Origin of the sequence: Agromyces sp. NPDC057865 (assembly GCF_042796995.1) — a bacterium.
Taxonomy (GTDB): domain Bacteria; phylum Actinomycetota; class Actinomycetes; order Actinomycetales; family Microbacteriaceae; genus Agromyces.
The window spans coordinates 1,281,586-1,337,448 of the sequence record NZ_JBHVMJ010000001.1; the positions used below are offsets into that span (position 1 = coordinate 1,281,586).

Genomic DNA, 55,863 nt, shown 5'->3' on the forward strand with positions numbered 1-55,863 from the left:
TCGTCGGCTTCGCCCCGGGCTTCGGCTACCTCGTGAGCGACGACTGGCCGTTCGAGGTGCCCCGGCTCGAGGCGCCCCGTCCACGAGTGCCCGCTGGGTCAGTGGCGATCGCGGGTGCCTTCGGCGGCGTGTACCCGCGGCAGAGCCCGGGCGGCTGGCGACTCGTCGGCCGCACCGACGCGATCCTCTGGGACCCAGAGGCGGCCGAGCCCGCGCTGCTCGCGCCGGGTCGCCGCGTGCGCTTCGAGGCGGTCGGCTCGGCATGAATCGCCTGCGCGTCGAGCACCCGGGCGCCTCGGCGCTCGTGGAGGACCTCGGCCGCCCGGGGCTCGCCCATCTCGGCCTCCCGGCCTCCGGAGCCCTCGACCGCGGTGCGCTCACGCTCGCGAACCGGCTCGTCGGCAACCCCGACGGCGCGGCGGCGCTGGAGGTGCTCGTCGGCGGATTCCACGCCCGGTTCGAGGGCGAGGCGTGGTTCGCGGTGACGGGCGCGTGGGGTCCGGTCACGCTCGACGGCCGGCCGGTCGCGCCGTACGCGGCGACGCGGGCGCGCGACGGCTCGGTCCTGGAGCTCGGCACGGCGGCGCGCGGCATCCGCTACGTGCTGGCCGTGCGCGGCGGCCTCGACGTGCCGGCGGTGCTCGGGTCACGGTCGCGCGACACGCTCGCCGCGATCGGCCCCGAGCCCGTGGTCGCTGGGCAGGTGCTCCCGATCGGCGCGGAGCCCGCGGCATCCGTGCCCGTGATCGACCAGGACGTCGCCTTCCCGCCGCCGCAGGACGTCACGCTCGCGCTGCTGCCCGGCCCGCGGGCCGACTGGTTCACGGATGCCGCGCGCGCCGCGCTGTTCGAACGGCCCTGGCGCGTCTCGGAGCAGGCCGACCGCATCGGGGTGCGGCTCGTCGGGCCGGCGCTCGAGCGGCTGCGCCCTGGGGAGCTCGCGAGCGAGGCGACCGTGCCGGGCTCGATGCAGGTGGCGGGCGACGGGCGGCCGACGATCCTGCTCGCCGACCGGCCGGTCACGGGCGGCTATCCCGTCATCGCGATCGTCGCCCCGGGCTCGCTCGACGCGATGGCGCAGGTGCGTCCGGGGCAGGAGGTGCGGTTACGGCACGCGCGATGAGCCGGGCGCCCGACGCTGATGCGTTGCCGGTGACTCGGAAGCAATCCTTCACAAGGTCGAAGATGTATGGAAGTATCTTCCAAACCGGACCCGACCCTGGAGGATCGATGACGCACCGCCAGTCCCTGCCCGCCGACGAACCCACCGCAGCGGTCGGCCGCCGCGGCTTCCTCACGCTCGCCGTCGCGGGCGTCGCGGCATCCGCCTTCACCGTCACGATCGGCGGCCTCGCACCCGCGCCCGCTCACGCGAACGCCTTCGGCACGACGGCGGCCGCGACCGCGGCCGCCGCTGCCGGACCGCGCAAGCGCGAGCTGCGCGCGATGTGGATCTCGTCGGTCGTCAACATCGACTGGCCGAGCCGCACCGGCCTCAGCGCCGACGCACAGCGCGCCGAGTTCCTGCACTGGCTCGACGTGGCGGAGCAGTTCCGCCTCAACGCGGTCTTCGTGCAGGTGCGGCCCACCGCCGACGCGTTCTGGCCGAGTCCGCTCGAACCGTGGTCGCAGTACCTCACGGGCGTGCAGGGGCAGGACCCGGGCTACGACCCGCTCGCGTTCATCGTCGAGGAGGCGCACGCCCGCAACCTCGAGCTGCACGCCTGGTACAACCCCTATCGCGTGTCGATGCAGGCGGATCCGGCGCAGCTCGTGCCCGAGCACCCCGCACGCGTTCACCCGGAGTGGATCTGGGCCTACGGCGGCAAGCTCTACTTCGACCCGGGCCTGCCGGAGGTCCAGGAGCACATCCAGCGGGCGATCCTGCACTCGGTCGAGCACTACGACCTCGACGGCGTGCACTTCGACGACTACTTCTATCCCTACCCGGTGGCGGGCCAGGTGGTCCCGGATGCCGCGACCTTCGCCGCGCACGGCGCCGGCTTCGACGACGTGGCCGACTGGCGCCGCCACAACGTCGACACGTTCGTGCGGTCGATCTCCGAGCGCATCAAGGCGCTGAAGCCCTGGGTGAAGTTCGGCATCAGCCCGTTCGGCATCTGGCGCAACCGCGCGACCGACCCGCTCGGCTCCGAGACGGGCGGCTCGCAGTCGTACGACCTGCAGTTCGCCGACACCCGCAAGTGGGTGCTCGAGGGCTGGCTCGACTACATCAACCCGCAGGTCTACTGGCAGATCGGGCTGGCGGTCGCCGACTACGCGAAGCTCGTGCCGTGGTGGGCCGAGGTCGCCGCGGCATCCGGCACGCATCTCTACATCGGCGAGGCGCTCTACAAGGTGACCTCGGGCGTGTTCACCGACCCGGCCGAGCTGTCGAACCACCTCACGATGGACCGCGAGATCGACGCCGCCGGCACACCGGTGCACGGCAACGTGTACTTCTCGGCGAAGCACGTGCCCGCCGACCCGCAGGGCTCGATGTCGCGGGTCGTGGCCGACCACTACGCGCACCCTGCGATCGTGCCGGCCATGGAGTGGCTGCCGGCGACGGACGTGCGCACCCCCGTGCTCGCGCGGGTCGCGCGCACCGACGGCGGCGTCGAGCTGCAGTGGTCGGATGCCGCGCCGCCGACCCGCCGTGCCACCTCGTTCGCGGTCTACCGCGTCGACGGTGCGGCCGACGCGATCGACGTCGAGGACGCGACGAACCTCGTGGCGACCGTGCGGGCGCAGGCCGGCGTCGTGCAGCGGTGGACCGATGTCACGGCGGAGGCCGGTCGTGCGTACGCCTACTCGGTGACGGCGCTCGACCGGGTCTGGAACGAGAGCGGCCCGAGCGCGGTGCGCGCGGCCGGGTGACGCCGCCCGACGTGACGCACCCGATCAGCGACCCGGCTTCGAGAGGAAGACCGAACGCGCCGGCGGCGGCGACGGCACCGCCGTGGCATCCGTCACCACCGGTGCGCCGGCGATGAACCGGCGGAGCTCGTCGCCGTCGACGAGCTTCGCCGGGGCCGGGTCGCTCGCGAGCCGTCGGGGCAGGCCCGCGAAGGGCAGCTCCTGGTCGGACGCGTACATGACCACGTTGCCGAACCGCCGCCCCTTCAGCATCGACGTGTCGGCCGCGATCGCGACGTGCGCGAACACGTGCGCGAGCGTCGCCGCCTGCGAGCGGGCGAACGCGAGCCCGGCGCCGTCGGCGACGTTCACCGCGACGATGCCCTCGGGCGCGAGCCGCGGTGCGAGGAGTCCGTAGAACTCGGCGCTCGTGACGTGCGCCGGGGTGCGCGCACCCGAGAAGATGTCGACCACCGCGAGGTCGACCGCGCCGTCGAGGCCGGCCGGCAGCTTCTGCAGCACCTCGCGCGCGTCGCCGTGCCGGATGCGCACCTGGGCGCCGCGGGGGAGCGGCAGGTGCTCGCGCACGAACTCGACGAGGTCGCTTTCGAGTTCGACGACCTGCTGCCGCGAGCCGGGCCGGGTGGCCGCGATGTAGCGGGGCAGCGTGAGCGCCCCGCCGCCGAGGTGCAGCGCCGTGATCGGCTCGCGCTCGGGCCGCACGAGGTCGGCGGCGTGGCCGATGCGCCGCACGTACTCGAAGCCGAGCCAGTCGGGGCGGTCGAGCTCGACGTGCGACTGCGGGGTGCCGTCGACGAAGAGGGTCCACGACCCGGGCACGCTGCGCGACTCCTCGAGGCGGGCGACGTGGCCGCTCACGGTGAGGCGGCGTTCGAGGTCGGGCACGGATGCCACGCTACCCGCCTCGTGCGCGAGCGGCCGCGTCGCGGCATCCGCTCGGTGCCGTACGCGACGCGGCGCGGCTCAGCAGGCGCCCCACAGCGCGACGTCGAGCCGGTGCTCCGTGAGCACCTCGGCGGGGAACGGGCCGCCCAGCTCGAGCCGGTCTTCGAGACCCGTCGGAAGGCCGTCGGGCGCGGCCACGAGCACGGCGTTCCCCTCCTCGGCGCCCGAGAGCGTGGTCGGGTCGCCCGCGACGAGCAGGGCGGCGCCCGGGTCGGCCCGGGCGAGGGCCCGCGTCTGCGCGCGCAGGCGGGCGAGCCCGGCGGCGTCGGCCACGTTCACGACGAGGAGGCCGCCGGCCGACAGGAGCGCGAGGCATCCGCCCATGAAGGCCGGCTCGTCGACGAAGGCGGGAGCGTCGAGCCCCGTGTAGAGGTCGAGGACGACCGCGTCGAACGGGCGGGCGGCCGCGAGCGGCGAGAGCATCTCGCGGGCATCGGCCACGACCACCCTGATGTCGGCGTCGGCGGGCAGCGGCAGCCGGCCGAGCACCAGGTCGACGAGCTCGGCGTCGTGCTCGACCACGACCTGCTCGGAGCCGGGCCGGGTCGCGGCGACGTAGCGGGGGAGCGTGAAGGCGCCGCCGCCGAGGTGCAGCGCGCGGATCGGCTCGCCCACCGGACGCACCGCGTCGAGCACGTGGCCGATCCGGCGCACGTACTCGAAGAACAGGCGGGTCGGGTCGTCGGGATCGACGTGCGACTGCGCCGCGCCGTCGACGAGGAGCGTCATCCCGGTGCGGGAGAACACGTCGGCCTCGAACTCGATGCGCGGTGGCGCCATGCCTGCATCGTGCCACGATCCGGCGGCGACGCGTGGGGTGAGCAACGGTTGCTCATGCGCGCTCGCCGCGAATGCCCGACACTGGGACCACGCGACGACGAGGAGGCGGCATGGCCGAGGTCTACGAGCAGCTCGGCGGTCCCGACGGGGTGCGCACGGCCGTCACGGTGTTCTACAACCGCATCACCGCCGACGAGCAGCTCGGCCGCTGGTTCGAGGGCATCGACCTCGACCGCCTCAAGGCGCACCAGCGCGCCTTCCTCACGGCCGCGTTCGGCGGTCCGCAGGTGTTCTCGGGCCGGAGCCTGCGCGAGGCGCACGCCGACCTCGAGATCACGGATGCCGCGTTCGACACCATGGTCTCCACGCTGCTCACGAGCCTCGCCGACCTCGGCGTGGCGAAGGAGGCGGTGGCCGCGGTCGGCGAGCGGCTCGAGGGCGCGCGGGCGGAGGTCGTCACCGCCTGAGCGGGTGTCGTCGTGGCACGGCAGTTCGCCGCGGCGTTCAGGCGCGCAGCTCGTGCCGTCCGCGGATGCCGAGCTTCGTGTACGTCGACTGCAGGTGGTTGTTCACCGTGCGCGGCGAGAGGAAGAGGCGCGTCGCGATTTCGTTCGAGCTGAGCCCCTGCGCGGCGAGCGAGGCGATCTCGCGCTCGCGCGGCGTGAGCGGCTCCGCGCCGTCGGAGAACCGCAGCAGCGGCGTGCGCGCGCCCTCGCAGGCGGCGGCGAGCGACGCCGCACGCTGGAGGTCGGCGGTCGCCTCGCGACCGTTTCCGGCCGCGCGGGCCGCCTGCCCGGCCGAGGCGTAGGCCTCGGCCGCGAAGAGGAGGTGCCCGATCGACTCCCACTCGGCGCCCACCGCGCGCAGCGCCGCCGCGTCGGCGGCCGCCTCGGCCGCGGCGTGCGCGAGTCGACGGCGCACGGCGGGCGAATCGGATGCCGCGGCGAGCCGCCCGAGCCGCTCGGCCGCCGTGCGCGCGTGGGCGCGTGATCCGAACCGCACGAGGTGGTGCAGGAGGCCCGCCGCCACGCTCACGGCGCCGCGATGCTCGAGCACGTCGACGCGGGCGAGGATCGTCGCGGCCGCGGCATCCAGACGCCCCTCGCCGACGGCGATCCACGCGTCGGCGAGCGCCGTGACCGAGTTGTCCTCGTCGAGTCCCGCGATGACCTGGGCGCGCAGCTCCCGGGCGCGCGCGACGTCGCCCTGCTCGGCCGCGACGATCGCGAGGAAGCAGCGTCCGAACTCGCGCAGCGACTTCGGGCCGTGCAGCTCGGCGCCGCCGACCGTGTCGCGGAACCAGCGCGCGGCCGTGTCGAGCCGGCCGAGCTGCCAGAAGATGCGGCCCATCATGAACTCGTCGAGCCGGGCGGTGAGGGCGTCGTCGTGCCGGATCGCGTCGTGCAGCGACTCGATGACCGTCGCCCGCGCGTCGTCGAGCCGGTCGGCCGCGATGAGCACGTGCGCGAGCGCGAGCTCGGCGCGCCGGGGCACGATGACCGAGTGGTCGGCCTTCGCGAACCGCACCGCGCGCTCGGCGGACGCGATCGCCTCGGCGTCGCGTCCGAGCGTCACGAGCGGCATCGCCCGGGACAGGTCGAGCACGGCCTGCTCGAAGGCGGTGTCGCCGGCCACGGCGGCGGCGGACTCGACGTGGGCGAGCGCGTCGTGCGCGTATTCGAGGTTGACGAGGAGCACCGCCTTGCTGAGCGCGATCGTCGCGGACTGCCCGGGCAGTGCGTCCTCGAGCGACTCCAGCAGCTCGAGCCCGCGCGCGCTGCCGAGCGGGTCGCCGCCGAACACGTCGGCACGGGCTGCGCCGATGGCGGCGAGCAGCTCGGGCGGATCGCCATCGGTGACCGCGCGCTCCTCGGCGCGCGCGAGCACGGCGAGCGCGTCCTCGGCCCGGCCGAGCGACCAGAGCAGCTCGCCGTGCAGCAGGAGCCCCGCCGCGTCGTCGGCGCCGGCGGCCACGGCGGCCGCGGCCAGGCGCTCGGCGGTGCGCCGGTCGTGCGCCATGCGCGCGAGCGACGCCGAGCGGGCGAGCACGCCCGCATCGGACGGGCGACCGGCGTCGAGGCGCCAGATCGCCACCCGGAGCTCGTCGGCCGGGGTCATCGCGCGGGAGGCGACGAGGTCGGCCTGCTCGAGGAGGAGGGAGACGGCGCGGAGCCGCGGGATGCTGTCGCGCACCGCGGAGGCGTAATGCGGGTGGGCCAGTCCCACCCGCATGCGCGCGCCCGACTCGTCGACGCGGATGAGGCCGCGCATCTCGAGCTTGGCGAGCGCCTCGGGCGCGCCGGGCCGGGCGAACTCGTCGAACGCGAGCGGCTCGCAGAGCGCGAGACGCTCGACCGTGTCGCGCTCGTCGTCGCCGAGCACGCGCAGCCGGGCGCGGATGAGGTCGCGCAGGGCCGGCGTGCCGACCGGTTCGCCGACGAGCTGCCACAGCCCGTCGGCCGAGACGAGCGACCCCGCGTCGGCCGCGCCGATCGCGAGCTCGCGGAGGAAGAGGGGATTGCCCTGCGACACCCCGTGCAGCTCGACCGCGTCGCGGTGCGCGATGGGTCCCCCGAGCACGCGCGTGAGCAGTTCGCTGACCTCGTCGACGTCGAGCGGAGCGAGGTCGAGCCGCACCGCGTCGCCGGCCGCCGCGAGCGAGAGCAGCCCGTCGGGCACCGGGTCGGACTCGCCGACCGTGCCGATGAGCCGCAGCACGCCCGACTCCACGAGCTGGGCGATGAGCGCCACCGAGACCGTGTCGACCGCCGAGACGTCGTCGACGGCGAGGACCGTGCGCCGTCCGGCCGCGACCTCGCGCACGGCCGCGCTCGCCGCGGCGTAGAGGGCGACCGGATCGCCCGCCGCCGTCACCATCGCGACGGGGTCGCCGGCCAGCACGGGTGCGAGCGCGCCGAGGGGCACGGCGCTGAGGGCCGTGTTGCCGCTCGCCGCGAGCACGCACCAGCCGTCGTCGCCGAGGCGCTCGGTCACGGCCCGCATCACGCGGCTCTTGCCGATGCCCGACGGGCCGTAGACCAGCAGCGTTCGGGCGGAGTCCCTCAGCGCCGCGACGCCGCGGTCGACGAGCGCGTCCCGGCCGACCAGCGGCCACGCCTCGTCCAGCCCGCGCGGCGCCCCCGCCGACTCCCCAGGTCCCACCGACACCCTCACCCTCGGTTCCCGGCGACGCCGGTGGATTCACTGTACGACCTCGCCCGTCGCCGGAGCAGGGCGACGGTGTACCCCGAACGGGTGCCCGTTGAGCAACGGCGAGCGCCTCCCTGAGCAATCGTCGCCACCCACTGAGCAACGGATGCCGCGACGTGAGCAACGTCCTCCCGACGCGATTGAGCAGCCCCTGCCCATCCGCGGCCGCACGCCGCCGAACCAAGCTGATCTCCGGCAGCCACCGCTGCCCCGCGGAGCCCGAAGCCCGCGGCCCACGACCGGCAGGAGCGACCCGGATGCGATCCACCACCCACGTGCCCGAGTCGGCCGGCGACGGACGTCGCCCGCTCGCGTCGCGGCTCGCGGCCCTCGGCCTCGCCGGGGCGCTCGCGACCACGGTGGCGCTCACCGCAGCGCCCGCCGGCGTGGCGGCGCCCGATCGCGGGCCCTCCGACGAAGCGCGCGCCGCGGCATCCGCCCGGCCCGTCGACCTCGAGGCCTACGTCGAGCGCACGGTCGCCGAGTACGACGTCGCACCGGCGCACTGATCCACCAGGCGAACCACCCACCACACGAACACCGACGCCGGGCGATCGCCCGGCACCGACCTCAGGAGCAGATGATGAACATGTTCAAGCAGTTCGGCGACATGGCGAAGATGGTCCAGGCCGCGCCCGGCCTCATCGACCAGGCCAACGCCCTCTCGGTCCAGTCCGAGTCCTACCGCGCCCAGATGGACGCGCAGGCCGTGCACGCGATGACGGCGCAGCCGGCGCCCGGCAACCTCGAGCCCATCGCGGGCGTCGACCTCGACCGCTACGCGCGCATCGTCAAGGGCATCGCCGCGTACCAGTACGACGAGACCAAGCTGCCCGTCGTCGCCGGCATGTTCGGCGTCGACCCGGCCTCGTGGGCCGAGGCGCAGTCGGGCTGGGGCGCGCGCATCCAGGCCGACCGCGGCGTCGGCCGCCGGTTCAACGAGATCTACGCGGTGGTCTGAGATGGGCTTCCTCAAGGACCTCACGACCCTCACCCGCCAGGCGAACGCCGCCTACGACCGGATGGACGTCGGCGCGAGCCTCGCCGCCGCGAGCCGCTCCATGGAGGACGCGAGCCGCGTGCTCGCCGCGACCACCCCTCGCCCCGAGGACGCCGCGCTCGAGGCCGTGCGCCTGCGTGCCACGGCGAACGTCGTCGACGCGCGCCAGCTGCCCATGGTCATCGGCATGAACGTCGTGGTCGAGCTCGACCTCGTCGTGGCGATGCCGAGCGGGTTCCCGCTGCCGGTGACGCGCACCGAGCAGCTCGCGCCGCTGCACCTCGCCCGTGTGACACCCGGCTCGACGGTCGACGTGAGCATGGTGCCCGGACGTCCGGACACCGTGCGGATCGAGTGGGGCGCCTGACCGCGGCCACGCGCTCCGGGACGACGACCGACGCCCCGCCGGCACCCTCGCCGGCGGGGCGTCGTGGTGCCCGCGAGCGAGCGTCGCGCGGGCATGGCACGGGGATCGGCGCGGTCGTCGCGCCGGCGTGGCACGGGAATCAGTGGGGCTGTCGCGGGGTTATACCCGACATCGGCGCACAAATCAAGATTCCGACTGGACATGGCGCGCCGTATCGCATATAGTTGTTCTTTGCGCTCCCAGACCTACCCTGCCTTCATATTGTGGTCGGCTTTCGCGTGCCGGGGTTCATGACCTCAGGCATCCGCGACACGTCTCGGGGGTCCTACTCTCCGCTACCGACAGTGAACCGGCCCGACGGGGCCGATGGAGGTTAATTCACTTGGCTGCTGCGCGCAACGCAACCACGCCCACCCCCAAGAACGGACGCGGTGCAAGCCGCCTCTCGTTCGCAAAGGTCACCGACACCCTCACGGTACCCGACCTGCTCGCCCTCCAGACCGAGAGCTTCGACTGGCTCGTCGGCAACGACGCGTGGAAGGCGCGCGTTGAGGCGGCGGTCGAGGCCGGTCGCCAGGACCTGCCCGAGGCCACCGGCCTCGAGGAGATCTTCGAGGAGATCTCGCCGATCGAGGACCTCGGCGAGACCATGCAGCTCTCGTTCACGAACCCCGAGCTCGAGCCGCCGAAGTACACGATCGACGAGTGCAAGGAGAAGGGCAAGACCTACTCCGCCCCGCTCTACGTGAACGCCGAGTTCATGAACCACCTCACGGGCGAGATCAAGACCCAGACGGTGTTCATGGGCGACTTCCCGCTCATGACCCCCAAGGGCACCTTCGTCATCAACGGCACCGAGCGCGTCGTCGTGTCGCAGCTCGTCCGTTCGCCCGGCGTCTACTTCGAGCGCACCCCCGACAAGACGTCCGACAAGGACATCTACTCGGCGCGCGTGATCCCGAGCCGCGGTGCGTGGCTCGAGTTCGAGGTCGACAAGCGCGACCAGGTCGGCGTCCGCATCGACCGCAAGCGCAAGCAGTCGGTCACGGTCTTCCTGAAGGCCCTCGGCCTCACCTCCGAGGAGATCCTCGAAGAGTTCGCCGGCTACGAGTCCATCGCGCTCACCCTGGAGAAGGACAACATCCTCACCAAGGAGGAGGCGCTCAAGGACATCTACCGCAAGTTGCGTCCGGGCGAGCAGGTCGCCGCCGAGGCCGCGCGTGCGCTCCTCGACAACTTCTACTTCAACCCGAAGCGCTACGACCTCGCCAAGGTCGGCCGGTACAAGATCAACCAGAAGCTCGGCCTCGAGGCCCCGCTGACGGACTCGGTGCTCACGGTGCAGGACATCGTCGCCACGATCAAGTACCTCGTCGCCCTGCACGAGGACCGTGCCACGCTGCCCGGCCGCCGCGGTGGCAAGGACGTGGAGATCCGCCTCGACGTCGACGACATCGACAACTTCGGCAACCGTCGCATCCGCGCGGTGGGCGAGCTCATCCAGAACCAGGTGCGCACCGGCCTCAGCCGCATGGAGCGCGTCGTCCGCGAGCGCATGACGACGCAGGACATCGAGGCGATCACCCCGCAGACCCTGATCAACGTGCGACCCGTCGTCGCGGCGATCAAGGAGTTCTTCGGCACCTCGCAGCTGTCGCAGTTCATGGACCAGAACAACCCGCTCGCCGGCCTCACGCACAAGCGCCGCCTCTCGGCGCTCGGCCCCGGCGGCCTCTCGCGCGACCGCGCGGGCGTCGAGGTCCGCGACGTGCACCCCTCGCACTACGGCCGCATGTGCCCGATCGAGACGCCGGAAGGCCCGAACATCGGCCTCATCGGCTCGCTCGCGTCCTTCGCGCGCATCAACTCGTTCGGCTTCATCGAGACGCCGTACCGCAAGGTCGTCACGGGCAAGGTCACCGAGCAGATCGACTACCTCACCGCGATGGAGGAGGACGACTACATCGTCGCCCAGGCCAACGCACCCCTGAAGGCCGACGGCCACTTCGTGGAAGACCGAGTCCTCGCCCGCAAGAAGGGCGGCGAGGTCGACCTGTTCCCCGCCGACGAGATCGGCTACATGGACGTCTCGCCGCGCCAGATGGTGTCGGTCGCCACGTCGCTCATCCCGTTCCTCGAGCACGACGACGCGAACCGCGCCCTCATGGGTGCGAACATGCAGCGCCAGGCGGTGCCGCTGCTCCGCAGCGACTCGCCGTTCGTCGGCACCGGCATGGAGGGCTACGCCGCGGTCGACGCGGGTGACGTGGTCACCGCCGGCCGCTCGGGCGTCGTGACCGAGGTCTCGGCCGACTTCGTGACCGTGCAGCTCGACGAGGGCGGCACCGACACGTACTACCTGCGCAAGTTCGACCGCTCGAACCAGGGCACGTCGTACAACAACCGCGTCATCGTCTCCGCCGGCGACCGCGTGGAGGCCGGCGAGGTCATCGCCGACGGTCCCGCGACCGACAACGGCGAGCTCGCGCTCGGCAAGAACCTCCTCGTGGCGTTCATGCCATGGGAGGGCCACAACTTCGAGGACGCGATCATCCTCAGCCAGAACCTGGTGAAGGACGACGTCCTCTCCTCGATCCACATCGAGGAGTACGAGGTCGACGCCCGCGACACCAAGCTCGGCAAGGAGGAGATCACCCGCGACCTCCCCAACGTGAGCCCCGACCTGCTGGCCGACCTCGACGAGCGCGGCATCATCCGCATCGGCGCCGAGGTGCGTCCCGGCGACATCCTCGTCGGCAAGGTCACGCCGAAGGGCGAGACCGAGCTCTCGGCCGAGGAGCGCCTGCTCCGCGCGATCTTCAACGAGAAGAGCCGCGAGGTGCGCGACACGTCGCTGAAGGTCCCCCACGGCGAGCAGGGCACGATCATCGGCGTCAAGGTGTTCGACGCGCAGGACGGCGACGACGAGCTCGGCTCGGGCGTCAACCAGCGCGTGGTCGTCTACATCGCCCAGAAGCGCAAGATCACCGAGGGCGACAAGCTCGCGGGCCGTCACGGCAACAAGGGCGTCATCTCGAAGATCCTGCCGGTCGAGGACATGCCGTTCCTCGCCGACGGCACCCCGGTCGACGTCATCCTCAACCCGCTCGGCATCCCCGGCCGCATGAACTTCGGCCAGGTGCTGGAGACCCACCTCGGATGGGTCGCCAAGCAGGGCTGGAAGGTCGAAGGCAAGCCGACGTGGGCGAAGCGCCTGCCCGAGGCCGCGCACGAGGCCGCTCCCGGCACGAAGGTCGCGACCCCGGTGTTCGACGGCGCCCTCGAGGAGGAGATCGCGGGTCTGCTCGACTCGACGCTCCCCAACCGCGACGGCGAGCGGCTCATCGACTCGAGCGGCAAGACGCAGCTCTTCGACGGCCGCTCAGGCGAGCCCTTCCCGTACCCGGTCTCGGTCGGCTACATGTACATCCTGAAGCTGCACCACCTCGTGGACGACAAGATCCACGCGCGCTCCACCGGCCCGTACTCGATGATCACCCAGCAGCCGCTCGGTGGTAAGGCGCAGTTCGGCGGCCAGCGCTTCGGTGAGATGGAGGTGTGGGCCCTCGAGGCCTACGGCGCCGCGTACGCGCTCCAGGAGCTCCTCACGATCAAGTCCGACGACATCCTCGGCCGCGTCAAGGTGTACGAGGCGATCGTCAAGGGCGAGAACATCCAGGAGCCCGGCATCCCCGAGTCCTTCAAGGTGCTCATGAAGGAGATGCAGTCGCTCTGCCTGAACGTCGAGGTCCTCTCGGCCGACGGCACCGCGGTGAGCCTGCGCGACACCGATGACGAGGCCTTCCGCGCTGCGGAGGAGCTCGGCATCAACATCTCCGCGCGCTTCGAGTCGTCGAACATCGACGAGATCTGATCCCCGGCCAGAACGACGACAGAGACTTTTTTCTAGGAGAGAAATTGCTCGACGCAACCACTTTTGACGAGCTTCGCATCGGTCTGGCCACCGCCGACGACATCCGTCGTTGGTCCTATGGCGAGGTCAAGAAGCCCGAGACCATCAACTACCGCACGCTCAAGCCCGAGAAGGACGGCCTCTTCGGCGAGCAGATCTTCGGACCCAGCCGCGACTGGGAGTGCGCGTGCGGCAAGTACAAGCGCGTGCGCTTCAAGGGCATCGTCTGCGAGCGCTGCGGTGTCGAGGTCACGAAGTCCTCGGTGCGCCGTGAGCGGATGGGCCACATCGAGCTCGCCGCCCCGGTGACCCACATCTGGTACTTCAAGGGCGTGCCCTCGCGCCTCGGCTACCTGCTCGACATGGCGCCGAAGGACCTCGAGAAGGTCATCTACTTCGCCGCCTACATGGTGATCGACGTCGACGACGAGGGTCGTCACGCCGACATGCCCGGCCTCGAGAACGAGCTCCGCCTCGAGCTCAAGACGATCGGCGACCAGCGCGACGCGCGCATCGCCGAGCTGATGGCGCGCAAGGAGGCCGAGCTCGCCGAGCTCGAGGCCGAGGGCGCCAAGAGCGACGTGCGCAAGCGCGCCGAGGCCGCCGCCGACAAGGAGATGGCCGGCGTCCGCAAGTCCGCGGACGAGCAGCTCGCGCACCTCGAGCGCGTGTGGGAGGCCTTCCGCACCCTCAAGGTCGGCGACCTCAAGCCCGAGGACTCGGACTTCCACGAGCTCCAGGACCGCTTCGGCATGTACTTCGACGCCTACATGGGCGCCGAGGCCATCAAGAAGCGCCTCGAGGCGTTCGACCTCGCGGCCGAGGCCGAGGACCTGCACCTGCAGATCGCCGAGGGCAAGGGCCAGAAGAAGATCCGCGCCATCAAGCGCCTCCGGGTCGTCAACTCGTTCCTCGCCACGGGCAACTCGCCCGCCGCGATGGTGCTCGACGTCGTCCCGGTGATCCCGCCCGAGCTGCGCCCGATGGTGCAGCTCGACGGTGGTCGCTTCGCCACGTCCGACCTCAACGACCTCTACCGTCGCGTGATCAACCGCAACAACCGCCTCCGTCGCCTGCTCGACCTCGGTGCCCCCGAGATCATCGTGAACAACGAGAAGCGGATGCTGCAGGAGGCCGTCGACGCGCTGTTCGACAACGGCCGTCGTGGTCGCCCCGTCACGGGCACCGGCAACCGCGCCCTCAAGTCCCTGAGCGACATGCTCAAGGGCAAGCAGGGTCGCTTCCGCCAGAACCTGCTCGGCAAGCGCGTCGACTACTCGGGCCGTTCGGTCATCGTGGTCGGCCCGCAGCTCAAGCTGCACCAGTGCGGCCTGCCCAAGCAGATGGCGCTCGAGCTGTTCAAGCCGTTCGTCATCAAGCGCCTCATCGACCTCAGCCACGCGCAGAACATCAAGGCTGCCAAGCGCATGGTGGAGCGTTCGCGTCCGCAGGTGTGGGACGTGCTCGAGGAGATCATCCGCGAGCGCCCCGTGCTGCTGAACCGTGCGCCCACCCTGCACCGCCTCGGCATCCAGGCGTTCGAGCCGCAGCTCGTCGAGGGCAAGGCCATCCAGCTGCACCCGCTCGTCTGCGCCGCGTTCAACGCGGACTTCGACGGCGACCAGATGGCCGTGCACCTGCCGCTGTCGGTCGAGGCCCAGGCCGAGGCCCGCATCCTCATGCTCGCGTCGAACAACATCCTGAAGCCGTCGGACGGCCGTCCGGTGACCCTGCCCTCGCAGGACATGATCATCGGCCTGCACCACCTGACCACGCAGAAGGACGGCGCAGCGGGTGAGGGCCGTGCGTTCTCGTCGATCGCCGAGGCGATCCTCGCGTTCGACCAGAACCGCTTCGGCGCGCTCGAGCTCGACCTCAACGCCAAGGTGCGGATCCGCCTCGAGGGCCTGCACTTCGCCGAGGGCGACGAGCCCGAGGGCTTCGAGTCGGGCAAGCCGTTCCTGATGGAGACGACCCTCGGTCGCGCCCTCTTCAACGAGGCGCTGCCCGAGGACTACCCGTTCTTCAACCAGCAGGCCGGCAAGGGCCAGATCTCGTCGATCGTCAACGACCTCGCCGAGCGCTACCCGAAGACGGAGGTCGCCGCGACCCTCGACCGCATCAAGGACGCCGGCTTCCGCTGGGCGACCCGTTCGGGCGTGACCGTCGCGCTCTCGGACATCGTGACCCCGCCGAACAAGGGCGAGATCGTCTCGAAGTACGAGAAGCAGGCCGCCAAGGTGCAGTCGCAGTTCGAGAAGGGCCTCACGACCGACCTCGAGCGTCGCCAGGAGCTCATCCAGATCTGGACCAAGGCCACCGACGAGGTCGCCCGGGCCATGCAGGAGAACTTCCCGACCGACAACACCATCAACCGCATGGTGACGTCGGGCGCTCGTGGCAACTGGCTGCAGGTGCGCAACATCGCCGGCATGCGAGGCCTCGTGAACAACCCGAAGGGCGAGATCATCCCGCGTCCGATCATCTCCTCGTACCGCGAGGGGCTGTCGGTGGCGGAGTACTTCATCGCCACGCACGGTGCCCGCAAGGGCCTCGCCGACACCGCGCTCCGTACCGCCGACTCGGGCTACCTGACCCGTCGTCTGGTGGACGTCTCGCAGGATGTCATCATCCGCGAGGACGACTGCGGCACGACGCGCGGCCTCGACCTGCCGATCGCGACGACGGATGCCTCGGGCGAGCTCGTCCGCGACCCCAACGTCGAGAACTCGGTGTTCGCCCGCTCGCTCGCGGCCGACGCCGTGAACGCGAAGGGCGAGGTCGTGGCCGAGGCCGGCTCCGACGTCGGCGACGTGCTCATCAACGAGCTCATCGCGGCCGGCGTCGAGTCGATCAAGGTCCGCTCGGTGCTCACCTGCGAGTCCGCGGTCGGCGTCTGCGCGAAGTGCTACGGCCGTTCGCTCGCGACCGGCAAGCTCGTGGACATCGGCGAGGCCGTCGGCATCATCGCGGCCCAGTCGATCGGCGAGCCGGGCACCCAGCTCACGATGCGTACCTTCCACACCGGTGGTTCGGCCTCGGCCGACGACATCACGCAGGGTCTTCCCCGCGTGCAGGAGCTCTTCGAGGCTCGCACCCCCAAGGGTGCGTCGCCCATCGTCGAGGCCCCCGGCCGCATCACGATCGACGAGACCGAGCGTCAGCGCAAGGTCATCCTCACGCCCGACAACGGCGACGAGCCGATCGCGTACAACGTGCTCAAGCGCTCCACCCTCCTCGTGGAGGACGGCCAGCACGTCGAGCTCGGCCAGCAGCTGATCGTCGGCACCGTCGACCCGAAGGAGGTCCTCCGGGTCAAGGGCGTCCGCGAGGTGCAGAAGCACCTGGTGGACGGCGTGCAGGACGTGTACCGCTCGCAGGGCGTGCCGATCCACGACAAGCACATCGAGGTCATCGTCCGCCAGATGCTCCGCAAGGTCACCGTCGTCGACCACGCCGACACCGACCTGCTCCCGGGCGAGCTCGTCGACCGTTCGCGGTACAACGAGATCAACCGTGCGGCGCTCACCGAGGGCAAGAAGACGGCTTCGGCCCGCCAGGAGGTCATGGGTATCACCAAGGCCTCGCTCGCGACCGAGTCGTGGCTGTCGGCCGCGTCCTTCCAGGAGACGACCCGCGTGCTCACGCAGGCCGCCATGGAGGGCAAGTCCGACCCGCTCGTCGGCCTCAAGGAGAACGTGATCATCGGAAAGCTGATCCCCGCCGGCACCGGTCTGAACAAGTACCGGAGCGTCGCGGTCGAGGCCACGGAGGAGGCGAAGGCGGAGCGCTACCCGAACCGCATCTTCGCCGACGACGCGGCCTTCGCCGAGGGCGACCTCAGCTTCGTCGACTTCGACGCGTTCTCGAGCGACGACTTCACCCCCGGCAACTACAGCTAGTCGCCGAATCGCACGAAGGGCCCCGGAGCATTCCGGGGCCCTTCGTCGTGCCGCCGCATCTTCCGCGCGGCTCCGCGGCGGGGCGTGCGCGCGTTGCTACAGTGAGGCCATTCGCGGGTGCGAGGGCGCCCGGAAGGAGCGCGATCATGAGCAGCACGACTCCCGGATCCGACCCGGAACGCCCGCTCGACCCCGATGCCGTCGACCGCGAGCCGTCGGTCGATGACGTGCCCGCCGACGACGCGCCGGCCGACACGGGCGCGCATGAGCCCGTCGCCGCCGATGACGCACCGGCTGCGGCATCCGAGCACGTCGCCGAGCACGTCGCCGAGCCCGAGCCCGAGCCCGAGCCTCGGCCCGACGTGCGGCCGGCGGATGCCACGCCGGAGGCCGAGCCCGAGCCGGTCGTGACCGAGCCCGCGGCATCCGAGCCCGTCGCCGCCCCGCCCGTGGTGACCGAGCCCGCAGCCGACGACACCTCGCGCCTCGATGCGGCGGTGCAGCGGGCGAACGCGGAGCCCGTGGCATCCGACGACGTGGGGGAGCCGAACGCCCCCGAGCCCGTGCCCGCCGGCAGCGTGCGCCGCGAGACCTACGTGCCGGCCGCGACCGTCGCTGCGGGCACCGCCGCCGGCGCCGCGACCCTGGCTCCCGACCACGAGGCCGTGCCCACCGCGCTCGCCGCGCCGCAGACCATCTACGTGCAGGCGCCCACGCCGCCGAAGACCCGCGGCAACCGCGGATTCGGCGTGCTCGTCGCGCTGGTCGCCGCCGTCGTGTTCGCGCTGCTGTACGCGGGCATCGGCTACCTCGTGCTGCTCGCGCAGACCGACCCGCAGCAGGCGGCCTCGGTGTTCCTCCAGTTCGTGGCGCAGCCGGTGTACTGGGTGCCCGTCATCGCGACGTTCGTGGGCTTCACGCTGCTCGCCGTGATCGTGAACCGCGGGCCGTGGTGGCAGTACGCGGTGTTCGGCCTGCTCGTCGGCGTGTTCGTGTACCTCTCCTACATCGGCGCCGCGCTGCTGACCGTGCAGGCGTGGACCATGACGATCGACCAGGCGAACGACTTCATCCGGGCCCGCTGGCTCGACCCGTTCGCCCTCATCGCGGGCATCCTGGCCCGCGAGATCACGATCTGGCTCGGCGGCTGGGTCGCCTCGCGCGGCCGCGCCGTGACCGAGCGCAACCGCCTGGCCCGCGAGGCCTACGACCGCGAGCTCGCAGCGGGTCCGCAGCCGATCCGCCCGTAGGGCTCCCGCAGCGACCGGAACGTACCCGGCGGCTTCCCGGCCGCCGGGTACGCTGCTGTGTCGGGGATGGTGACTCCTCCCCATCGACAGCACCCGCCCGATCGGGTTTGCTGGCTCGTTGACCCTGCACCCGAGGAGCCACGTGAGCATCACCATGCACGTCGAGGACGCGCCCGTGCCCGGCCTCGACGCCTCCGGGCGGCCCGATCCGGCGTACGCGGCCGGCCTCGGACTCCGGCCGGCGCCGGCCGGTCGACGCTCCGCCGCGTTCGCGCTCGACGCCATCGTCTACGCGGTGGCCGCATCGCCCGCCATCGTCGGCGCGGTGCTGCTGGCGAATGCGATCGTCGGGTCGGATGCCGCGACCGGGGTCGATCCGTCGTCGCTCCTGCTGCCACTGGTGCTCGTCGCCGTCGGGCAGGCGCTCGTGGCCGCGTTCGGCATCACGCAGCTCGCCCTGCACGGGCGACTCGGCGTCACGCTCGGCAAGCGCGCGCTCGGGCTCCGCTCGGTGCAGGTCGCCGACTTCGGGCGCGCCGGGTTCTGGCGCGTCGTGCTGCGCGTGCTCGTGCTCTGGGCGTCGCAGGTCGTGCTGCCGCTCGTCGGACCCGCGCTGATGTTCGCGTCGGGGCTCTGGGACCCCGAGCGGCGCGGCCGCAGCTGGCTCGACCGCGTCGGACGCTGCTGGGTCGTCGACGTGCGCGAAGGCCTCGACCCGTTCGACCTCAAGGCGCTGCGGCATGCGCGTCGGCAGCTCGATGCGCCCGCCGCCTCGGTCCCGCGCATGCCGTCGCTCGCGACCGACCGTGCCATCGACGAGCAGACGTTCATCCCGCAGGCGCGCTCCGCCTCCGGGGTGGTGGCCGCGGTGCCCGAGGCGGGCGCGTGGACGCCGCCGCCGATCGCGGGGCCGGCGGTCGGAGCGTCCGCCGCCGCGGCATCCGCCGCCGTGCCCGCGACCGCCGCCGTGCCCGCTCCCCCCGTCGTGCCTGCCACCGCGGCTGCGCCCGCGACCGCACCCGCCCGCGCCGCCGTGTTCGCGTTCGACGACGGCAGCCGCTTCGACGCGGCGGGCACCGGCCTCCTCGGCCGTCGTCCCGCGCGCGCCGAGGGCGACCCCGCGAGCATCCTGCTCGTTTCGCTTGCCGACGACTCCATGGGCATCTCGAAGACCCACGCGCGCTTCGACGTCGACGACGCCGGCGTCTGGATCACCGACCGCTGGTCGCGCAACGGCACGAGCGTTGCCGCACCCGGACGCGCTCCGGTCGAGCTCGTGCCCGGCGCCCGCACGCGCGTGGACGGCGGCACCAAGGTGGAGCTCGGCGGCCGCTGGTTCGTCGTCGAGGAGGTGGCGGCCCGATGAGGCTGAAGCTGGGCCTGCGCCGTCAGGCCGGCGCCGCGGCCGACGTGGTCGTGACGACCGACGCGACCGCGACGGTCGGCGACGTGGCGCGAGCGATCGCCGACGACGATCCGGCCTCCGCGCACCTGCCGCGGCACACCGGGCCGCTCACGCTCGCCGTCGCGCCGCCCACGTCGAGCGAGCCCGTCGTGCTCGACCCCGACCTGCTCGTCGCCGACGCCCCCATCGGCTCGGGCTTCAACGCCGCGGTGGTGTCGCCGACCGCACGCCGCGCGGCCGACGCCGGCACGGTCGCGATCCTGCACGTGCACACCGGCACCGAGGCGGGTCGCCAGGTGCCGCTCGGGCGCGGCCAGCACGTCATCGGCCGCAGCGCCGACGCCGACGTCGTGCTGCAGGACGCCCTCGTGTCCAAGCGCCATGCGCGCATCGAGGTCGACCAGGCCGTCGAGCTCGTCGACCTCAACTCCGCCAACGGCCTCATCGTCGACGGCGGTCCCATGACGCGCATCCGCGTCATCCCCGGCCAGCGCATCACGATCGGCGACACCGACGTGTCGTTCTCGCTGGTCGCGGGCACGGATGCCGCGGCCGACCCGGTGCTCGAACGCGGCGGCGCACTCATGTTCAACCGCTCGCCCCGGGTGGAGGCCCGTTACCCCGGCACCGAGCATCCGCAGCCGCGCATCCCGACCGAGGAGAATCCGCGCCTCTTCCCGTGGCCGATGATCGTGTCGCCGATGATCGCGGGCCTCGCGATCTTCGCCCTCAACGGGCGCCCCGCCTCGCTGCTCATCGTCGTGCTCTCGCCGCTCATGCTGCTCGCGAACTGGTTCGGCTCGCGCACGCAGTCGAGCCGCAAGCTCAAGCAGGAGATCGAGACCTTCGAGGTGCAGCTCGAGGAGCTCGAGGAGACGCTGACCCGCGAGGTCGTCGTCGAGCGCGAGCGCCGGCAGGGGGAGACGCCGCCCGTCGCGGTCGTCTACGAGCAGGCGATGCGGCTCGGCCCCATGCTGTGGACCCGCCGGCCCGAGCACTGGAACTTCCTCGCGCTCCGGCTCGGCGTCGGGTGCGCGCCGAGCCGCAACACGATCGCCACGTCGGAGGCGGCACTGCCCGGCATCGTGACGTACTCCCGGCAGGTCGAGGTGTTGCGCGACCGCTTCGCCGAGATCGACGACGTGCCCGTCATGGAGCTCCTCACGAGCTCGGGTGCGCTGGGGATCGCCGGACCGATGCACCTCGCCGCCGACGCGGTCCGCGGCCTCGCCGTGCAGCTGTTCGGCCTGCACGCGCCGAACGAGGTCGTCGCGGCCGCGATCGTCGACCCCGCCTGGAGCCGCGAACTGGAGTGGCTGAAGTGGCTGCCGCACACGTCGGGCGCGCGGCATCCGCTCGCCGACGTCGCGCTCGCCGACAGCCAGTCGGCCGGCGCGAGCCTGCTGAGCGCGCTCGAGGAGACGATCCTCGAGCGGCTCTCGGCCTCGGCGGCGCGCCGCGGGCCGCTCGCCGACACCAAGGCGTCGATGTCGCGCGGCGCCGACGTCGGCTCGCCGTCCGGCGAGCGCTCCGACGACCCGCGGCCCGACAGCGCGCTCATCCTGTTCGTGTCGGCGGATGCCCCGGTCGATCGTCCCCGGCTGATCCAGCTGATCGAGCGCGGGGCCGACGCCGGCATCCACACGGTGTTCGTCGGCCCGACCGTCGAGTCGTTGCCGGCCGCGTGCCGCACGTTCGTCGACGTGACCGCCGGGCTCGACCGGGCCACGGTCGGCGTGGTGCGGTCGGGCGCCGAGTACGCGGGCGTGCGCGTCGAGGGCGTCTCGGCGAGGTACGCGGAGGTCTTCGCGCGCCGGCTCGCGCCCGTGGTCGACGCCAGCACGGTGGTCGAAGACTCGAGCGACCTGCCCCGCAGCGTCTCGATGCTCACGCTCATCGGCGACGAGTTCGCCTCGAGCCCGGCGGGCGTCGTCGACCGCTGGCGGCAGAACAACTCCGTCATCGACCGCTCGGGCGCGAAGCTGCCCCGGCTGAAGCGCGCCGGCACGCTGAAGGCGTTCATCGGCCAGTCGAGCCCCGACGCGATGACGCTCGACCTGCGCACGCAGGGCCCGCACGCGCTCGTGGGCGGCACCACGGGCGCGGGCAAGTCCGAGTTCCTGCAGGCGTGGGTGCTCGGCATGGCGGCGCAGTACAGCCCCGACCGCGTCACGTTCCTGTTCGTGGACTACAAGGGCGGTTCGGCCTTCGCCGACTGCGTCGAGCTGCCGCACTGCGTCGGCCTCGTGACCGACCTCAGCCCGCATCTCGTGCGGCGGGCGCTCACGAGCCTGCGCGCCGAGCTGCACCACCGCGAGCACCTGTTCAACCGCAAGAAGGCGAAGGACCTGCTCGAGCTCGAGAAGCGGCAGGACCCCGAGACGCCGCCGGCGCTCGTGCTCGTCATCGACGAGTTCGCGGCGCTCGCCGGCGAGGTGCCCGAGTTCGTCGACGGCGTCGTCGACATCGCGCAGCGCGGCCGGTCGCTCGGCATCCACCTCATCCTGGCGACGCAGCGCCCCGCGGGCGTCATCAAGGACAACCTCCGCGCGAACACCAACCTGCGCGTGGCGCTCCGCATGGCCGACGAGTCGGACTCCCGCGATGTCGTGGGCGACGCCGTGGCCGCGGGCTTCGACCCGTCGATCCCCGGGCGCGGCATCGCGAAGACCGGCCCCGGCCGGCTCGTGCCCTTCCAGTCGGCGTACGCGGGCGGCTGGACCACGGCAGAGGTGGCAGAGGCGGAGGTGAAGGTCGCGGAGCTCCGATTCGGGTCCACGATCACCTGGGAGTCGGACGCCGAGCCCGAGAGCGACGCGCACGACGAGGACCCCGGTCCCAACGACCAGAAGCGGATGGTGCGCACGTTCATCGCGGCCGCCGCCGAGGCCCGCGTCCCCGCCCCCCGGCGGCCATGGCTCGACGAGCTCGCACCGACGGTCGCCGTCGAGTCGCTGCCGCAGCGCGGCGACGCCGAGATCGTGTTCGGCCTCGCCGACGTGCCCGAGCGGCAGCTGCAGGTGCCCATGGCGTTCGTGCCCGATCGCGACGGCGCCATGCTCGTCTACGGCACGAGCGGCTCGGGCAAGTCGACCGCGCTCCGCACGCTCGCGGTGGGCATCGGCCTGCGTCCCGACCTCGGCGCGGCCGAGGTCTACGGGCTCGACTTCGGCGCCGGCGCCCTGCGGTCGCTCGAGGCGCTGCCGCACGTCGGCTCGATCGTGTCGGGCGACGACCCCGAGCGCGTGCAGCGCCTGCTGCGCACGCTCAACGACGTGCTCGACCGCCGGGCCAAGGCGTTCAGCGACGCGAACGCCGCGACCCTCACGGAGTATCGCGAGCTGACCGGCCGAGACGAGCCGCGCATCCTGCTGCTCCTCGACGGCTTCGCCACGTTCAAGACCGAGTGGGACTCCACGACCGTGCGCATGCCGTTCTACAACGTGGTCATGCGCATCCTCGGCGAGGGGCGCCCGCTCGGCGTCCACGTCGTGGCGACGGCCGATCGCGCCGGCGCGGTGCCGACCGCGGTGAGCGCGAACGTCACGAAGCGCGTGGTGCTGCGCCTCAGCGACGAGTCGGGCTACCAGGTGCTCGGCGCGCCGAAGGACGTGCTCACCGAGCGCTCGGCTCCCGGCCGTGCGATCGTCGAGGGCTTCGAGACGCAACTCGCCGTGCCGGGCGGCACGACGAACGTCGCCGAGCAGACCCGGGTGCTCGAGTCGCTCGCGCGCGACCTGCGCGCCCGCGGGGCCCGCGATGCGGCGCCCATCGGCGCGCTGCCGGCCCTGTTCGGCGCCGGGGAGCTGCCGTCCACCGTGGGGGAGGAGCCCGCCCTCGGTATCGCCGACGACACGCTCGCGCCGATCGGCTTCGAGCCCGTCGGCACGTTCGCGGTCACGGGCCCGCCGCAGAGCGGCAAGACGAACGCCATGCGCGCCATCGTCGACGCGGTGCGCCGGTTCGACCCCGAGGTGAAGCTCTTCCACCTCGCCGGACGCCGGGCGCAGCTCGCCGACCACGCGCCGTGGGTGCGCAGTGCGACCACCGTCGACGGCGTGAAGGTCCTCGCCAGGGAACTCGTCGACGTGGTGGGCGATGCCGACGTGCCCGGGCGGTTCGTCATCGTGGTCGAGAACGTCACGCAGTTCGCCGACTCCGACGCCGAGCGGCCGCTGAAGGAGCTGTTCCAGGCGATCAACCGCAGCGACCACTTCCTCGTGGGCGACGCGGAGGTCGCGACGCTCTCGGCCGGGTTCGGATTCGTCGGCGACTTCAAGGCCGGCCGCCGCGGGCTCGCGCTGAAGCCCGACGCGTTCGACGGCGACTCCGTGTTCAAGACGCCGTTCCCGAAGGTCAAGCGCGCGGACTTCCCCGAGGGCCGCGGCATCTTCGTGCAGAACGGCCGGATCATGACCGTGCAGGTCCCGTTCGCGGGCTGATCCAGGGTGGGGAGTGCTCCCCATGTGACCCGCGTTCGACCTTCCGTACTGTGGAGCACACCGGCCCGGACGAGGGTTCGGACCGATCGAACGGAAGGATCCCCCGATGGCGGATTTCGGCGCCTCCTACGGCGAGATGGAAGCGATGGCCAACAAGCTGAACGACGCGCGTGACGACATCCAGTCGCAGCTCGACCAGCTGAAGAACTCGGTGGACTCGCTCCTCGGCAACGACTTCAAGACGCAGCACGCGTCGGGCAAGTTCGGCCAGGGCTACGAGGAGCTCACCACCGGGCTCAAGAACGCGGTCGACGGCATCGGCGAGATGGGCGAGGCCCTCCGCGGCATGATGCAGGCGATCCAGGACCTCGACCAGCAGCTCGCCGGCCGCTGACGCATCGCACGGCGGGAGGGATGAGCCTCCCGCCGTGCGTCGTCCCCGAGGCATCCGATTCGCGGATGCCGCGCCCCCACCGCACACCGCAGAGACCGAGGAGCCCGCCGGTGACCGACATCCTGATCGAGTACTCCGTGCTCAACGAGCTCAACGGATCGCTGAAGCAGATCATCGTCGAGCTCGAGAAGGCCGAGGAGCGCGCCACCAGCCTCGAGGGCGACATCGGCGACCCCTACGGCCGCGACAGGCTCCGTGAGGCGGCCGAGGAGTTCGAGGACGGCTGGGACGACCGCCGCGCCGCGCTCAAGGAGGACCTCATGAAGATCCAGGAGCGCGTCGAGGCGACCGGCAAGGGCTGGGCCGAGTGGGACACCGCGGCCGCCAAGGAGCTCGCCGTCGAGGCGAACGAAGTCGACACCATGCCCCGGGCCTGACCCCGAGATCACGAGGAGCACGAACCAGATGGAGCCGTCACCCGCCGGGAACCCGATCGAGGTCGTCACCGGCAACGCCTTCGGCATCCGCACGCGCGGGCGCGCGATCGAGGACCTCGGCGACCAGATGATCGGCGCGGCCGGCGTGCTGCGGGCCATCGCCGACAACGGCGTGCCCCAGCAGGGCCTCTCGATCGACAAGATCAAGGAGGTCATCGGCGAGATCGACGGCGAGCTGAAGCTCGCCGGCGAGCGCTACAAGCCCTCGGGCACCGCGCTCGTGACCTACGCCGACGCCCTCGACGGCGTGCAGCAGCAGATGCGCGTCATCGTGCCGCGCTGCCAGGACGCGTGGGACGACTACCAGGCCGCGCTCGGCCGCTACCAGGACGCCAACCACCCGCTGCCGCCCGGCCAGGCCGGCACGCCGCCCGCCGGCGGTGGGCAGAGCCCCGAGCAAGAGGCGCACGACCGCGACATCCGGTCCGCGCTGAACCGCGCCAACGACGCCTACGACGAGTTCATGGCCGAGGCCCGCAACTTCGACACCCAGTTCGAGACGTGGGAGGACGCGTTCGAGGCGGCCTCGAACGGCATCCGCGAGGCCACCGACGGCGGAATCTCCGACGGGTTCTGGGACGACGTCGACGGGTTCGTCGCGGGCGTGCTCGTCGTGCTGCAGTGGGCCGGGATCGTGCTCGCGGTGCTCGCGTTCGTCATCGGCGGCCCGATCATCGCGGCGCTCGGCGCGATCGTGGCGATCGCGTCGCTCGTCCTCACGATCTACCAGAAGGCCCGCGGTGACACGGGCTGGCTCGAGCTCGGGCTCGCCATCGTCGGCGTCATCCCGTTCGGCAGCCTCGCCAAGTTCTCGGGCGGCTTCAAGCCCGGCATGGCCGGCTTCCTCGACGACATGGTCGGTGGCCTCGGCACCTCGGGCAGCCGAGCGATCATCGGCAACGCCATCACGCGCTTCCCCGAGACCTACGGCATCAGCCGCGCGTTCGGCGCCTCGCCGTTCACCTCCTTCGTCGCCGCCGCGCGCGGCGGCCACTCCGGCGCCGACATCGCGGCCCGCCTCATGGGAATCGGATTCGGCGACGAGTCGACCCGTGCGATGTCGAGCGGCTGGGGCGCGGCCGGCCACGTCTTCGGGCACTACGGTTGGGTGGTGAACTCGCCGCTGGCCGCCGGCATGGCGATCACCGACGCGGTGGGCGACCTCTTCGAGGACGACGTCGAGACCTGGGAAGCCCAGCTCGCCGCGTGACCGACGCCACCCACGACCGGAAGGCCGGCATGAACCTGCGCGATGAGCTGCTCGGCACCGTCCGTCCCGTGCCCGAGTACACGCTCGTCCTGCCCTCGGGCTGGGCCGAGTACGACGCGACGGCCGAGTCCGAGCGCGAGCTCGTGCGGCTCGCGAGCACGCGGCTCCGGCAGCAGCACCGTCCCGACCTCGACGCGCAGCTGCGTGCGCTGACCGGCCGCGCGTTCGCCGGCCTCCGCTCGGCGAACACGCACCGCATCTACCTCCAGACCGAGGCGTGGGCCGACGAGCTCGTGCTGCCGCTCTCGATCACGGCCGCGGTGCGCACGGCGCCCGGCGGCGGCACGCTCGACGGGGTCGTCGCCGAGCTCATCCGCGACGGGGCGACCTCATTGCACGGCGACAAGCGCTTCGTGCGCTGGGAGCGCGATGCCACGGTCGCGGTCGGCAGCACGACCGTCGGGCAGCGCACGGCGGCCTACCTCACGCCGTTCCCCGACCGCCGCACGAAGGCGCTGCAGTTCACCGCCGTCGCGGTGCACCCCGTCGACGACCCGACCGAGGCGTGGCGTCCGGTGGTCGAGCGGATGCTGGAGCTCACCGACGCCGTCGTGAGCACGTTCGCGTGGCGGGCGGCCGCGTGAGGCTCGACGTCGAGGTCGACGAGCGCTACTGGGCGCACCTGCCGGGCGAGTTCCCGTCCGACGGCTACGCCGACCGCGGCGCCTGGGAGCGCGACGTCGTGGCCCGGTACCTGACGGTCCGGCCCGATGCCGACGACGCGACGCGCGCCGCCGCGGCCGGCATCGCCGAGGCGGCGGTCGACGGCCTCCTGCCGTCCGCGCTGTTCGGGCTCCTGTTCTGGCCGACCCGCCGGCCCGAGGCCGCGCTGCTGCACGTCGACCTCGCCCCGACGCTCCGTCCCGGCGACGACCCCGTCCGCGAGCTGCTCGACGGCGTGCCCACCGCCCTGCCGCCGAGCGTCGACCCCGTCGAGGTGCCCGGCGTCGGCAGCGGCGTCGCCGTTCGGTTCGTGCTGCCCGCCGCGCCGGGCGAGACGCCCGTGGCGGGGATCGGCTACGTGCTGTCGGGCCCGCAGGGGTCGGTGCGCATCGTGTCCTCGCCCACCAGCACGACCATGGTCGGCATGCTCGACGCGCCGCTGCGCGAGCTCGTCGGCACGCTCCGCTTCGTCGCATGACCGATCCGAGCGCCCCGGTGGCGGCCGAGCCCACCGCGACCGCGTACGCCCGGGCCGTGGCCGGCGATCCCGGCCGATTCGACTGGGCGGAGTTCGAGCGCAGCCTGCTCTCGAGGCGCGCCGACCTCCTCGGGCCGTGGGAGGCCGCACTGCGCGACCTGCACGCACCCCGGCGCGTGTCCGCCTGGCGCGGCGCGGCCGTGTTCGTGCTGTCGATCCTGCCGCTCGTCGTGCCGGGCCTGCTCGTCATCGGCATCCGGACCGACCAGCCCCTCGCGGGTTGGCTCGCCGCCGCGTTCGCGTGCTCGCTGGCGCACGTCGCGTTCCGCCTCGTGCAGTTCCGGGTCGCCCGACGCGGCGCCGCTCCCGACGCGCCGCAGGGCCTCGTCCTGGCGGGCGTCTCGGTCGCGTTCGCCGTGCTCGCCGTGGTGCTCGCGGCGCTCATCGCGGTCCAGCGGCCCCAGCCGCTCGCCTGGCCGGCCGTCGCCGCCGCCGTCGCGATGGCCGTCGTGCTCGTCGTCTGGGTCGTCGCCGAGCGCCGGCGCGGTCGTGCTGCGGGCACCGCGGATGCCGCATCCGCCGACGCCGTGGGTGCGCTTCGCGCCGCGGTCGACCGGCTCGCCCCGAACGACCGGGCGGTCATCGAGCGCGATCGCGACGACGCGCTCGAGCTCCTCGTGCGCGACGGCGTCCTCTCCGACGACGCGCGACGCGACGCCGCCGACGCTCCGCTCGGCGGGATCGCGCGCTGGGCGTGGGCCCGGGAGCGCCGGGCCTCCGGCGCGGGCGGCTGACCGTCGTCCCGCCGGTCGGCATACGCTCGGATCGATGGACCTCAGCCGTCGCAACGCCTGGGTCGTCGCCGCCTTCGCCGCCGCGCTCGACCTCGCCCTCGTCGTCTGCGCGTGGGGGTTCGTGAGCCTGCTGACGAACGAGGACGTGATCGCGGCCCCCGATGCGGGCCTGCTCGTCGGACCCGCGGCGGCCGGGGCATCCGTCGGTGCCGTGCTGCTCACGCTCGCGCACACGCTGCGACGCCCCGACCGGCAGCTGCCGAGCGTGCTCTTCTCGGCGCTCTGGAGCTGGGTCGCGCTCGTCGTCGTGGCCACGGTCGGCTACGCGATCGCCACCGGAACGCTCCTCGCCGCGCTGCTGTTCGGCCTCGGGCTCGGCGTCACCTGGTTCGGGCTGCTCGTCCCGGCGCTCGCCGCCGTGGTCGCGTCGTTCGCGGTGCTCGTCGCGCGCGGACGCTCGACCGGCATGGCCCGACCGCGGTGGCCCTGGGAGCACGACGACGAGGAGTGAGGCTCCCTGAGCCGGTCGACGCACACTGAGCCCGTCGAAGGGCGCACGCCGCGCCATCCGGCCGCCGGATCGGGGGCTGCCGTGGGGTCGCGCAGTATCGTGAACGCGTGGAGGGTTCGATCGAGGCGCGCGTGAGCCACGAGGTCGACCGATGGCTGGCGTGGTTGCCGAGGTGGCGGCCCGGCACCCATCGCGGTCGCGTGCGGCTCTGCACGCGGTGCTTCGGATCGCCCATCCTCGCCGCGGCGGGCCTCGACGTCGACGTGCCGCATCCCGTGCAGCACGCGTTCTCGATGCGCATGAAGGGCATCATCGACGGCGCGGTCGACGACTACACCGCCCGCAACCTGCCGATGCTGCACCGGGAGATCCGCCTCGCCGAGGAGCGCAAGGCGCGCCGGCCGTACCGCGCGGGGGAGGGCCTCGATCACGAGTTCCTCGGCCTCGACGTCGACCCCGAGCCGGTGCCCGACCAGCCCTTCCTCTTCACCCTCACCGGCCTCGAGGCCGACGCCGCCGCCGAGTCGAACGAGCCGGCGCCGCGACCGTTCACGCCCGAGGAGAAGGAGGCGCTCCGCGAGGAGGTTCGCCTCGCCGACGAGTTCGCGAAGCAGCTCGGACGGCGCATCTGCGTGGAGCTCGCCCAGCACCGGGAGCGTATCGGCGCGGCGGTCGTCGCCTACGTCGAGCCCCAGGTGGAGGAGCTCCTCGCCGACCTCGACCGCGAGCTCGATGCTCCGGGTTGGCCGGGAATGCCCTGAGAGCCGTCGACGTTGGAATACAACGGTGGAGTGCGCGAAGCCCCGGCCCCGCGCGGGTTCCGCCCTCGGAGAACGTGCCGCTCGTGGCATCCGTCGCCATTTGACCGTGAGGTTACGCGGCATTACCATTGAGCGGGTGTGCGCGTTGACGCGCGCTTGAACCGTGCCCGCCGGCGGATCGTGAGATCGACTGCGGGCACGTCTCCGGTTCGCACCAGAACGCACACGTCAAGGGCACCCCACGGTAGCCCCCACGGCATACCCACCACGCAAGGCACCGCAGCTCTGCGGCGCCGGTGGGTCTGATGTGAATTCCATCAACGCTGTCACCGTGCAGCACCAACAAGGAGAAGCAGTGCCAACCATTCAGCAGTTGGTCCGCAAGGGTCGCTCGCCGAAGGTCACGAAGACCAAGGCTCCCGCCCTGAAGGCCAACCCCCAGCAGCGCGGCGTGTGCACGCGTGTGTACACCACCACCCCGAAGAAGCCGAACTCGGCGCTCCGCAAGGTCGCCCGCGTGAAGCTCTCGAACGGCACCGAGGTGACCGCCTACATCCCCGGCGAGGGCCACAACCTGCAGGAGCACTCGATGGTGCTCGTCCGCGGCGGTCGTGTGAAGGACCTCCCCGGCGTGCGCTACAAGATCATCCGCGGCGCGCTCGACACGCAGGCCGTCAAGAACCGCAAGCAGGCCCGTAGCCGCTACGGCGCGAAGATGGAGAAGAAGTAATGCCTCGCAAGGGACCCGCTCCGAAGCGCCCCGTCGTCGCCGACCCCGTCTACGGCTCGCCGGTCGTCAGCCAGCTCGTCAACAAGATCCTGATCGACGGCAAGAAGGACCTCGCGCAGCGCATCGTCTACGAGGCGCTCGAGAACGTCGCGAACAAGTCCGGCCAGGACGCCGTCGCCACCCTCAAGAAGGCGCTCGACAACGTGCGCCCCACCCTCGAGGTGCGCTCGCGCCGCGTCGGCGGTTCGACCTACCAGGTCCCCGTCGAGGTCAAGCCGCACCGCGCCAACACCCTTGCCCTGCGCTGGCTCACGAGCTACGCGAAGGCCCGCCGCGAGAAGACGATGACCGAGCGTCTCACCAACGAGATCCTCGACGCGTCGAACGGCCTCGGTGCCGCCGTGAAGCGTCGCGAGGACACGCACAAGATGGCCGAGTCGAACCGCGCCTTCGCCCACTACCGCTGGTAGCAGGTGAGCGGATGCCGCGGCCACACGGTCGCTGAGCCCGTCGAAGCGCGGCATCCGCTGCACCAACCACATCCGAACCTGAACTCCCCCGGAGGAACCCCGTGGCACTTGACGTGCTCACCGACCTGAGCAAGGTCCGCAACATCGGCATCATGGCGCACATCGATGCCGGCAAGACCACCACCACCGAGCGCATCCTGTTCTACACGGGCGTCAACCACAAGATCGGCGAGACGCACGACGGCGCCTCGACCACCGACTGGATGGAGCAGGAGAAGGAGCGCGGCATCACGATCACGTCGGCCGCCGTGACCTGCTTCTGGAACAAGAACCAGATCAACATCATCGACACGCCCGGCCACGTGGACTTCACGGTCGAGGTGGAGCGCTCGCTCCGCGTGCTCGACGGTGCGGTCGCCGTCTTCGACGGCAAGGAGGGCGTCGAGCCCCAGTCCGAGACCGTGTGGCGCCAGGCCGACAAGTACAACGTCCCCCGCATCTGCTTCGTCAACAAGATGGACAAGCTCGGCGCGGACTTCTACTTCACGGTCGACACCATCGTCAGCCGCCTGGGCGCCAAGCCGCTCGTGCTGCAGCTGCCGATCGGCGCCGAGAACGACTTCGTCGGCGTCATCGACCTCATCGAGATGCGGGCCCTCGTGTGGCCCGGCGACGCCAAGGGCGACGTGACGATGGGTGCGAAGTACGAGATCCAGGAGATCCCGGCCGACCTCAAGGAGAAGGCCGAGGAGTACCGCAACACGCTCCTCGAGACCGTCGCCGAGACCGACGACGCGCTGCTCGAGAAGTTCTTCGGCGGCGAGGAGCTCACGGTCGACGAGATCAAGGGCGCGATCCGCAAGCTCACGGTCAACTCCGAGATCTACCCCGTGCTCTGCGGCTCGGCGTTCAAGAACCGCGGCGTGCAGCCCATGCTCGACGCCGTCATCGACTTCCTGCCGTCGCCGCTCGACGTGCCGGCGGTCGAGGGCCGCAACCCGCGCAACGAAGAGGAGATCATCGAGCGTCACCCCGACGCGAACGACCCCTTCGCCGCGCTCGCGTTCAAGGTCGCGGTGCACCCGTTCTTCGGTCGCCTCACCTACATCCGCGTGTACTCGGGCCACCTCGACTCCGGCGGCCAGGTCGTGAACTCGACCAAGGGCAAGAAGGAGCGCATCGGCAAGATCTTCCAGATGCACGCCAACAAGGAGAACCCGGTCGACTCGGTCACCGCGGGCAACATCTACGCGGTCATCGGGCTCAAGGACACCACCACTGGCGACACCCTGTGCGACCCCGACAACCAGGTCGTGCTCGAGTCCATGACGTTCCCGGCCCCGGTCATCGAGGTCGCGATCGAGCCGAAGACCAAGGCCGACCAGGAGAAGCTGGGCACCGCGATCCAGAAGCTGGCCGAGGAGGACCCGACCTTCCGCACCGAGCTCAACCAGGAGACGGGCCAGACCGTCATCAAGGGCATGGGCGAGCTGCACCTCGACATCCTCGTCGACCGCATGAAGCGGGAGTTCAAGGTCGAGGCCAACGTCGGCAAGCCGCAGGTCGCGTACCGCGAGACCATCAAGCGCGCCGTCGAGAAGCACGACTACACCCACAAGAAGCAGACGGGTGGCTCGGGCCAGTTCGCGAAGATCCAGTTCGCGCTGGAGCCCCTCGAGATCGAGGGCGACAAGACGTACGAGTTCGAGAACAAGGTCACCGGTGGCCGCGTCCCGCGCGAGTACATCCCCTCGGTGGACGCCGGCTTCCAGGACGCCATGCAGTACGGCATCCTCGCGGGCTACCCGATGGTGGGCGTCAAGGGCATCCTGCTCGACGGCGCCGCTCACGACGTCGACTCCTCGGAGATGGCGTTCAAGATCGCCGGCTCGATGGGCTTCAAGGAGGCCGCTCGGAAGGCGAACCCGGTTCTGCTCGAGCCGCTCATGTCCGTCGAGGTGCGCACCCCTGAGGAGTACATGGGTGACGTCATCGGCGACCTGAACTCGCGTCGCGGTCAGATCCAGTCGATGGAGGACGCCGCCGGCGTCAAGGTCGTGCGCGCGCACGTCCCGCTCTCGGAGATGTTCGGGTACATCGGCGACCTGCGGTCGAAGACCTCGGGCCGTGCCGTGTACTCGATGGAGTTCGAGAGCTACGCGGAGGTCCCGAAGGCAGTCGCCGACGAGATCGTCCAGAAGAACAAGGGCGAATAGCCCTGGGAGCGCAGCCCGACCGGGTCGCGTAACATAACAACACAACCCCCGTAGCCAACCGTGCGCAATCCAGCGCCCGGCGACGGCTGCATGAAAGTCCTGAGGAGGACCCACAGTGGCTAAGGCCAAGTTCGAGCGGACCAAGCCGCACGTCAACATCGGTACGATCGGTCACGTCGACCACGGCAAGACGACGCTCACCGCGGCGATCTCGAAGGTGCTCGCCGACAAGTACCCGTCGGCAACCAACGTGCAGCGTGACTTCGCGTCGATCGACTCGGCTCCCGAGGAGCGCCAGCGCGGCATCACGATCAACATCTCGCACGTCGAGTACGAGACGCCGAAGCGCCACTACGCGCACGTCGACGCCCCGGGTCACGCCGACTACATCAAGAACATGATCACCGGTGCCGCTCAGATGGACGGCGCGATCCTCGTGGTCGCGGCGACCGACGGCCCGATGGCCCAGACCCGCGAGCACGTGCTGCTCGCGAAGCAGGTCGGCGTGCCCTACCTGCTCGTCGCGCTGAACAAGGCCGACATGGTCGACGACGAGGAGATCCTGGAGCTCGTCGAGCTCGAGGTCCGCGAGCTGCTCTCGAGCCAGGGCTTCCCCGGCGACGACGCTCCGGTCATCCGCGTCTCGGGCCTCAAGGCGCTCGAGGGCGACGCGCAGTGGACCCAGTCGGTCCTCGACCTCATGGACGCCGTCGACGAGTCGATCCCCGACCCCGTGCGTGACAAGGACAAGCCGTTCCTCATGCCGATCGAGGACGTCTTCACCATCACCGGTCGTGGCACGGTCGTCACGGGTCGCGCCGAGCGCGGCACGCTGAAGATCAACTCCGAGGTCGAGATCGTCGGCATCCGCCCGACGCAGAAGACCACGGTCACGGGTATCGAGATGTTCCACAAGCAGCTCGACGAGGCGTGGGCCGGCGAGAACTGCGGTCTCCTGCTCCGTGGCACCAAGCGCGAGGACGTCGAGCGCGGCCAGGTCGTCGTGGCCCCGGGCTCGGTCACCCCGCACACCAACTTCGAGGGCACTGCGTACATCCTCTCGAAGGAGGAGGGCGGCCGTCACAACCCGTTCTACGCGAACTACCGCCCGCAGTTCTACTTCCGCACCACCGACGTCACCGGCGTCATCACGCTGCCCGAGGGCACCGAGATGGTCATGCCCGGCGACACCACCGACATGACGGTCGAGCTCATCCAGCCGATCGCCATGGAGGAGGGCCTCGGCTTCGCCATCCGTGAGGGTGGTCGCACCGTGGGCGCCGGTACGGTCACGAAGATCATCAAGTAACACCCTTCGCGTCGCTCGCGGCGCGGAACCGACACGGGGTCGGGCCTTCGGGTCCGGCCCCGTTTCGCATGCCCGGGCGCGTTTCCCGAGGTGGACGGGAGGTTTCGCCAACCCGGCAAACCCCTGTCAACCCCCGGCCCGGCTTTGAGCCCTGAACGGGGGCCTGCCTAGGCTCGTGGGGATGCCCTCATCCCCTGCGGTCACTTCGCGCGCCTCCGTGCGTCCCGAGATCCAGGCGCTCCGCGCCGTGGCGATCGGATGCGTCGTGCTGTACCACTTCTGGCCGGCCGTGCTGCCCGCGGGGTTCGTGGGCGTCGACGTCTTCTTCGTCGTCTCGGGCTTCCTCATCACGGGACTGCTGCTCCGCGACGCCGAGCGGTTCGGGCGCGTGCGGCTGCGCGACTTCTACGTCCGACGCATCCGCCGCATCCTCCCGGCCGCGCTCGTCGTGCTGAGCGCGTGCGCGGTCGCGACGCTGCTCGTCGCCCCGCGCGTGGAGTGGCGCCCGTTCCTGCAGCAGGTCCTCTCGAGCGCGCTCTACGTGCAGAACTGGCACCTCGCGCGCGACTCGCAGATCCCGCGTCGCGCCGACCTCGAGTCCACGCCCGTGCAGCACTTCTGGTCGCTCTCGGTCGAGGAGCAGTTCTACCTGCTCTGGCCGCTGCTGATCATCGCCGCGCTGTGGCTCGCCGTGCGGTTCGGCCGGCGGCGCCTCGTCGTGGTGGCCGCCGTGCTCGGCGTCGCGACGGTCGCCTCGTACGTGCACGGCGTCGCGCTCACCGCGCAGGACCACAACCTCGCCTACTTCTCCACGTTCGCGCGCGCGTGGGAGTTCGGCGTCGGCGGGCTGCTGGCGCTCGCGCCGGCGATCGTGGGGGAGCGGCTCCGGCGGACGCGCGCCCTCGCGACCTGGCTCGGTCTCGCCGCCATCGCGGCGGCCGCGCTCACGTTCACCGACCACGAGCTCTTCCCGGGCGTGATCGCGCTCGTCCCCGTGCTCGGCACGGCGGCTGTCATCTGGGCCGGGATGCCGCGGGCCGCCCTCTCGCTCGCGCCCGTCGCCGCGCTGCGCCCCGTGCAGTGGTTCGGCGACCTCTCCTACTCGCTGTACCTCTGGCACTGGCCGATCATCATGTTCACGCCGTTCATCCTCGGGCGGCCCAGCGAGGCGCCCGTCATGGTGCTCCTGCTCGTGATCTCGATCGCCGTCGCCGCGGCGTCGAAGCGCTGGATCGAGGACCCGTTCCGTCGCCCGGCGCCTCGCGAGCGGGTGCGGATGCCGCGCGCGCGACGCATCGGCGTGGCATCCGCCGCCGCCCTCGCCGCCGTCGTGCTGCTCACGTCGGGCGTCGCCGGCTACACCGTGGAGAAGCCGCACTCGCAGCTGTGCCGCAGCACCGACGACGGGGACTGAGCCCGCGGGAAGCGTCGGGTCGTCCGGTCGGGCGTCGTCAGGCCGGGTGCGACCGGAGCTCGGTGCCGTCGACGGTCGTGGGCATCTCGACGACCTCCTCGATCGTGCGCGCCACGGTGCATCCGCGCTCGATGGCCTTCGTCATCACGTCGAGCAGCTGCTGCCGCTCTGCCGCGTCGAGGCCGGACAGGTCGAGGAGGAACTCCTCGTCGATGCGGTGGTAGCGGTTGTCGTCGGCCGACTTGCCGTGCGCCCAGACCGTGAGGGCGAAGTCCTCACCCAGGCGACGCGCGGTGACCCGGTCGGCGCTGAGGCCCGAGCACGCGATGAGCGCCAGCTTCAGCAGCTCGCCCGGGCTGAAGTGCTCGCCCTCGAGCTCGGGGCCCCCGACGCGCAGTGTCGCGCCGCGCTCGTTGAGGCCCTCGTACATGCGCGGACCGATCCGCGTGACCGAGACGCTGCCCGGTCCGATGCGGTCGCTCACGGCGTGCGCGTGCTGGGTGGTGGGCTGCTCGTCTGCGGTCGTCATCCCTCGATTCCACCACTCCTGAGCGGCCCGCGGCATCCGCAAACCGACAGGACCCTGTGAACCCGCGGAGCGCGACACGCCCGGGTTGCATGGAAGGGGTCGGCTATGGCAAACTCGTTGGGTTCAACATTTCGAACGCGCGCCTTGTTGCGCGCGTTTCGGATCACTGCCAGGCAGTGCATAACCACCGGAACCGCAAGGTCACCGGGTCAGGTTAGGCCGCAGGCAGCAGAACACGACAATCGACACCCATCACTCACGGGGAAACCCGTGTGCGTTCGCGCGGCCATCGCACGAGCACGGGGGTCGGTGGCTCGGGGTCGAGCGTGTCGAGGCCACCGCGGCTGTGTCCAGCAGAGCGCGGGGTGCCTTCGACAGGCTCGATCAACGGCCGTTGACAGCAGAACAGTGGTGCTCCATACAAGCAGTGCTACGCGGCGTCCAATGCCCTCGGAAGGGGTATGACGCCTTGACAGAGAGAGAGTCAGCAATGGCGGGACAGAAGATCCGCATTCGACTGAAGTCGTACGACCACGAGGTCATCGACACCTCGGCGCGCAAGATCGTCGACACGGTGACCCGCGCGGGCGCCACGGTCGTCGGCCCCGTGCCGCTTCCGACGGAGAAGAACGTGGTGTGCGTCATCCGCTCGCCCCACAAGTACAAGGACAGCCGCGAGCACTTCGAGATGCGCACCCACAAGCGTCTCATCGACATCGTGGACCCGACGCCCAAGGCCGTCGACTCGCTCATGCGTCTCGACCTCCCGGCCGACGTCAACATCGAGATCAAGCTCTGAGGTACCTGATGTCCACCGCTACCAAGAACGTGAAGGGTCTGCTCGGCACCAAGCTCGGCATGACCCAGGTGTGGGACGAGAACAACAAGCTCGTTCCCGTCACCGTCATCGAGATCGCCCCCAACGTGGTGACCCAGCTGCGCACCCCCGAGAACGACGGCTACGAGGCCGTGCAGATCGCCGCGGGCGCTATCGACCCCCGCAAGGTCAACCAGCCCGCCGCCGGCCACTTCAAGGCCGCAGGCGTGACCCCTCGCCGCCACCTCGCCGAGGTCCGCACCGCCGACGCCGCGAGCTACGAGCTCGGCCAGGAGCTCACGGTCGACGGCACCTTCGAGGCCGGCCAGCTCGTCGACGTCGTCGGCACGAGCAAGGGCAAGGGCTTCGCCGGTGTCATGAAGCGCCACAACTTCAAGGGCGTCTCCGCTTCGCACGGTGCCCACCGCAACCACCGCAAGCCCGGCTCGATCGGTGCGTCCTCGACGCCCAGCCGTGTCTTCAAGGGCATGCGCATGGCCGGTCGCATGGGTGGCGAGCGCGTCACCGTCCTCAACCTCCGCGTGCACGCCGTCGACGCCGAGAAGGGCCTGCTGCTCGTCAAGGGCGCGGTTCCCGGTGCTCGCGGCCGTCTCGTGTTCGTCCGCAACGCAGTGAAGGGGGCGTAGTCCATGGCTACCGCGACCAACACCATCGACACCCTCGACGTCACCGGCAAGAAGTCCGGCACGGTCGAGCTCCCCGCTGAGCTCTTCGACGTGCAGACCAACGTGCCGCTGATCCACCAGGTCGTCGTCGCCCAGCTCGCCGCGGCGCGCCAGGGCACCCACAAGACCAAGACCCGCGGCGAGGTCTCCGGCGCCGGCCGCAAGCCCTTCAAGCAGAAGGGCACGGGCCGCGCCCGCCAGGGCTCGATCCGCGCGCCGCAGATGACCGGCGGTGGCATCGTGCACGGCCCGCAGCCGCGCGACTACTCGCAGCGCACCCCCAAGAAGATGATCGCCGCCGCCCTGCTCGGCGCCCTCTCCGACCGCGCCCGCGGCGGCCGCGTCCACGCGGTCGAGGGCTTCGTGGCCGGCGACGTGGCGAAGACGCGCGACGCGATCGCGCTCCTCGAGGGCATCGCCCCCGCGAAGCACTACCTGGTCGTGCTCACGCGCGACGAGGAGCTCAGCGAGCGCGCGGTGCGCAACGTCCCGACCGTGCACGTGCTGCCGGTCGACCAGCTCAACGCCTACGACGTGCTCGTCGCCGACGACATCGTCTTCAGCACGGCCGCGCTCGAGGCGTTCATCGCCGCCAAGTCGGCGAAGAAGGAAGAGGTCTCCGCATGAGCGCCGCCCAGAACAAGGACCCGCGCGACATCATCATCGCGCCGGTCGTCTCGGAGAAGAGCTACGGCCTGATCGACGAGGGCAAGTACACGTTCATCGTGGACCCCCGCTCGAACAAGACCGAGATCAAGCTCGCCATCGAGAAGATCTTCAACGTGCAGGTCGCGACGATCAACACCCTGAACCGCCAGGGCAAGACCCGCCGCACCCGGTTCGGCATCGGCAAGCGCAAGGACACCAAGCGCGCGATCGTCACCCTCAAGTCCGGTTCCATCGACATCTTCACGGCTGTCGGCTGAGGAGCATAGAGAAACATGGCTATTCGTAAGTACAAGCCCACGACCCCGGGTCGTCGCGGTTCGTCGGTCGCCGACTTCGCGGAGATCACGCGCTCGACGCCCGAGAAGTCGCTGCTCCGCCCCCTGTCGAAGACCGGTGGCCGCAACAACCAGGGCCGCATCACGACGCGTCACATCGGTGGTGGCCACAAGCGCCAGTACCGCGTGATCGACTTCCGTCGCAACGACAAGGACGGCGTGCCCGCCAAGGTCGCGCACATCGAGTACGACCCGAACCGCACCGCGCGCATCGCGCTGCTGCACTTCGTGGACGGCACCAAGCGCTACATCCTCGCGCCGAACAAGCTGCAGCAGGGCGACCCGATCGAGTCGGGCCCCAACGCCGACATCAAGCCCGGCAACAACCTGCCGCTGCGCAACATCCCGACCGGTACGGTCATCCACGCCATCGAGCTCCGCCCCGGCGGCGGCGCGAAGATGGCGCGCTCGGCGGGCGCCTCGGTGCGCCTCGTCGCGAAGGACGGCCCCTACGCCCAGCTGCGCCTGCCCTCGGGCGAGATCCGCAACGTCGACGCGCGCTGCCGCGCGACCGTCGGCGAGGTCGGCAACGCCGAGCAGTCGAACATCAACTGGGGCAAGGCCGGCCGCAAGCGCTGGAAGGGCGTTCGCCCGACGGTCCGCGGTGTCGCGATGAACCCGATCGACCACCCGCACGGTGGTGGCGAGGGCAAGACGTCCGGTGGTCGCCACCCGGTGAGCCCCTGGGGTCAGCCCGAGGGTCGCACGCGTCGCCCCAACAAGGAGAGCGACAAGCTCATCGTCCGTCGTCGCACCGTCGGCAAGAAGCGCAAGTAGGAGTAAGAGAAGATGCCTCGCAGTCTCAAGAAGGGCCCCTTCGTCGACGAGCACCTGCTTCGCAAGGTCGTCGTCCAGAACGAAGCGGGCAGCAAGAACGTCATCAAGACCTGGTCGCGTCGTTCGATGATCGTGCCGGCCATGCTCGGCCACACGATCGCCGTGCACGACGGCCGCAAGCACATCCCGGTGTTCGTCACCGAGACCATGGTGGGCCACAAGCTCGGCGAGTTCGCGCCCACCCGCACCTTCCGTGGACACGTGAAGGACGACAAGAAGGGCCGCCGCCGCTGACCGCGGTGGTGTGAAGGAGGAAGAAATGGTGGAGTCGATCGCCCGAGTGCGACACATCCGCGTCACCCCCATGAAGGCTCGCCGCGTCGTCGACCTGATCCGCGGCAAGCAGGCACAGGAGGCCCTCGCCATCCTGAAGTTCGCACCCCAGGGTGCGAGCGAGCCCGTGTACAAGCTCGTCGCCTCGGCCATCGCGAACGCTCGCGTCAAGGCCGATGCCACGAACACCTACCTGGACGAGCAGGACCTCTACATCACGCGCGCATTCGTCGACGAGGGCACCACCCTCAAGCGATTCCAGCCGCGTGCGCAGGGTCGTGCCTTCCGCATCAACAAGCGCACGAGCCACATCACCGTCGTGCTCGGCACGCCCGAGGAGGGTACGAAGTAATGGGTCAGAAAGTAAACCCGTACGGCTTCCGTCTCGGCATCACCACCGACCACGTGTCGCGCTGGTTCTCCGACTCGACGAAGCCCGGTCAGCGCTACGCCGACTACCTCGCCGAGGATGTCAAGATCCGTCGCCTGCTCCAGACGTCGCTCGACCGTGCCGGCGTGTCCCGCATCGAGATCGAGCGCACCCGCGACCGCGTCCGCGTGGACATCCACACGGCGCGTCCCGGCATCGTGATCGGCCGCCGCGGCGCCGAGGCCGAGCGCATCCGCGCCGACCTCGAGAAGCTCACCGGCAAGCAGATCCAGCTCAACATCCTCGAGGTGAAGAACCCCGAGGCCGACGCCCAGCTCGTCGCCCAGGGCATCGCCGAGCAGCTCTCCGCTCGTGTGGCCTTCCGCCGCGCGATGCGCAAGGGCCTGCAGGGCGCGCAGCGCGCCGGCGCCAAGGGCGTCCGCATCCAGGTGTCGGGCCGCCTCGGCGGCGCCGAGATGAGCCGCTCGGAGTTCTACCGCGAGGGCCGCGTGCCCCTGCACACGCTCCGCGCGAACATCGACTACGGCTTCTACGAGGCGAAGACCACCTTCGGCCGCATCGGCGTGAAGGTCTGGATCTACAAGGGCGACATCACCAACAAGGAACTCGCGCGCGAGCAGGCGGCCCAGAAGCCGTCCCGCGACCGCAATGACCGTCCTCGCCGCGACCGCGCCCCCAAGGCCGAGCCGGTGACCGCAGGAGTTGAGGCATAACCATGTTGATTCCCCGTCGAGTCAAGTACCGCAAGCAGCACCACCCCGGCCGTTCGGGCCACGCCACCGGCGGCACGAAGGTCACCTTCGGCGAGTTCGGCATCCAGGCCCTGACCCCCGCCTACGTGACCAACCGTCAGATCGAGTCCGCTCGTATCGCGATGACGCGTCACATCAAGCGTGGCGGCAAGGTGTGGATCAACATCTACCCCGACCGTCCGCTCACGAAGAAGCCCGCCGAGACCCGCATGGGTTCCGGTAAGGGTTCGCCCGAGTGGTGGGTCGCCAACGTCAAGCCGGGTCGCGTCCTCTTCGAGGTCTCGGGCGTCTCCGAGGAGCTCGCTCGCGAGGCCCTGACCCGTGCCATCCACAAGCTGCCCCTCAAGGCACGCATCATCAAGCGCGAGGAGGGCGACGCATAATGGCCGTCGGTACCAAGGAGCTCAGCCCCGTTGAGCTCGACACGTTTGAAGACGAGCGACTCGTCGACGAGCTGAAGAAGGCCAAGGAGGAGCTGTTCAACCTGCGCTTCCAGTCGGCCACCGGTCAGCTCGAGAGCCACGGCCGCCTCCGTGCGGTCAAGCGCGACATCGCCCGCATCTACACGGTCATCCGTGAGCGCGAGCTCGGCATCCGTGCCACGCCCGCCCCGGTCGAGGCTCCGGCCAAGGCTGAGAAGAAGACGAAGAAGGCCAAGGCCGAGGCTGACGCCCCGGCCGAGGCCGCAGAGACGAAGGAGGCCTGATCATGGCTGAGACCAAGAAGGCTGATGCAGCCGAGGTCGCCGAGACGGCCTCGCACCGCCCGTACCGCAAGGTGCGTCGCGGCTACGTCGTCAGCGACAAGATGGACAAGACCATCGTCGTCGAGGTCGAGGACCGCGTGAAGCACCCGCTCTACGGCAAGGTCCTGCGCCGTTCCTCGAAGGTCAAGGCGCACGACGAGCAGAACACCGCCGGCATCGGCGACCTCGTCGTGATCAGCGAGACCCGCCCCCTCAGTGCCACCAAGCACTGGCGCCTGGTCGAGATCGTCGAGAAGGCCAAGTAAGCCCCCGGCTTGCTTGAGAGAAGGAATCCAAGATGCTTCAGCAGGAATCGCGCCTGAAGGTCGCCGACAACACCGGCGCCAAGGAGCTGCTCACGATCCGTGTCCTCGGTGGTTCGAAGCGCCGGTACGCCGGCCTCGGCGACGTCATCGTCGCGACCGTCAAGGACGCAATCCCCGGCGGCAACGTCAAGAAGGGCGACGTGGTCAAGGCCGTCGTCGTCCGCACCGTGAAGGAGACCCGTCGTGCCGACGGCTCCTACATCAAGTTCGATGAGAACGCCGCTGTGATCCTCAAGAACGACGGTGACCCCCGTGGCACCCGTATCTTCGGACCGGTCGGTCGCGAGCTCCGCGACCGCAAGTTCATGAAGATCATCTCGCTGGCACCGGAGGTTATCTGAGTCATGGCCAACATCAAGAAGGGTGACCTCGTGCAGGTCATCTCGGGCCGCAGCCAGGCCCGCGGCGGAGACCGCGGCAAGCAGGGCAAGGTCATCGAGGTGCTCGTCGCCGAGAACCGCGTCGTCGTCGAGGGCGTGAACTTCGTCACGAAGCACGTTCGCGTCGGCCAGACGCAGCGCGGCACGAAGACCGGCGGCATCGAGACCCACGAGGCCCCCATCCACGTCTCGAACGTCGCGCTCGTCGACCCCGAGACGAAGAAGCCGACCCGCGTCGGCTTCCGCAACGAGACCGTCACCAAGGACGGCGTCACGAAGACGGTCCGCGTCCGCTACGCGAAGAAGTCAGGTAAGGACCTGTAACGATGACTGACACCGCGACTGCCGCGCCGGCTGGCAAGATCCAGCCGCGCCTCAAGCAGAAGTACAAGACCGAGATCGCGCAGGCGCTCACCGAGGCCAGCGGGTACACCAACCCGCACCAGGTCCCGGGCCTCGTGAAGATCGTCGTGAACATGGGTGTGGGCGAGGCCGCCCGCGATGGCAAGGTCATCGACGGCGCCATCGCCGACCTCACCCGCATCACCGGCCAGAAGCCGCAGGTCACGAAGGCCCGCAAGTCCATCGCGCAGTTCAAGCTGCGCGAGGGTCAGCCGATCGGCGCGCACGTCACGCTGCGCGGCGACCGCATGTGGGAGTTCCTCGACCGCCTGCTCTCGCTGGCGCTGCCCCGCATCCGCGACTTCCGCGGCCTGTCGGACCGCCAGTTCGACGGCACGGGCAACTACACCTTCGGCCTCGTGGAGCAGTCCGTGTTCCACGAGATCGACCAGGACAAGATCGACCGCGTGCGCGGCATGGACATCACCGTGGTGACCACCGCCAAGACCGACGACGAGGGTCGTGCGCTGCTCAAGGCGCTCGGCTTCCCGTTCCGCACCAGCACGCCCGAGAACTGAACATCGGATGCCGCGGGCGATCCCCGAGCTCGTCGAGGGGACTCCCGCGGCATCCACCCGGTGACGGCATCCGCCGTCGCCTCCCACCACAGGTCATCACTCGTGTAACGGGTGCTGAAACCTGGTGAACGTAAGGAAACATCCGTCATGACGATGACCGACCCGGTCGCTGACATGCTGACCCGCCTTCGCAACGCGAACTCGGCGCACCACGACTCCGTGTCGATGCCGAACTCGAAGCTCAAGGCGCACATCGCCGAGATCCTCGCCAACGAGGGCTACATCGCCGGCTTCGAGGTCACCGACGCGCGCGTGGGCAAGACGCTCACGCTGCAGCTGAAGTTCGGCCCGAACCGCGAGCGCTCCATCGCCGGCATCAAGCGGGTCTCGAAGCCCGGCCTCCGCGTGTACGCGAAGTCGACTGAGCTCCCCAAGGTGCTCGGCGGCCTCGGCGTCGCGATCCTGTCCACTTCCAGCGGTCTGCTCACCGACCGCCAGGCCGAGAAGAAGGGCGTGGGTGGGGAAGTCCTCGCCTACGTGTGGTAGTTCCATGTCACGAATCGGACGACTTCCCATCGACATCCCCAGCGGTGTCGACGTCTCGGTCGACGGCAGCGCCGTCACCGTCAAGGGCCCGAAGGGCGAGCTCTCGCTGACCGTCCCCTCGCCGATCGAGGTCAAGATCGAGGACAACCAGGTCCTCGTCACCCGCCCCGACGACGAGCGCGACTCGCGTTCGCGCCACGGCCTCACCCGCACGCTCATCGCCAACGACATCTTCGGGGTGACCCAGGGCTACTCCAAGGGCCTCGAGATCGTCGGCACCGGCTACCGCGTCGCCCAGAAGGGCAGCGCCGTCGAGTTCGCGCTCGGCTTCTCGCACCCGGTGACCGTCGAGCCCCCGGCCGGCATCACGCTGACCGTCGAGGGCAACAACAAGATCACGGTGTCGGGCATCTCGAAGCAGGCCGTCGGTGAGACCGCCGCCAACATCCGCAAGATCAAGAAGCCCGAGCCGTACAAGGGCAAGGGCATCCGCTACGCCGGCGAGGTCGTGCGTCGCAAGGCCGGAAAGTCAGGTAAGTAATCATGGCTGTGAAGAGCAAGACGGCCGCGCGTTCGCGCCGCCACACCCGCCTTCGCAAGAAGATCGTCGGCACGGAGCTGCGTCCGCGCCTCGTCGTCACGCGTTCGGCCCGCCACGTCTTCGTGCAGGTCGTCGACGACAGCAAGGGCCGCACGGTGGCCTCGGCCTCGACCATGGAGGCGGACCTCCGCGCGTTCGAGGGCGACAAGACCGCCAAGGCCAAGAAGGTCGGCGAGCTCGTGGCCGAGCGTGCGAAGCAGGCCGGCATCGACTCGGTCGTCTTCGACCGTGGCGGCAACAAGTACGCCGGTCGCGTCGCCGCCATCGCCGATGGTGCGCGAGAGGCGGGGCTGAGCCTGTGACTGACAACAAGAAGGAGAACGAGGTGGCTGCTGAGGCACCCGTGGAGACCGCCGCTTCGAGCGAGGCTCCCCAGAACGAGCCGCGCGAGGCTCGTCGCGGCAGCCGCGACCGTGGCCAGAGCCGCGATCGCGGTGGCCGTGACGCCGAGAAGAGCCAGTTCCTCGAGCGCGTCGTGACCATCAACCGCGTGTCCAAGGTCGTCAAGGGCGGCCGTCGCTTCAGCTTCACGGCGCTCGTCGTCGTGGGCGACGGCAACGGCCTGGTCGGCGTCGGCTACGGCAAGGCGCGCGAGGTCCCGACCGCGATCTCGAAGGGCGTCGAGGAGGCGAAGAAGAACTTCTTCCGCGTCCCGCGCGTCGGAGCGACCATCCCGCACCCCGTGCAGGGTGAGGCCGCCGCGGGCGTCGTCCTGCTGCGTCCGGCGTCCCCCGGTACCGGCGTCATCGCCGGCGGCCCGGTGCGCGCCGTGCTCGAGTGCGCCGGCATCCACGACGTCCTGAGCAAGTCGCTCGGCTCGTCGAACACCATCAACATCGTGCACGCCACGGTCGAGGCGCTCTCGCAGCTCGAAGAGCCGCGTGCGGTCGCCGCGCGTCGTGGTCTCGACTACGACGAGGTCGCCCCGGCCCGTCTGCTGCGTGCCGAGGCCCAGGCGGCCGAGGCCGCTGCAGCAGCGAAGGCAGGTGCCTGATGGCCAAGCAGCTGAAGGTGACCCAGATCAAGTCCAAGGTGAGCGAGAAGCAGTACCAGCGCGACACGCTGCGCAGCCTCGGGCTCAAGCGCATCGGCGACTCGGTCGTCCGTGACGACACCCCGCAGAACCGCGGGTACGTCAAGACCGTCGCCCACCTCGTGAAGGTTGAGGAGATCGACTAATGGCTGAAGAGAAGAACGAGGCCGTGGCCGAGGAGACCCCGAAGAAGGCTCCGGCCCGCCGGGCCGCCGCGAAGCCGGCCGCCAAGGCCGACGACGCGAAGGCCGAGAAGGCTCCCGCGAAGAAGGCTCCCGCCAAGGCCGCCGCTGCCAAGGCCGACGACGCGAAGGCCGACAAGGCCCCCGCGAAGAAGGCTCCGGCGAAGAAGGCCGAGCAGGATGTCGCGAAGCGCGAGCCCGTGCTGAAGGTGCACCACCTTCGCCCGGCGCCGGGTGCCAAGAAGGACAAGACCCGCGTCGGACGCGGTGAGGGTTCGAAGGGCAAGACCGCCGGTCGCGGCACCAAGGGTTCGAAGGCCCGCAACAACATCCGCCCCGGCTTCGAGGGTGGCCAGCTTCCGTACCACATGCGTGCGCCGAAGCTCCGCGGCTTCAAGAACCCGTTCCGCGTCGAGTACCAGGTGGTCAACCTGGACAAGCTCGCCGAGCTCTACCCGAAGGGCGGCGACGTCACCGTCGCCGACCTCGTCGACAAGGGCGCCGTCCGCAAGAACGAGCGCGTCAAGGTGCTCGGCAACGGCGACATCCAGGTGAAGCTCAACGTCGAGGTCGACAAGGTCTCCGGCTCCGCAGAGCAGAAGATCGTCGCCGCCGGCGGCTCGGTCAAGTAGACCGCGGCATCACCGATTGTTCGAGCCTGTCGGGACCTCGCGTATGATTCACGGGGGTCTCGACAGGCTCGAGCCGCATACGGACTGAGTCCGCAAGCGCAGCAACCCGCTCCACGACGGAGCTACAGGAGGACGAGTGTTCAACGCCATCGGGCGGATCTTCCGCACGCCGGATCTTCGACGCAAGATCGGATTCACGCTGGGCATCGTCGCCCTGTTCCGCCTCGGCTCCTTCATCCCGGCGCCGTTCGTGGACTTCGGCAACGTGCAGGCGTGTCTGGCGGCGAGCCAGGGGGCATCCGGCCTCTACGAGCTGGTGAACCTGTTCTCGGGCGGCGCGCTGCTCCAGCTGTCGATCTTCGCGCTGGGCATCATGCCGTACATCACGGCGTCGATCATCGTGCAGCTGCTGCGCGTGGTGATCCCCCACTTCGAGACCCTCTACAAGGAGGGCCAGGCGGGCCAGGCGCGCCTCACGCAGTACACGCGCTACCTCACCATCGCGCTGGGCGTGCTGCAGTCGACGACGCTCATCACCGTCGCCCGGTCGGGCGCGCTGTTCCCGTCGAGCGCCCCCGAGTGCTCGCAGCTCATCACGAACGACGCCTGGTACGCGATCCTGCTCATGGTCATCACCATGACGGCGGGCACCGGCCTCATCATGTGGATGGGCGAGCTCATCACCGAGCGCGGCATCGGCAACGGCATGTCGCTCCTGATCTTCACCTCGATCGCCGCGACCTTCCCCGGCGCGCTCTGGGCGATCGCCATCTCGCGCGGCTTCGACGTGTTCGCCGTCGTGATCGCGATCGGCCTGCTGGTCGTCGTCGGCGTCGTCTTCGTCGAGCAGTCGCAGCGGCGCATCCCCGTGCAGTACGCGAAGCGCATGGTCGGCCGGCGCACGTACGGCGGCAACAACACGTACATCCCGATCAAGGTCAACATGGCCGGCGTCGTGCCCGTCATCTTCGCCTCGTCGCTGCTGTACCTGCCGGCCCTCATCGCCCAGTTCAACCAGCCCGCGGCGGGCGAGGAGCCGCAGCCGTGGGTCGTGTGGATCACGAACTACCTCACCAAGGGCGACCACCCGCTCTACATGCTCCTGTACTTCCTGCTCATCGTCGGGTTCACGTACTTCTACGTGGCGATCACGTTCAACCCCGACGAGGTCTCGGAGAACATGAAGAAGTACGGCGGCTTCATCCCCGGCATCCGTGCCGGTCGCCCCACGGCCGAGTACCTCGACTACGTGCTCACGCGCATCACGCTGCCGGGCTCGGTCTACCTGGGCCTCATCGCGCTCATCCCGCTCATCGCCTTCTCGCTCGTCGGGGCCAACCAGAACTTCCCGTTCGGCGGCGCCTCGATCCTGATCATCGTGGGCGTCGGCCTCGAGACGGTGAAGCAGATCGACGCACAGCTGCAGCAGCGCCACTACGAAGGGCTCCTCCGATGATGGCTTCCGCGAACAGCTCCGCCCGCTTCCTGATCGTCGGGCCGCAGGGCTCCGGCAAGGGGACGCAGGGCGTGCTCGTCGCGGAGGCCTTCGGGGTCCCGTCCATCTCGACCGGCGACGTGTTCCGCGAGAACATCTCGGGCGGCACGGAGCTCGGCAAGCGGGTGCAGTCGATCGTCGAGGCGGGCGACCTCGTCCCCGACGAGCTCACCTGCGAGCTGGTGCGTGACCGGCTCGCGCAGTCGGATGCCGCGGGCGGCTTCCTGCTCGACGGGTTCCCCCGCAACCGGGGCCAGGTCGACGACCTCGCCGACTTCCTCGCCTCGCGCGGTGAAGCCCTCGACGCGGTCATCGAGCTCAGCGTGCCGCGCGACGAGAGCATCGCGCGCCTGCGCCAGCGCGCCATCGACCAGGGCCGCACCGACGACACCGAAGAGGTCATCGCCAACCGCCTCGCGATCTACGAGCGCGAGACGGCGCCGATCCTCGACGTCTACCGCGGGCAGGGCCTCGTCGTCGACATCGACGGCGTGGGCACCCTCGACGAGGTCACGGCGCGCATCTTCGAGGCGCTCGCCGCCCGCGGGCTCTCGGCGAGCCACGACGGCGGCAACGGCGCAGCGGCCTGACCGTCCGCGTGTTCAAGCGCTCGATCTACAAGTCCCCGGCCGAGCTTCGCTCGATGCTGGCCGCGGGCGCGGCCACCGCGGCGGCGCTCGCGGAGGCGCGGCGCCTCGTCGCACCGGGCGCGACGCCGCTGGAGCTCGACGCGGCGGCCGAACGCGTGATCCGCGGGCTCGGCGGCCGGCCGAACTTCCAGCTCGTGCCGGGCTACCGCCACACGCTCTGCGTGTCCGTGGACGACGACGTCGTGCACGGCATCCCCGGTGAGCGCCCGTTCCGGCCCGGCGACATCGTGTCGGTCGACGGCGGTGCCGAGCTCGACGGCTGGAACGGCGACGCGGCCTTCACGGTCGTGCTGCCCGATCCCGAGCGCCCCGACGTCGTGCTGGCGCGCCAGGCGTTGTCCGACGTCACGGAGTCCGCGCTCTGGCGCGGCATCGCCGAGCTCGCGACCGCGCGCCACCTCAACGAGGTCGGCGCCGCGATCGAGGAGCACGTCGAGGCGGCGGGCTCGTACGGCATCCTCACCGATTACGTCGGCCACGGCATCGGGCGCACCATGCACGAGGAGCCGCCCGTGTTCAACTACCGGGTCCGGCAGAAGGGCCCCGCGATCCGGCCCGGCCTCGTGGTCGCGATCGAGCCGATGATCGTCGCCGGGTCGATCGACACCTTCGTGCGCGACGACGAGTGGACGGTCACGACCTCCGACGGCGCGGACGCCGCGCACTGGGAGCACTCCGTGGCCGTGCACGAGGACGGCATCTGGGTGCTCACTGCGGAGGACGGCGGCGCGGCCGGCCTCGCGCCGTTCGGCGTCGTGCCCGTGCCGATCGCCGCGCGCTGACGGCGCCCGTCACGCCGCGTGCGGCTCCATGAGCCGTGAGAGCTCCGCGAGCAGTCCGGGATAGTCCGTCGCCCCGACCACGAGGCGCTGCACGTTCTCGCGCTCCGAGAACGCCTCGACGAACTGGTCGAACACCTCCTGGAACTCGGCCCGGCCGCTCTCGGCGAACGCGATGAGCGCGACGACGTTCACGCTCGCGCCGCCCCAGTCGATCGGCACGTCGTCGATCGCGATCGCGATCGCGGTGCGTCGCGCGGTCATGGTCATCGCGTGCGGCACGGCGAGGTGCTCGGTGAACGCCGTCGACGACAGGCGCTCGCGTTCGAGCGCGCCCTCCACGTAGGCGCGGTCGATCACCCCCGCCGAGATCATGCGGTCGCCGAGCATCCGGATGGCGCCGTCGCGATCGAAGCCCCGCAGCCCGCGCACGAACAGCTCGGGGGCGATGTAGCGCGACAGCGACGCCGCGAGCCGGGCACGTCGGCGCGCCCGGCGCACGCGGGCGATCTCGGCGCGCACGCGCTCGAGGTCGACCTCCGTGGGGAACGGCGCCACGAGCACGAGCCGTTCGACGGGCGACGACGGCTCGATGACCGCGACGAGCACGTCAGCGCGCTCGGCCTCCTCACCCGGCGCGACGAGCTCGACCTCGTCGTCGACCGCCGAGCGGATGCGCGCCGCGAGCGCCGTGTGCACGTCGTGGTACGCCGGAGCGGAGACGGCGACGCGCACGATCTCGCCGCGCGAGCGGCGCTGGTCGAGGTAGGCGCCCACGTGCATCGCGATGTACGCGATCTCGTCGTCGTCGACCGCGATGCCCTCGGTGCGGGCAAGCTCGCTCGCGATGTAGACGGCGAGCTCGTAGATGAGCGGGTACGCGGCCTTGATCGAGGCCGTGAGGGGATTGCGCGAGAGGTTCGACGTGCTCGCCCGCGCGACGAGGTTGTCGACGTGCAGCGCGAGGCGGTCGATGAAGTCCTCGTCGTCGAGGTCGACGAGGTACACGGCCGACGCGCCGGCGACGATGCGCCGCACGAGCGGCACCCGCGGCGAGATCGGGCGGCCCGCGGCATCCGCCTGCGCCGCCGCCGTGGTGCGGGTGGCGGCACGCGTCTCGAGGAGCCGGGTCAGGTGCGCGAGGTCGGCCGGGCCGACCGAGGTGCCGAAGTGCTCGTCGACGAGCCGGGCGAGGAGCTCCGCAAGCGGGCCGTCGGCGGCGGTCGACGCGGATGCCGCGACCGGGGACGTCGAGCCATCCGTCGACGCCGGGGGAGCCGCCGCGTCGGACTCGTCGAGCGGGTGATTCGTGGCGACGCGGTCGAGCGCGATCGCGGTGTGCAGCAGCACGTCGTTGAGCCCGTACTCGTTGGGCGCGTAGCCGGCGTCGGCGAGGCCCGCGACGAGCGCCGTGCGGAACTCGGACACCTCGGGGAACGCGGCCCGCAGCGCGTCGAGCTCGAGCATGCCGCGCGCCGACTCGTCGCGGAACAGCGCGCCGAGCAGGCGCCGCCGGGCGGTCTCGGGCCCCTCGAGCGTGATGCGCGGGCCCTGCCGCACGAGCGTGAGCCCGGTGCCGTCGAGGCGCGCCCGCACGCGCGTGAGGTCGGCCTCGAACGTGGAGTCGCTGACGTGGTTCGCGTCCGCCGTCTCGTGCACGTCGAGCCCGTCGGTGGCGTCGATGAGCGAGCGGATGACTCGCACGGCCCGCACCTGCGGCGAGGAGTCGCGCCGGGCGGGGGCGCCCCGGTTCGCCCAGGCCGCGCGGTCGAGGCGGTACCCCGCCGGGCCGGACTCGACGATGACGCCGCCCGAGTTCGCCTGCGCCGCGTAGTTGCGGATCGTGCGCGTCGTCACGCCGAGGCGCTCGGCGAGCTCCGACGCGGTCGTCCAGCCGTCGGCATGGCCGAGCGCGTCGACGAGGCGCTCCCATTTCTCGGCCACTGCAGCTCCGGTTCCTCGGCGCCACGCGACGCCGTGCGGTGCAGACAGTCAACCATCGACGCCGCGGGAGGTGGGCGGATCCGTCGCGGATTTTCCGGGGGTGCGGAAGAAGATCGGGTGGCTGCCTCCTGAGCGACGCGGGCAGAATCGACTCGATCGCGGCAGTCGCCGCGGCCGAACGATCGACGAGGACCGGGCGATGGCCGGGCGAGGAGGCTCAGCGATGCGCATCATCGTGGTCTGCGGGGCCGGCGCCTCGAGCACCTTCGTCGCCCACCGGATCCGCAGGGCCGCCACGGCCAGGGGGCTCGAGGTGCGCGCGACGGCGACGAGCGAGTCCCAGCTCGACGTGGCGCTCGCCGACGCGGACGTGCTCCTCGTGGGCGCCCACCTCGCCGATCGCGTCGACCGCCTGCGCGAGCGCGCCGCAGCGGCATCCGTGCCGATCGCGATCCTCTCCGACGTCGTGGCGACCTCGCCCGACGGCGGCGGGGCCCTCGACGTCGCCCTCGAGATCGCTGGGGCGCCGTCATGAGCCCGCGCGCCCCGCGCGCCGTGGTTCCCACCGCGGAGCCTGCGGGCTATGGTGAACGAGGGAACGGAAGCCAGCGACGGGAACCGGAATCATGGTGGAACGCACTGTTCGAATCGGATCGACCCACGGCCTTCACGCACGGCCGGCCAAGCTCTTCACCCAGGCTGCAGCCGCATCGGGGTCGTCCGTCACGATCCAGAAATCCGGTGGCTCACCCGTCAACGCGGCGAGCATCCTCGCGGTCATCGCGCAGGGGATCGACCACGGCGACGAGGTCACGATCGTCGTCGACGGCGGCGACGAGCAGGCGGTCCTCGACCAGCTCGTGGAGTTGCTCAGCACCGACCACGACGAGTAGCGCGAGGCATCCGTCGCCCATTCAACCGAACTGGAGGGGCGAGTGATGGAGATCAACGGCACGGGCATCGGACTGGGTGTCGCCGTCGGACCGGTCGTGCGGATGGCCGAGCAGCTGCCGCCGCCGGTCGACCGGCCGAGTCACCTCGACCCCGGGCTCGAGGGCGAGCGCGCCCGCGCCTCGCTGTCGGTCGTGGCGGCCGAGCTCGCGAACCGCGGGGCGAAGGCCGGCGGCGCCGCGAAGGACGTGCTCGAGGCGCAGGCCATGATGGCCGAGGACCCGAGCCTCGTCGACGAGGTGACGAAGCTCCTCGCCACGGGCAAGACGGCCGAGCGGGCCGTGTACGAGTCGTTCGCCGCCTACCGCGACCTGCTCCTCGGCATGGGCGGGTACATGGCCGAGCGCGCCACCGACCTCGACGACATCTCCCAGCGCGTCATCGCGAACCTGCTGAAGCTGCCCGCGCCGGGCGTGCCGAATCCGGGGCATCCGTTCGTGCTCGTCGCCCGCGACCTCGCGCCGGCCGACACCGCGACGCTCGACCTCGACCAGGTGCTCGGGCTCGTCACGATCGACGGCGGCCCCACCTCGCACACCGCGATCCTCGCCCGCGAGAAGTCGATCGTCGCGATCGTCGGGGCGACGGATGCCGCGACCCTCGCCGACGGCGACACGGTCGTCGTGGACGCGGCGAACGACAAGGTCGTCTCCGACCCCACGCCCGAGCAGGTGGCCGACGCCGAGGCCCGGATCGCCGAGCGCGCCGCCCTCGAGGCCGCGCCGGTCACGCCTGGTGCCCTCGCCGATGGCACGCCCGTTCCGCTCCTCGCCAACCTCGGCTCGGCCGACGGCGCCGCCGAGGCTGTGAAGCTCGGCGCGGAGGGCGTCGGCCTGTTCCGCACCGAGTTCCTCTTCCTCGACGCCGACACGGCGCCGAGCGTGCGCGAGCAGGAGGAGCACTACAGACGGCTCCTCTCCGCCTTCCCGGGGCGCAAGGTCGTCGTGCGCGTGCTCGACGCCGGCGCCGACAAGCCGCTCTCGTTCCTCAACGACGCGCACGAGGAGAACCCGGCGCTCGGGCTCCGCGGCATCCGCGCGCTCCGCCACTCCGAGATCATCCTGCGCGAGCAGCTCACGGCCCTCGCGATGGCGGATGCCACGACCGACGCCGACCTCTGGGTGATGGCGCCCATGATCGCCACCGTCGAGGAGACGGAGTACTTCACGAAGCTCGCCGACGAGCTCGGCATCAAGGTGGCCGGGGTGATGGTCGAGACCCCGTCGGCGGCGCTCATCGCGGACCGGGTCCTGCGGGTCGCCGCCTTCGCGTCGATCGGCACGAACGACCTCACGCAGTACACGATGGCGGCCGACCGGCTCCTCGGCACCGTGGCGAACCTGCAGAGCCCGTGGCACCCCGCGGTGCTGAAGCTCGTCGCCGACGTCGGCGCTGCCGGCGCCGAGCTCGGCAAGCCCGTCGGCATCTGCGGCGAGGCCGCAGCCGATCCGCTGCTCGCCGTGGTCCTCGTCGGACTCGGCGCCACCAGCCTGTCGATGTCCCCATCGGCACTCGCAGATGTCCGCGCCTCCCTCGCGCGGTACACGCCCGACGACGCGAAGGCGCTCGCCCGGGCAGCCCTGGCCGCTGAGGGAGCGGCCGACGCCAAGCAGGCGGCCCAGGCCGTCGCGACCGAGATCACCACGGCGCGGGCATCCGCGACGTGACCACGAGAGAGGCATTCGCATGACAACGACGTCACCCGAGACGAAGCGGCCAGGGGGAGCACGCGTCGCGGTACAGAAGTTCGGTTCGTTCCTGTCCAGCATGATCCTGCCGAACATCGCGGCATTCATCGCCTGGGGCATCGTGACGATGTTCTTCATCCCGGCTGGATTCACCCCGAACGAGTCGCTCGCGGCGCTCGTCGGGCCGATGATCATCTACCTGCTCCCGCTCCTGATCGCGAACCAGGGCGGGCGGCTCGTGTACGACACCCGCGGCGGCGTCGTGGCGTCCATCGCCACCGTCGGCGTGATCGTCGGCACGGACATCCCGATGTTCCTCGGCGCGATGATCATGGGCCCGCTCGCGGCGTGGCTCATGAAGCAGGTCGACCGGATCTGGGAGGGGAAGATCAAGGCCGGCTTCGAGATGCTGGTCAACAATTTCTCCGCCGGCATCCTGGGCTTCATCCTGGCCATCGTGGGCTTCTTCGCCTTCGGTCCCGTGGTGCAGGCCCTGAGCAACGGGCTCGAGGCCGCGGTGGACTGGCTCGTGAAGCTGTCGCTGCTCCCGTTGCTGTCGATCCTCGTCGAACCGGGCAAGATCCTGTTCCTGAACAACGCCATCAACCACGGCGTGTTCACCCCGATCGGGACTCAGCAGGCGAGCGAGACCGGCAAGTCGATCCTGTTCCTCGTGGAGGCGAACCCCGGCCCCGGCCTGGGCATCCTGCTCGCGTTCACGTTCTTCGGCATCGGACTGGCACGGGCCAGCGCTCCCGGCGCGATCATCATCCAGTTCTTCGGCGGCATCCACGAGATCTACTTCCCGTACGTGCTCATGAAGCCGATCCTGATCCTCGCCGCGATCGCGGGAGGCATGACCGGTGTGGCGACGAACGTGCTCTTCAACAGCGGCCTCCGGGCTCCAGCGGCGCCGGGCAGCATCATCGCGGTCCTGGCGCAGACCGCCTCCGACAGTTACGTCGGGGTGATCCTCTCGGTGATCCTGTCGGCCGCGGTGTCGTTCATCATCGCCGCGGTGATCCTCAGGGCGAGTCGCAAGCGCGACCTCGAGAAGGCGAACGCCGGCGACCTCGCGGCCGCGATCGCGCAGACCGAGGCCAACAAGGGCAAGGAGTCGGGCGTCCTGCAGAACCTGCAGGCGGGCATCGACGAGAACGGTGCCGAGCTGCTCTCCGAGGGCGAGGAGGCCGCGTTCGAGCGCAAGCCGATCCACAACATCATCTTCGCGTGCGACGCGGGGATGGGCTCCAGCGCGATGGGCGCCACCGTGCTCCGCAACAAGATCAAGAAGGCCGGCATCGACAGCGTCACGGTGACGAACAAGTCGATCGCCAACCTGACCGACGACGTCGACCTCGTGATCACGCACCAGGACCTCACCGATCGCGCCAAGCTGCAGTCGCCGAGCGCGCTGCACGTGTCGGTGGAGAACTTCATGAACTCGCCGAAGTACGACGAGATCGTGAACCTCCTCCAATCGGAGGGCGTGCGCTGATCGTCGCCACGACGACGATGCACGAACGGCGACAGCCCGGAGCCGCGGTCGGCCTCACACCACGTGAGGCCGCCCGCGGCTCCGCGGCGTCGCCACGACGGGACCGCTGAACCACGAGACGCACGACGAGACGCACGAACGACGAGACCAACGAGAGAAGGAGCATCCCATGACCGATGAGATCCTGCCCGCCGACAACATCCGGCTGGCCGCCCGTGCTGCGAGCCGGGAGGACGCGATCCGCGAGGCGGGCGCGATCCTCGTGGAGGCCGGCGCCGTCGACCCCGGGTACGTCGACTCGATGCTCGAGCGGGAGGGCTCGGTCTCGACCTACATGGGCAACTTCCTCGCCATCCCGCACGGAACGAACGAGGCGAAGTACCAGATCCGCCGGTCGGCTCTCTCGGTCGTGCGCTACGACGAGCCCGTCGACTGGGGCGGCGAGGAGGCCCGCTTCGTCGTCGGCATCGCCGGCATCGAGAACGAGCACCTCGACATCCTGTCGAAGATCGCGATCATCTTCTCCGACGACGACGCCGTGCAGGCGCTCACCGCGGCGCCCACCGCGGCCGAGCTGCATGCCCTGCTCTCCGAGGTCAACGA

58 protein-coding genes (2 of these 58 cut by a window edge) are annotated in these 55,863 nt (G+C 70.7%); 53 read left to right on the forward strand and 5 right to left on the reverse strand.

Features of this window, described 5'->3' with window-relative positions:
• From ACFVN5_RS06075 to ACFVN5_RS06085, 3 genes are all read left to right on the forward strand, one after another.
• Positions 1–266: the 3' end of an allophanate hydrolase subunit 1 gene (locus ACFVN5_RS06075; RefSeq protein WP_376953921.1), read on the forward strand. Its footprint begins 367 nt before the window's first position; only the last 266 of its 633 coding nucleotides appear in the window; the start codon falls outside the window, past its left edge; it ends in the stop codon at positions 264–266.
• The gene (locus tag ACFVN5_RS06080) at positions 263–1,123 is read left to right on the forward strand and encodes a biotin-dependent carboxyltransferase family protein (RefSeq protein WP_376953922.1); all 861 of its coding nucleotides are present in this window, start codon (positions 263–265) and stop codon (positions 1,121–1,123) included. The genes ACFVN5_RS06075 and ACFVN5_RS06080 overlap by 4 nt, the downstream gene beginning before the upstream one ends.
• A gap of 107 nt (positions 1,124–1,230) precedes the next feature.
• The gene (locus tag ACFVN5_RS06085; protein WP_376953923.1) at positions 1,231–2,880 is read left to right on the forward strand and encodes a glycoside hydrolase family 10 protein; all 1,650 of its coding nucleotides are present in this window, start codon (positions 1,231–1,233) and stop codon (positions 2,878–2,880) included.
• A 24-nt stretch (positions 2,881–2,904) separates the two neighbouring features.
• Here the strand turns inward: ACFVN5_RS06085 and ACFVN5_RS06090 are convergent, their stop codons facing one another.
• Together ACFVN5_RS06090 and ACFVN5_RS06095 are read right to left on the reverse strand one after the other, a co-directional pair.
• The gene (locus tag ACFVN5_RS06090; protein ID WP_376953924.1) at positions 2,905–3,765 is read right to left on the reverse strand and encodes a spermidine synthase; all 861 of its coding nucleotides are present in this window, start codon (positions 3,763–3,765) and stop codon (positions 2,905–2,907) included.
• Positions 3,766–3,843: 78 nt separating this feature from the next.
• Complete coding sequence (locus ACFVN5_RS06095) at positions 3,844–4,605, reverse strand: spermidine synthase (protein WP_376953925.1); 762 nt, start codon at positions 4,603–4,605, stop codon at positions 3,844–3,846.
• Between the two features lie 110 nt (positions 4,606–4,715).
• Between ACFVN5_RS06095 and ACFVN5_RS06100 the strand changes: the two genes are divergently transcribed.
• Positions 4,716–5,072 (forward strand): group 1 truncated hemoglobin, encoded by a 357-nt coding sequence (locus ACFVN5_RS06100; RefSeq protein ID WP_376953927.1) that lies wholly within the window; start codon positions 4,716–4,718, stop codon positions 5,070–5,072.
• Between the two features lie 37 nt (positions 5,073–5,109).
• Here the strand turns inward: ACFVN5_RS06100 and ACFVN5_RS06105 are convergent, their stop codons facing one another.
• Entirely contained in the window at positions 5,110–7,773 is a 2,664-nt protein-coding gene (locus ACFVN5_RS06105; RefSeq protein WP_376953928.1) for a LuxR C-terminal-related transcriptional regulator, read from the reverse strand.
• Between the two features lie 299 nt (positions 7,774–8,072).
• On the opposite strand from ACFVN5_RS06105, the gene ACFVN5_RS06110 reads away from it, so the two are divergent.
• The 21 genes from ACFVN5_RS06110 to ACFVN5_RS06210 all read left to right on the forward strand — a co-directional run bounded on the left by ACFVN5_RS06110 (position 8,073) and on the right by ACFVN5_RS06210 (position 35,601).
• Positions 8,073–8,324 (forward strand): hypothetical protein, encoded by a 252-nt coding sequence (locus ACFVN5_RS06110; RefSeq protein WP_376953929.1) that lies wholly within the window; start codon positions 8,073–8,075, stop codon positions 8,322–8,324.
• Positions 8,325–8,398: 74 nt separating this feature from the next.
• On the forward strand, positions 8,399–8,776 hold the full coding sequence (locus tag ACFVN5_RS06115; protein WP_376953931.1) for a hypothetical protein: 378 nt from the start codon (positions 8,399–8,401) through the stop codon (positions 8,774–8,776).
• Between the two features lies 1 nt (position 8,777).
• Complete coding sequence (locus ACFVN5_RS06120) at positions 8,778–9,182, forward strand: hypothetical protein (RefSeq protein ID WP_376953932.1); 405 nt, start codon at positions 8,778–8,780, stop codon at positions 9,180–9,182.
• A gap of 382 nt (positions 9,183–9,564) precedes the next feature.
• Complete coding sequence (rpoB, locus tag ACFVN5_RS06125) at positions 9,565–13,056, forward strand: DNA-directed RNA polymerase subunit beta (RefSeq protein WP_376953933.1); 3,492 nt, start codon at positions 9,565–9,567, stop codon at positions 13,054–13,056.
• A gap of 44 nt (positions 13,057–13,100) precedes the next feature.
• Positions 13,101–16,997: a DNA-directed RNA polymerase subunit beta' gene (gene rpoC, locus ACFVN5_RS06130; protein WP_376953934.1), complete on the forward strand. Its 3,897-nt coding sequence runs from the start codon at positions 13,101–13,103 to the stop codon at positions 16,995–16,997.
• A gap of 146 nt (positions 16,998–17,143) precedes the next feature.
• Positions 17,144–18,247, forward strand: a complete 1,104-nt coding sequence (locus tag ACFVN5_RS06135; RefSeq protein WP_376953935.1) for a hypothetical protein — start codon at positions 17,144–17,146, stop codon at positions 18,245–18,247.
• Positions 18,248–18,389: 142 nt separating this feature from the next.
• Entirely contained in the window at positions 18,390–19,613 is a 1,224-nt protein-coding gene (locus ACFVN5_RS06140) for an RDD family protein (protein WP_376953937.1), read from the forward strand.
• Positions 19,610–24,094 (forward strand): FtsK/SpoIIIE domain-containing protein, encoded by a 4,485-nt coding sequence (locus ACFVN5_RS06145; RefSeq protein WP_376953938.1) that lies wholly within the window; start codon positions 19,610–19,612, stop codon positions 24,092–24,094. The genes ACFVN5_RS06140 and ACFVN5_RS06145 overlap by 4 nt, the downstream gene beginning before the upstream one ends.
• Before the next feature lie 106 nt (positions 24,095–24,200).
• Positions 24,201–24,488 (forward strand): WXG100 family type VII secretion target, encoded by a 288-nt coding sequence (locus ACFVN5_RS06150; protein ID WP_148733778.1) that lies wholly within the window; start codon positions 24,201–24,203, stop codon positions 24,486–24,488.
• A gap of 110 nt (positions 24,489–24,598) precedes the next feature.
• Positions 24,599–24,925 carry a hypothetical protein gene (locus ACFVN5_RS06155; protein WP_376953940.1) on the forward strand — a complete coding sequence of 109 codons (327 nt, stop codon included), beginning with the start codon at positions 24,599–24,601 and terminating at the stop codon, positions 24,923–24,925.
• Positions 24,926–24,953: 28 nt separating this feature from the next.
• Positions 24,954–26,195, forward strand: coding sequence for a hypothetical protein (locus ACFVN5_RS06160; protein ID WP_376953941.1), 1,242 nt, complete (start codon positions 24,954–24,956; stop codon positions 26,193–26,195).
• Entirely contained in the window at positions 26,192–26,839 is a 648-nt protein-coding gene (locus ACFVN5_RS06165) for a hypothetical protein (RefSeq protein ID WP_376953943.1), read from the forward strand. The genes ACFVN5_RS06160 and ACFVN5_RS06165 overlap by 4 nt, the downstream gene beginning before the upstream one ends.
• Positions 26,836–27,396: a hypothetical protein gene (locus ACFVN5_RS06170; protein WP_376953944.1), complete on the forward strand. Its 561-nt coding sequence runs from the start codon at positions 26,836–26,838 to the stop codon at positions 27,394–27,396. Before ACFVN5_RS06165 ends, ACFVN5_RS06170 begins: the two co-directional genes overlap by 4 nt.
• A complete protein-coding gene (locus ACFVN5_RS06175; RefSeq protein ID WP_376953945.1) occupies positions 27,393–28,190 on the forward strand; it encodes a hypothetical protein in 798 nt (265 codons plus the stop codon). The genes ACFVN5_RS06170 and ACFVN5_RS06175 overlap by 4 nt, the downstream gene beginning before the upstream one ends.
• Before the next feature lie 34 nt (positions 28,191–28,224).
• The gene (locus tag ACFVN5_RS06180; RefSeq protein WP_376953946.1) at positions 28,225–28,701 is read left to right on the forward strand and encodes a DUF6121 family protein; all 477 of its coding nucleotides are present in this window, start codon (positions 28,225–28,227) and stop codon (positions 28,699–28,701) included.
• A gap of 107 nt (positions 28,702–28,808) precedes the next feature.
• The gene (locus tag ACFVN5_RS06185) at positions 28,809–29,462 is read left to right on the forward strand and encodes a spermidine/putrescine ABC transporter substrate-binding protein (protein WP_376953948.1); all 654 of its coding nucleotides are present in this window, start codon (positions 28,809–28,811) and stop codon (positions 29,460–29,462) included.
• Between the two features lie 355 nt (positions 29,463–29,817).
• Positions 29,818–30,192 (forward strand): 30S ribosomal protein S12, encoded by a 375-nt coding sequence (gene rpsL, locus ACFVN5_RS06190; RefSeq protein WP_022889720.1) that lies wholly within the window; start codon positions 29,818–29,820, stop codon positions 30,190–30,192.
• The gene (gene rpsG, locus ACFVN5_RS06195; RefSeq protein ID WP_092668506.1) at positions 30,192–30,662 is read left to right on the forward strand and encodes a 30S ribosomal protein S7; all 471 of its coding nucleotides are present in this window, start codon (positions 30,192–30,194) and stop codon (positions 30,660–30,662) included. The genes rpsL and rpsG overlap by 1 nt, the downstream gene beginning before the upstream one ends.
• Before the next feature lie 101 nt (positions 30,663–30,763).
• Positions 30,764–32,878 carry an elongation factor G gene (gene fusA, locus ACFVN5_RS06200; protein WP_376953949.1) on the forward strand — a complete coding sequence of 705 codons (2,115 nt, stop codon included), beginning with the start codon at positions 30,764–30,766 and terminating at the stop codon, positions 32,876–32,878.
• A gap of 115 nt (positions 32,879–32,993) precedes the next feature.
• Positions 32,994–34,187: an elongation factor Tu gene (gene tuf, locus ACFVN5_RS06205; RefSeq protein ID WP_148733795.1), complete on the forward strand. Its 1,194-nt coding sequence runs from the start codon at positions 32,994–32,996 to the stop codon at positions 34,185–34,187.
• 181 nt (positions 34,188–34,368) lie between these two features.
• Positions 34,369–35,601 (forward strand): acyltransferase family protein, encoded by a 1,233-nt coding sequence (locus tag ACFVN5_RS06210; protein WP_376953950.1) that lies wholly within the window; start codon positions 34,369–34,371, stop codon positions 35,599–35,601.
• A gap of 37 nt (positions 35,602–35,638) precedes the next feature.
• On the opposite strand, the gene ACFVN5_RS06215 is transcribed toward ACFVN5_RS06210, so the two are convergent.
• Positions 35,639–36,130 carry an OsmC family protein gene (locus ACFVN5_RS06215; RefSeq protein ID WP_376953952.1) on the reverse strand — a complete coding sequence of 164 codons (492 nt, stop codon included), beginning with the start codon at positions 36,128–36,130 and terminating at the stop codon, positions 35,639–35,641.
• A gap of 490 nt (positions 36,131–36,620) precedes the next feature.
• Between ACFVN5_RS06215 and rpsJ the strand changes: the two genes are divergently transcribed.
• The 23 genes from rpsJ (at position 36,621) to map (ending at position 49,182) form a co-directional block, all read left to right on the forward strand.
• Positions 36,621–36,929: a 30S ribosomal protein S10 gene (gene rpsJ / locus ACFVN5_RS06220; RefSeq protein WP_017201594.1), complete on the forward strand. Its 309-nt coding sequence runs from the start codon at positions 36,621–36,623 to the stop codon at positions 36,927–36,929.
• An 8-nt stretch (positions 36,930–36,937) separates the two neighbouring features.
• Positions 36,938–37,594: a 50S ribosomal protein L3 gene (gene rplC / locus ACFVN5_RS06225; RefSeq protein ID WP_376953954.1), complete on the forward strand. Its 657-nt coding sequence runs from the start codon at positions 36,938–36,940 to the stop codon at positions 37,592–37,594.
• A gap of 3 nt (positions 37,595–37,597) precedes the next feature.
• The gene (gene rplD, locus ACFVN5_RS06230) at positions 37,598–38,260 is read left to right on the forward strand and encodes a 50S ribosomal protein L4 (RefSeq protein ID WP_376953955.1); all 663 of its coding nucleotides are present in this window, start codon (positions 37,598–37,600) and stop codon (positions 38,258–38,260) included.
• Positions 38,257–38,559: a 50S ribosomal protein L23 gene (gene rplW / locus ACFVN5_RS06235; protein ID WP_376953956.1), complete on the forward strand. Its 303-nt coding sequence runs from the start codon at positions 38,257–38,259 to the stop codon at positions 38,557–38,559. Before rplD ends, rplW begins: the two co-directional genes overlap by 4 nt.
• Before the next feature lie 15 nt (positions 38,560–38,574).
• A complete protein-coding gene (gene rplB, locus ACFVN5_RS06240) occupies positions 38,575–39,414 on the forward strand; it encodes a 50S ribosomal protein L2 (protein ID WP_376953958.1) in 840 nt (279 codons plus the stop codon).
• A gap of 12 nt (positions 39,415–39,426) precedes the next feature.
• Positions 39,427–39,708 (forward strand): 30S ribosomal protein S19, encoded by a 282-nt coding sequence (gene rpsS / locus ACFVN5_RS06245; protein WP_019181724.1) that lies wholly within the window; start codon positions 39,427–39,429, stop codon positions 39,706–39,708.
• 25 nt (positions 39,709–39,733) lie between these two features.
• Positions 39,734–40,099, forward strand: a complete 366-nt coding sequence (rplV, locus tag ACFVN5_RS06250) for a 50S ribosomal protein L22 (RefSeq protein ID WP_148733809.1) — start codon at positions 39,734–39,736, stop codon at positions 40,097–40,099.
• On the forward strand, positions 40,099–40,851 hold the full coding sequence (gene rpsC, locus ACFVN5_RS06255; protein WP_376953959.1) for a 30S ribosomal protein S3: 753 nt from the start codon (positions 40,099–40,101) through the stop codon (positions 40,849–40,851). The genes rplV and rpsC overlap by 1 nt, the downstream gene beginning before the upstream one ends.
• 2 nt (positions 40,852–40,853) lie before the next feature.
• Positions 40,854–41,273, forward strand: coding sequence for a 50S ribosomal protein L16 (gene rplP / locus ACFVN5_RS06260; protein ID WP_376953960.1), 420 nt, complete (start codon positions 40,854–40,856; stop codon positions 41,271–41,273).
• On the forward strand, positions 41,273–41,596 hold the full coding sequence (gene rpmC / locus ACFVN5_RS06265) for a 50S ribosomal protein L29 (RefSeq protein ID WP_376953962.1): 324 nt from the start codon (positions 41,273–41,275) through the stop codon (positions 41,594–41,596). The genes rplP and rpmC overlap by 1 nt, the downstream gene beginning before the upstream one ends.
• A gap of 2 nt (positions 41,597–41,598) precedes the next feature.
• Positions 41,599–41,901, forward strand: coding sequence for a 30S ribosomal protein S17 (gene rpsQ, locus ACFVN5_RS06270; RefSeq protein WP_148733815.1), 303 nt, complete (start codon positions 41,599–41,601; stop codon positions 41,899–41,901).
• A gap of 32 nt (positions 41,902–41,933) precedes the next feature.
• Positions 41,934–42,302 (forward strand): 50S ribosomal protein L14, encoded by a 369-nt coding sequence (gene rplN, locus ACFVN5_RS06275; protein ID WP_376953964.1) that lies wholly within the window; start codon positions 41,934–41,936, stop codon positions 42,300–42,302.
• A gap of 3 nt (positions 42,303–42,305) precedes the next feature.
• The gene (gene rplX, locus ACFVN5_RS06280) at positions 42,306–42,665 is read left to right on the forward strand and encodes a 50S ribosomal protein L24 (protein WP_376953966.1); all 360 of its coding nucleotides are present in this window, start codon (positions 42,306–42,308) and stop codon (positions 42,663–42,665) included.
• A 2-nt stretch (positions 42,666–42,667) separates the two neighbouring features.
• A complete protein-coding gene (rplE, locus tag ACFVN5_RS06285; protein WP_376953967.1) occupies positions 42,668–43,261 on the forward strand; it encodes a 50S ribosomal protein L5 in 594 nt (197 codons plus the stop codon).
• A 147-nt stretch (positions 43,262–43,408) separates the two neighbouring features.
• The gene (rpsH, locus tag ACFVN5_RS06290) at positions 43,409–43,807 is read left to right on the forward strand and encodes a 30S ribosomal protein S8 (RefSeq protein WP_148733819.1); all 399 of its coding nucleotides are present in this window, start codon (positions 43,409–43,411) and stop codon (positions 43,805–43,807) included.
• 4 nt (positions 43,808–43,811) lie between these two features.
• Complete coding sequence (rplF, locus tag ACFVN5_RS06295; RefSeq protein ID WP_376953969.1) at positions 43,812–44,348, forward strand: 50S ribosomal protein L6; 537 nt, start codon at positions 43,812–43,814, stop codon at positions 44,346–44,348.
• 2 nt (positions 44,349–44,350) lie between these two features.
• Positions 44,351–44,710 carry a 50S ribosomal protein L18 gene (gene rplR / locus ACFVN5_RS06300; protein WP_376953970.1) on the forward strand — a complete coding sequence of 120 codons (360 nt, stop codon included), beginning with the start codon at positions 44,351–44,353 and terminating at the stop codon, positions 44,708–44,710.
• Entirely contained in the window at positions 44,707–45,402 is a 696-nt protein-coding gene (gene rpsE / locus ACFVN5_RS06305; protein ID WP_376953971.1) for a 30S ribosomal protein S5, read from the forward strand. Before rplR ends, rpsE begins: the two co-directional genes overlap by 4 nt.
• Entirely contained in the window at positions 45,402–45,587 is a 186-nt protein-coding gene (gene rpmD, locus ACFVN5_RS06310) for a 50S ribosomal protein L30 (RefSeq protein ID WP_130353506.1), read from the forward strand. Before rpsE ends, rpmD begins: the two co-directional genes overlap by 1 nt.
• Positions 45,587–46,255 carry a 50S ribosomal protein L15 gene (gene rplO, locus ACFVN5_RS06315; protein WP_376953973.1) on the forward strand — a complete coding sequence of 223 codons (669 nt, stop codon included), beginning with the start codon at positions 45,587–45,589 and terminating at the stop codon, positions 46,253–46,255. The genes rpmD and rplO overlap by 1 nt, the downstream gene beginning before the upstream one ends.
• 136 nt (positions 46,256–46,391) lie before the next feature.
• Positions 46,392–47,711 (forward strand): preprotein translocase subunit SecY, encoded by a 1,320-nt coding sequence (gene secY, locus ACFVN5_RS06320; protein ID WP_376953975.1) that lies wholly within the window; start codon positions 46,392–46,394, stop codon positions 47,709–47,711.
• Complete coding sequence (locus ACFVN5_RS06325) at positions 47,711–48,340, forward strand: adenylate kinase (protein WP_376953976.1); 630 nt, start codon at positions 47,711–47,713, stop codon at positions 48,338–48,340. The genes secY and ACFVN5_RS06325 overlap by 1 nt, the downstream gene beginning before the upstream one ends.
• Positions 48,341–48,348: 8 nt before the next feature.
• The gene (map, locus tag ACFVN5_RS06330) at positions 48,349–49,182 is read left to right on the forward strand and encodes a type I methionyl aminopeptidase (RefSeq protein ID WP_376953977.1); all 834 of its coding nucleotides are present in this window, start codon (positions 48,349–48,351) and stop codon (positions 49,180–49,182) included.
• Positions 49,183–49,191: 9 nt separating this feature from the next.
• Here the strand turns inward: map and ACFVN5_RS06335 are convergent, their stop codons facing one another.
• Positions 49,192–51,123, reverse strand: a complete 1,932-nt coding sequence (locus tag ACFVN5_RS06335; protein WP_376953979.1) for a BglG family transcription antiterminator — start codon at positions 51,121–51,123, stop codon at positions 49,192–49,194.
• A gap of 223 nt (positions 51,124–51,346) precedes the next feature.
• Between ACFVN5_RS06335 and ACFVN5_RS06340 the strand changes: the two genes are divergently transcribed.
• From ACFVN5_RS06340 to ACFVN5_RS06360, 5 genes are all read left to right on the forward strand, one after another.
• Entirely contained in the window at positions 51,347–51,658 is a 312-nt protein-coding gene (locus tag ACFVN5_RS06340) for a PTS sugar transporter subunit IIB (RefSeq protein WP_376953980.1), read from the forward strand.
• A gap of 91 nt (positions 51,659–51,749) precedes the next feature.
• Complete coding sequence (locus tag ACFVN5_RS06345; RefSeq protein WP_376953981.1) at positions 51,750–52,016, forward strand: HPr family phosphocarrier protein; 267 nt, start codon at positions 51,750–51,752, stop codon at positions 52,014–52,016.
• Positions 52,017–52,061: 45 nt separating this feature from the next.
• On the forward strand, positions 52,062–53,741 hold the full coding sequence (gene ptsP, locus ACFVN5_RS06350) for a phosphoenolpyruvate--protein phosphotransferase (protein WP_376953982.1): 1,680 nt from the start codon (positions 52,062–52,064) through the stop codon (positions 53,739–53,741).
• Positions 53,742–53,760: 19 nt separating this feature from the next.
• On the forward strand, positions 53,761–55,260 hold the full coding sequence (locus ACFVN5_RS06355) for a PTS mannitol transporter subunit IICB (protein ID WP_376953983.1): 1,500 nt from the start codon (positions 53,761–53,763) through the stop codon (positions 55,258–55,260).
• A gap of 169 nt (positions 55,261–55,429) precedes the next feature.
• A protein-coding gene (locus ACFVN5_RS06360) for a PTS sugar transporter subunit IIA (protein ID WP_376953984.1) crosses the window boundary here: on the forward strand, positions 55,430–55,863 show its 5' portion. 7 nt of this gene lie beyond the right edge of the window; the window shows 434 of its 441 coding nt (coding positions 1–434); the start codon lies at positions 55,430–55,432; its stop codon lies beyond the right edge, outside the window.

Bases quoted from the DNA above. Each gene is read 5' to 3' on its own strand.
- ACFVN5_RS06080 (WP_376953922.1), top strand. From the start codon at position 263: ATGAATCGCCTGCGCGTCGAGCACCCGGGCGCCTCGGCGCTCGTGGAG.
- ACFVN5_RS06085 (WP_376953923.1), top strand. From the start codon at position 1,231: ATGACGCACCGCCAGTCCCTGCCCGCCGACGAACCCACCGCAGCGGTC.
- ACFVN5_RS06095 (WP_376953925.1), bottom strand. From the start codon at position 4,605: ATGGCGCCACCGCGCATCGAGTTCGAGGCCGACGTGTTCTCCCGCACC.
- ACFVN5_RS06100 (WP_376953927.1), top strand. From the start codon at position 4,716: ATGGCCGAGGTCTACGAGCAGCTCGGCGGTCCCGACGGGGTGCGCACG.
- ACFVN5_RS06110 (WP_376953929.1), top strand. From the start codon at position 8,073: ATGCGATCCACCACCCACGTGCCCGAGTCGGCCGGCGACGGACGTCGC.
- ACFVN5_RS06115 (WP_376953931.1), top strand. From the start codon at position 8,399: ATGAACATGTTCAAGCAGTTCGGCGACATGGCGAAGATGGTCCAGGCC.
- ACFVN5_RS06120 (WP_376953932.1), top strand. From the start codon at position 8,778: ATGGGCTTCCTCAAGGACCTCACGACCCTCACCCGCCAGGCGAACGCC.
- ACFVN5_RS06135 (WP_376953935.1), top strand. From the start codon at position 17,144: ATGAGCAGCACGACTCCCGGATCCGACCCGGAACGCCCGCTCGACCCC.
- ACFVN5_RS06145 (WP_376953938.1), top strand. From the start codon at position 19,610: ATGAGGCTGAAGCTGGGCCTGCGCCGTCAGGCCGGCGCCGCGGCCGAC.
- ACFVN5_RS06150 (WP_148733778.1), top strand. From the start codon at position 24,201: ATGGCGGATTTCGGCGCCTCCTACGGCGAGATGGAAGCGATGGCCAAC.
- ACFVN5_RS06160 (WP_376953941.1), top strand. From the start codon at position 24,954: ATGGAGCCGTCACCCGCCGGGAACCCGATCGAGGTCGTCACCGGCAAC.
- ACFVN5_RS06175 (WP_376953945.1), top strand. From the start codon at position 27,393: ATGACCGATCCGAGCGCCCCGGTGGCGGCCGAGCCCACCGCGACCGCG.
- ACFVN5_RS06180 (WP_376953946.1), top strand. From the start codon at position 28,225: ATGGACCTCAGCCGTCGCAACGCCTGGGTCGTCGCCGCCTTCGCCGCC.
- rpsG (WP_092668506.1), top strand. From the start codon at position 30,192: ATGCCTCGCAAGGGACCCGCTCCGAAGCGCCCCGTCGTCGCCGACCCC.
- ACFVN5_RS06210 (WP_376953950.1), top strand. From the start codon at position 34,369: ATGCCCTCATCCCCTGCGGTCACTTCGCGCGCCTCCGTGCGTCCCGAG.
- ACFVN5_RS06215 (WP_376953952.1), bottom strand. From the start codon at position 36,130: ATGACGACCGCAGACGAGCAGCCCACCACCCAGCACGCGCACGCCGTG.
- rpsJ (WP_017201594.1), top strand. From the start codon at position 36,621: ATGGCGGGACAGAAGATCCGCATTCGACTGAAGTCGTACGACCACGAG.
- rplC (WP_376953954.1), top strand. From the start codon at position 36,938: ATGTCCACCGCTACCAAGAACGTGAAGGGTCTGCTCGGCACCAAGCTC.
- rplD (WP_376953955.1), top strand. From the start codon at position 37,598: ATGGCTACCGCGACCAACACCATCGACACCCTCGACGTCACCGGCAAG.
- rplW (WP_376953956.1), top strand. From the start codon at position 38,257: ATGAGCGCCGCCCAGAACAAGGACCCGCGCGACATCATCATCGCGCCG.
- rplB (WP_376953958.1), top strand. From the start codon at position 38,575: ATGGCTATTCGTAAGTACAAGCCCACGACCCCGGGTCGTCGCGGTTCG.
- rpsS (WP_019181724.1), top strand. From the start codon at position 39,427: ATGCCTCGCAGTCTCAAGAAGGGCCCCTTCGTCGACGAGCACCTGCTT.
- rplV (WP_148733809.1), top strand. From the start codon at position 39,734: ATGGTGGAGTCGATCGCCCGAGTGCGACACATCCGCGTCACCCCCATG.
- rpsC (WP_376953959.1), top strand. From the start codon at position 40,099: ATGGGTCAGAAAGTAAACCCGTACGGCTTCCGTCTCGGCATCACCACC.
- rplP (WP_376953960.1), top strand. From the start codon at position 40,854: ATGTTGATTCCCCGTCGAGTCAAGTACCGCAAGCAGCACCACCCCGGC.
- rpmC (WP_376953962.1), top strand. From the start codon at position 41,273: ATGGCCGTCGGTACCAAGGAGCTCAGCCCCGTTGAGCTCGACACGTTT.
- rpsQ (WP_148733815.1), top strand. From the start codon at position 41,599: ATGGCTGAGACCAAGAAGGCTGATGCAGCCGAGGTCGCCGAGACGGCC.
- rplN (WP_376953964.1), top strand. From the start codon at position 41,934: ATGCTTCAGCAGGAATCGCGCCTGAAGGTCGCCGACAACACCGGCGCC.
- rplX (WP_376953966.1), top strand. From the start codon at position 42,306: ATGGCCAACATCAAGAAGGGTGACCTCGTGCAGGTCATCTCGGGCCGC.
- rplE (WP_376953967.1), top strand. From the start codon at position 42,668: ATGACTGACACCGCGACTGCCGCGCCGGCTGGCAAGATCCAGCCGCGC.
- rpsH (WP_148733819.1), top strand. From the start codon at position 43,409: ATGACGATGACCGACCCGGTCGCTGACATGCTGACCCGCCTTCGCAAC.
- rplF (WP_376953969.1), top strand. From the start codon at position 43,812: ATGTCACGAATCGGACGACTTCCCATCGACATCCCCAGCGGTGTCGAC.
- rplR (WP_376953970.1), top strand. From the start codon at position 44,351: ATGGCTGTGAAGAGCAAGACGGCCGCGCGTTCGCGCCGCCACACCCGC.
- rpmD (WP_130353506.1), top strand. From the start codon at position 45,402: ATGGCCAAGCAGCTGAAGGTGACCCAGATCAAGTCCAAGGTGAGCGAG.
- rplO (WP_376953973.1), top strand. From the start codon at position 45,587: ATGGCTGAAGAGAAGAACGAGGCCGTGGCCGAGGAGACCCCGAAGAAG.
- ACFVN5_RS06325 (WP_376953976.1), top strand. From the start codon at position 47,711: ATGGCTTCCGCGAACAGCTCCGCCCGCTTCCTGATCGTCGGGCCGCAG.
- ACFVN5_RS06340 (WP_376953980.1), top strand. From the start codon at position 51,347: ATGCGCATCATCGTGGTCTGCGGGGCCGGCGCCTCGAGCACCTTCGTC.
- ACFVN5_RS06345 (WP_376953981.1), top strand. From the start codon at position 51,750: ATGGTGGAACGCACTGTTCGAATCGGATCGACCCACGGCCTTCACGCA.
- ptsP (WP_376953982.1), top strand. From the start codon at position 52,062: ATGGAGATCAACGGCACGGGCATCGGACTGGGTGTCGCCGTCGGACCG.
- ACFVN5_RS06355 (WP_376953983.1), top strand. From the start codon at position 53,761: ATGACAACGACGTCACCCGAGACGAAGCGGCCAGGGGGAGCACGCGTC.